This window comes from Streptosporangium heterodermiicola, from assembly GCF_051390675.1.
Classification (GTDB): Bacteria; Actinomycetota; Actinomycetes; order Streptosporangiales; family Streptosporangiaceae; genus Streptosporangium.
Genome location: NZ_JBPJSR010000028.1, coordinates 1 through 57,171 on the forward strand (window position 1 = coordinate 1; position 57,171 = coordinate 57,171).

44 protein-coding genes and 2 pseudogenes (1 of these 46 only partly in view) are annotated in these 57,171 nt (G+C 72.3%); 15 read left to right on the forward strand and 31 right to left on the reverse strand.

The window, feature by feature from the left end:
- From ACSC1Q_RS37575 to ACSC1Q_RS37605, 7 genes and pseudogenes are all read right to left on the reverse strand, one after another.
- Window positions 1-2,221: pseudogene (locus ACSC1Q_RS37575) on the reverse strand (hypothetical protein); the annotation flags it as partial.
- 635 nt (window positions 2,222-2,856) lie between these two features.
- Window positions 2,857-3,996: an alpha-amylase family protein gene (locus ACSC1Q_RS37580; protein ID WP_436763496.1), complete on the reverse strand. Its 1,140-nt coding sequence runs from the start codon at window positions 3,994-3,996 to the stop codon at window positions 2,857-2,859.
- Window positions 3,993-5,252, reverse strand: a complete 1,260-nt coding sequence (locus tag ACSC1Q_RS37585) for a glucarate dehydratase family protein (protein ID WP_436763497.1) — start codon at window positions 5,250-5,252, stop codon at window positions 3,993-3,995. The genes ACSC1Q_RS37580 and ACSC1Q_RS37585 overlap by 4 nt, the downstream gene beginning before the upstream one ends.
- A gap of 10 nt (window positions 5,253-5,262) precedes the next feature.
- Entirely contained in the window at window positions 5,263-6,159 is an 897-nt protein-coding gene (locus ACSC1Q_RS37590) for a 5-dehydro-4-deoxyglucarate dehydratase (RefSeq protein ID WP_436763498.1), read from the reverse strand.
- A gap of 5 nt (window positions 6,160-6,164) precedes the next feature.
- Window positions 6,165-7,025, reverse strand: coding sequence for a carbohydrate ABC transporter permease (locus ACSC1Q_RS37595; RefSeq protein WP_436763499.1), 861 nt, complete (start codon window positions 7,023-7,025; stop codon window positions 6,165-6,167).
- Window positions 7,025-7,954: a carbohydrate ABC transporter permease gene (locus ACSC1Q_RS37600; protein ID WP_436763500.1), complete on the reverse strand. Its 930-nt coding sequence runs from the start codon at window positions 7,952-7,954 to the stop codon at window positions 7,025-7,027. The genes ACSC1Q_RS37595 and ACSC1Q_RS37600 overlap by 1 nt, the downstream gene beginning before the upstream one ends.
- Window positions 7,954-9,252, reverse strand: a complete 1,299-nt coding sequence (locus ACSC1Q_RS37605) for an ABC transporter substrate-binding protein (RefSeq protein ID WP_436763501.1) — start codon at window positions 9,250-9,252, stop codon at window positions 7,954-7,956. Before ACSC1Q_RS37605 ends, ACSC1Q_RS37600 begins: the two co-directional genes overlap by 1 nt.
- A gap of 118 nt (window positions 9,253-9,370) precedes the next feature.
- On the opposite strand from ACSC1Q_RS37605, the gene ACSC1Q_RS37610 reads away from it, so the two are divergent.
- The 3 genes from ACSC1Q_RS37610 to ACSC1Q_RS37620 all read left to right on the forward strand — a co-directional run bounded on the left by ACSC1Q_RS37610 (window position 9,371) and on the right by ACSC1Q_RS37620 (window position 12,380).
- The gene (locus ACSC1Q_RS37610; protein ID WP_436763502.1) at window positions 9,371-10,147 is read left to right on the forward strand and encodes an IclR family transcriptional regulator; all 777 of its coding nucleotides are present in this window, start codon (window positions 9,371-9,373) and stop codon (window positions 10,145-10,147) included.
- Between the two features lies 1 nt (window position 10,148).
- Complete coding sequence (locus ACSC1Q_RS37615; RefSeq protein ID WP_436763503.1) at window positions 10,149-10,934, forward strand: NAD-dependent epimerase/dehydratase family protein; 786 nt, start codon at window positions 10,149-10,151, stop codon at window positions 10,932-10,934.
- A gap of 234 nt (window positions 10,935-11,168) precedes the next feature.
- Complete coding sequence (locus ACSC1Q_RS37620; RefSeq protein ID WP_436763504.1) at window positions 11,169-12,380, forward strand: ROK family transcriptional regulator; 1,212 nt, start codon at window positions 11,169-11,171, stop codon at window positions 12,378-12,380.
- Window positions 12,381-12,549: 169 nt separating this feature from the next.
- Here ACSC1Q_RS37620 and ACSC1Q_RS37625 read toward each other — a convergent pair whose 3' ends face one another.
- The 5 genes from ACSC1Q_RS37625 to ACSC1Q_RS37645 form a co-directional block, all read right to left on the reverse strand.
- Window positions 12,550-13,164, reverse strand: coding sequence for a nucleotidyltransferase domain-containing protein (locus ACSC1Q_RS37625; protein WP_436763505.1), 615 nt, complete (start codon window positions 13,162-13,164; stop codon window positions 12,550-12,552).
- A gap of 10 nt (window positions 13,165-13,174) precedes the next feature.
- Window positions 13,175-15,430, reverse strand: coding sequence for a S9 family peptidase (locus tag ACSC1Q_RS37630; RefSeq protein WP_436763506.1), 2,256 nt, complete (start codon window positions 15,428-15,430; stop codon window positions 13,175-13,177).
- Window positions 15,430-17,217, reverse strand: a complete 1,788-nt coding sequence (locus ACSC1Q_RS37635; RefSeq protein WP_436763507.1) for an N-acetylglutaminylglutamine amidotransferase — start codon at window positions 17,215-17,217, stop codon at window positions 15,430-15,432. Before ACSC1Q_RS37635 ends, ACSC1Q_RS37630 begins: the two co-directional genes overlap by 1 nt.
- A gap of 103 nt (window positions 17,218-17,320) precedes the next feature.
- Window positions 17,321-19,858, reverse strand: coding sequence for a glutamate--cysteine ligase (locus ACSC1Q_RS37640; RefSeq protein WP_436763508.1), 2,538 nt, complete (start codon window positions 19,856-19,858; stop codon window positions 17,321-17,323).
- 341 nt (window positions 19,859-20,199) lie between these two features.
- Window positions 20,200-20,769: a hypothetical protein gene (locus tag ACSC1Q_RS37645; RefSeq protein ID WP_436763509.1), complete on the reverse strand. Its 570-nt coding sequence runs from the start codon at window positions 20,767-20,769 to the stop codon at window positions 20,200-20,202.
- Between the two features lie 295 nt (window positions 20,770-21,064).
- Between ACSC1Q_RS37645 and ACSC1Q_RS37650 the strand changes: the two genes are divergently transcribed.
- Window positions 21,065-21,688 (forward strand): class I SAM-dependent methyltransferase, encoded by a 624-nt coding sequence (locus ACSC1Q_RS37650; protein ID WP_436763510.1) that lies wholly within the window; start codon window positions 21,065-21,067, stop codon window positions 21,686-21,688.
- Between the two features lie 230 nt (window positions 21,689-21,918).
- Here the strand turns inward: ACSC1Q_RS37650 and ACSC1Q_RS37655 are convergent, their stop codons facing one another.
- The 8 genes from ACSC1Q_RS37655 to ACSC1Q_RS37690 all read right to left on the reverse strand — a co-directional run bounded on the left by ACSC1Q_RS37655 (window position 21,919) and on the right by ACSC1Q_RS37690 (window position 30,031).
- Window positions 21,919-22,380 carry a cupin domain-containing protein gene (locus ACSC1Q_RS37655; RefSeq protein WP_386161549.1) on the reverse strand — a complete coding sequence of 154 codons (462 nt, stop codon included), beginning with the start codon at window positions 22,378-22,380 and terminating at the stop codon, window positions 21,919-21,921.
- A complete protein-coding gene (locus ACSC1Q_RS37660) occupies window positions 22,380-22,898 on the reverse strand; it encodes a flavin reductase family protein (protein ID WP_436763511.1) in 519 nt (172 codons plus the stop codon). The genes ACSC1Q_RS37655 and ACSC1Q_RS37660 overlap by 1 nt, the downstream gene beginning before the upstream one ends.
- Window positions 22,899-23,014: 116 nt before the next feature.
- On the reverse strand, window positions 23,015-24,106 hold the full coding sequence (locus tag ACSC1Q_RS37665) for an LLM class flavin-dependent oxidoreductase (protein ID WP_436763512.1): 1,092 nt from the start codon (window positions 24,104-24,106) through the stop codon (window positions 23,015-23,017).
- Window positions 24,107-24,117: 11 nt separating this feature from the next.
- Window positions 24,118-25,455, reverse strand: a complete 1,338-nt coding sequence (locus ACSC1Q_RS37670; protein ID WP_436763513.1) for an ABC transporter ATP-binding protein — start codon at window positions 25,453-25,455, stop codon at window positions 24,118-24,120.
- Window positions 25,452-26,468: an ABC transporter ATP-binding protein gene (locus tag ACSC1Q_RS37675; protein WP_436763514.1), complete on the reverse strand. Its 1,017-nt coding sequence runs from the start codon at window positions 26,466-26,468 to the stop codon at window positions 25,452-25,454. Before ACSC1Q_RS37675 ends, ACSC1Q_RS37670 begins: the two co-directional genes overlap by 4 nt.
- On the reverse strand, window positions 26,458-27,393 hold the full coding sequence (locus tag ACSC1Q_RS37680; RefSeq protein WP_436763515.1) for an ABC transporter permease: 936 nt from the start codon (window positions 27,391-27,393) through the stop codon (window positions 26,458-26,460). Before ACSC1Q_RS37680 ends, ACSC1Q_RS37675 begins: the two co-directional genes overlap by 11 nt.
- A complete protein-coding gene (locus tag ACSC1Q_RS37685) occupies window positions 27,390-28,313 on the reverse strand; it encodes an ABC transporter permease (protein ID WP_436763516.1) in 924 nt (307 codons plus the stop codon). The genes ACSC1Q_RS37680 and ACSC1Q_RS37685 overlap by 4 nt, the downstream gene beginning before the upstream one ends.
- Before the next feature lie 185 nt (window positions 28,314-28,498).
- Entirely contained in the window at window positions 28,499-30,031 is a 1,533-nt protein-coding gene (locus ACSC1Q_RS37690; protein WP_436763517.1) for an ABC transporter substrate-binding protein, read from the reverse strand.
- Window positions 30,032-30,164: 133 nt separating this feature from the next.
- Here ACSC1Q_RS37690 and ACSC1Q_RS37695 point away from each other — a divergent pair, with 133 nt between their 5' ends.
- The 3 genes from ACSC1Q_RS37695 to ACSC1Q_RS37705 all read left to right on the forward strand — a co-directional run bounded on the left by ACSC1Q_RS37695 (window position 30,165) and on the right by ACSC1Q_RS37705 (window position 33,292).
- Window positions 30,165-30,989, forward strand: a complete 825-nt coding sequence (locus ACSC1Q_RS37695; protein WP_436763518.1) for an IclR family transcriptional regulator — start codon at window positions 30,165-30,167, stop codon at window positions 30,987-30,989.
- 138 nt (window positions 30,990-31,127) lie between these two features.
- Entirely contained in the window at window positions 31,128-32,186 is a 1,059-nt protein-coding gene (locus tag ACSC1Q_RS37700; protein ID WP_436763519.1) for an LLM class flavin-dependent oxidoreductase, read from the forward strand.
- A 143-nt stretch (window positions 32,187-32,329) separates the two neighbouring features.
- Window positions 32,330-33,292 (forward strand): endonuclease/exonuclease/phosphatase family protein, encoded by a 963-nt coding sequence (locus ACSC1Q_RS37705; protein ID WP_436763520.1) that lies wholly within the window; start codon window positions 32,330-32,332, stop codon window positions 33,290-33,292.
- 70 nt (window positions 33,293-33,362) lie between these two features.
- On the opposite strand, the gene ACSC1Q_RS37710 is transcribed toward ACSC1Q_RS37705, so the two are convergent.
- Together ACSC1Q_RS37710 and ACSC1Q_RS37715 are read right to left on the reverse strand one after the other, a co-directional pair.
- The gene (locus ACSC1Q_RS37710) at window positions 33,363-34,646 is read right to left on the reverse strand and encodes an MFS transporter (protein ID WP_436763521.1); all 1,284 of its coding nucleotides are present in this window, start codon (window positions 34,644-34,646) and stop codon (window positions 33,363-33,365) included.
- A 171-nt stretch (window positions 34,647-34,817) separates the two neighbouring features.
- A complete protein-coding gene (locus tag ACSC1Q_RS37715; RefSeq protein ID WP_436763522.1) occupies window positions 34,818-35,696 on the reverse strand; it encodes a GntR family transcriptional regulator in 879 nt (292 codons plus the stop codon).
- 424 nt (window positions 35,697-36,120) lie between these two features.
- On the opposite strand from ACSC1Q_RS37715, the gene ACSC1Q_RS37720 reads away from it, so the two are divergent.
- The 4 genes from ACSC1Q_RS37720 (at window position 36,121) to ACSC1Q_RS37735 (ending at window position 41,880) form a co-directional block, all read left to right on the forward strand.
- A complete protein-coding gene (locus ACSC1Q_RS37720) occupies window positions 36,121-37,983 on the forward strand; it encodes an ABC transporter ATP-binding protein (protein WP_436763523.1) in 1,863 nt (620 codons plus the stop codon).
- Between the two features lie 2 nt (window positions 37,984-37,985).
- On the forward strand, window positions 37,986-39,875 hold the full coding sequence (locus ACSC1Q_RS37725; protein WP_436763524.1) for an ABC transporter ATP-binding protein: 1,890 nt from the start codon (window positions 37,986-37,988) through the stop codon (window positions 39,873-39,875).
- Between the two features lie 241 nt (window positions 39,876-40,116).
- Complete coding sequence (locus ACSC1Q_RS37730) at window positions 40,117-40,611, forward strand: DUF305 domain-containing protein (protein WP_436763525.1); 495 nt, start codon at window positions 40,117-40,119, stop codon at window positions 40,609-40,611.
- Between the two features lie 198 nt (window positions 40,612-40,809).
- Window positions 40,810-41,880 (forward strand): translation initiation factor eIF-2B alpha/beta/delta subunit family protein, encoded by a 1,071-nt coding sequence (locus ACSC1Q_RS37735; protein ID WP_436763526.1) that lies wholly within the window; start codon window positions 40,810-40,812, stop codon window positions 41,878-41,880.
- 385 nt (window positions 41,881-42,265) lie between these two features.
- Here ACSC1Q_RS37735 and ACSC1Q_RS37740 read toward each other — a convergent pair whose 3' ends face one another.
- From ACSC1Q_RS37740 to ACSC1Q_RS37770, 7 genes and pseudogenes are all read right to left on the reverse strand, one after another.
- The gene (locus ACSC1Q_RS37740) at window positions 42,266-42,976 is read right to left on the reverse strand and encodes a hypothetical protein (RefSeq protein WP_436763527.1); all 711 of its coding nucleotides are present in this window, start codon (window positions 42,974-42,976) and stop codon (window positions 42,266-42,268) included.
- Window positions 42,977-43,384: 408 nt separating this feature from the next.
- On the reverse strand, window positions 43,385-44,329 hold the full coding sequence (locus tag ACSC1Q_RS37745; protein WP_350976692.1) for a sulfite exporter TauE/SafE family protein: 945 nt from the start codon (window positions 44,327-44,329) through the stop codon (window positions 43,385-43,387).
- A gap of 127 nt (window positions 44,330-44,456) precedes the next feature.
- Window positions 44,457-44,885: an RrF2 family transcriptional regulator gene (locus tag ACSC1Q_RS37750; protein ID WP_350976690.1), complete on the reverse strand. Its 429-nt coding sequence runs from the start codon at window positions 44,883-44,885 to the stop codon at window positions 44,457-44,459.
- Window positions 44,886-45,022: 137 nt separating this feature from the next.
- Window positions 45,023-45,832, reverse strand: a pseudogene (locus ACSC1Q_RS37755) (HAD-IC family P-type ATPase); the annotation flags it as partial.
- A 746-nt stretch (window positions 45,833-46,578) separates the two neighbouring features.
- A complete protein-coding gene (locus ACSC1Q_RS37760; RefSeq protein WP_436763528.1) occupies window positions 46,579-47,418 on the reverse strand; it encodes an alpha/beta hydrolase in 840 nt (279 codons plus the stop codon).
- Window positions 47,419-47,554: 136 nt separating this feature from the next.
- A complete protein-coding gene (locus ACSC1Q_RS37765; RefSeq protein WP_436763529.1) occupies window positions 47,555-48,391 on the reverse strand; it encodes an aldo/keto reductase in 837 nt (278 codons plus the stop codon).
- Between the two features lie 49 nt (window positions 48,392-48,440).
- Window positions 48,441-49,676: an MFS transporter gene (locus tag ACSC1Q_RS37770; RefSeq protein WP_436763530.1), complete on the reverse strand. Its 1,236-nt coding sequence runs from the start codon at window positions 49,674-49,676 to the stop codon at window positions 48,441-48,443.
- A 94-nt stretch (window positions 49,677-49,770) separates the two neighbouring features.
- Here ACSC1Q_RS37770 and ACSC1Q_RS37775 point away from each other — a divergent pair, with 94 nt between their 5' ends.
- The 3 genes from ACSC1Q_RS37775 to ACSC1Q_RS37785 all read left to right on the forward strand — a co-directional run bounded on the left by ACSC1Q_RS37775 (window position 49,771) and on the right by ACSC1Q_RS37785 (window position 54,342).
- On the forward strand, window positions 49,771-50,331 hold the full coding sequence (locus ACSC1Q_RS37775) for a TetR/AcrR family transcriptional regulator (RefSeq protein ID WP_436763531.1): 561 nt from the start codon (window positions 49,771-49,773) through the stop codon (window positions 50,329-50,331).
- A gap of 465 nt (window positions 50,332-50,796) precedes the next feature.
- The gene (locus ACSC1Q_RS37780) at window positions 50,797-52,146 is read left to right on the forward strand and encodes a cation:proton antiporter (RefSeq protein ID WP_436763532.1); all 1,350 of its coding nucleotides are present in this window, start codon (window positions 50,797-50,799) and stop codon (window positions 52,144-52,146) included.
- A gap of 318 nt (window positions 52,147-52,464) precedes the next feature.
- Window positions 52,465-54,342 (forward strand): pentapeptide repeat-containing protein, encoded by a 1,878-nt coding sequence (locus tag ACSC1Q_RS37785; RefSeq protein WP_436763533.1) that lies wholly within the window; start codon window positions 52,465-52,467, stop codon window positions 54,340-54,342.
- 346 nt (window positions 54,343-54,688) lie between these two features.
- Here the strand turns inward: ACSC1Q_RS37785 and ACSC1Q_RS37790 are convergent, their stop codons facing one another.
- Window positions 54,689-55,453, reverse strand: coding sequence for an SDR family oxidoreductase (locus ACSC1Q_RS37790; protein ID WP_436763534.1), 765 nt, complete (start codon window positions 55,451-55,453; stop codon window positions 54,689-54,691).
- Between the two features lie 68 nt (window positions 55,454-55,521).
- Between ACSC1Q_RS37790 and ACSC1Q_RS37795 the strand changes: the two genes are divergently transcribed.
- Window positions 55,522-56,193 carry a TetR/AcrR family transcriptional regulator gene (locus tag ACSC1Q_RS37795; protein ID WP_436763535.1) on the forward strand — a complete coding sequence of 224 codons (672 nt, stop codon included), beginning with the start codon at window positions 55,522-55,524 and terminating at the stop codon, window positions 56,191-56,193.
- Between the two features lie 388 nt (window positions 56,194-56,581).
- Here ACSC1Q_RS37795 and ACSC1Q_RS37800 read toward each other — a convergent pair whose 3' ends face one another.
- Window positions 56,582-57,171: the 3' portion of an RNA polymerase sigma-70 factor gene (locus ACSC1Q_RS37800; protein WP_436763536.1), read on the reverse strand. Its footprint extends 334 nt past the window's final position; the window shows 590 of its 924 coding nt (coding positions 335-924); its start codon lies beyond the right edge, outside the window; it ends in the stop codon at window positions 56,582-56,584.

The window sequence follows — 57,171 nt, forward strand, 5'->3', positions numbered from 1 at the left end:
AGGTCGACGCCGTCAGGCCGGTGTCGGTGTGCGTGGTGCCGGTCACCGTCGCCACCAGGCTGCCACCCCGGTAGACCTCGTAACCGGTCACCCCGACGTTGTCGGTGGACGCGTTCCAGGCCAGCGACACGCTGCTCGACGTCGTACCCGTCGAACGCGGGCTACCGGGCACGCTGGGAGCGGTGGTGTCACCGGGGTCGCCCGGACCGCCACCCGATCTGAGGAAGAGCGAGCCCGAGGCGTCCGTCATCGTGGCGTTGACCCCGGAACCCGGAGAGGCGGTGTAGTTCACCGTCTCCCGGCTCGCCCAGTCGGGGATGGTGGCGCCGTTGACCGCGAGGTGCTGGAACTTCGACGGGTCCGAGGCGGAGCTGCCGAACTGGTAGATCCGCTGCCGGTCGGCGTAGTACGGCTGGTAGGCCCCGCCCTGCGTGGTCTGCTTGGTCAGGTCGTTGTTGTAGAAGACGTTCTGCGGGCCGCTCGACCCCGACCACTTGGCCGCCTTCGGGCCGGCCGCCCACCAGATCGGCCACCAGGAGGAGTCGTCCGGCGTGCCGCCACCCTCGTCGCCGCAGTTGGTACGGCAGTTCTTCGAGGCGTGCTGGAACGGCACGGCCACCCTGTTGTTCTCGAACAGGTTGCGCCGCTCCCAGCCGCCGTGGACGTTGAGGTCGGAGTCGAAGTCGTTGCCGACGACGACGTTGTTCGAGGCCGACCACTGGAACGTGAAGTGGCGCAGGTTCCGGCTGGTGTTGTAGGCGTACAGGGAGTCCCAGACGCGTGAGCCCCGGAAGTAGCCGTTGCCGCCCTTGCCCTTGTTCCACGAGCCGTCGAAGGACGACTCCTGGACCTGGATGTTCTTCGCGCTCTCGGTGACCACGGCGTGCGAGCCGGTCATCTCCGTGCCGACCCGGCGGATCCAGCTGTTGGCCGCCCACTTCAGCACGATGCCGTGCATGGCGTACTCGGGGGCCATGTTCCCGTAGTCGTGCACGGCGTCGGCCCGGTTCAGGTTGTAGGTGCCGCCGCCCAACTTGGGCATGTTGGTCATGTCCTGGGTGATGGTCAGGTCCTCGATCCCGACCCCCTGGACGACTTTGAGCGGGGTGACCCGGCTGGGGTAGACCGTCCCGTCGATGGCCGGGGAGCCGTCGGAGGTGGAGTTGAGGGGGAGGTCGTACTCCAGCGGTTTGTCGATGGTGACGTTCCCGGCGCCGGTGTCGACGGCGGTGATCTGGAAGATCTGCTGCCGCATGTGCAGGTTCGTGTACTGCGCGGTGTCGGTGACCGTCTGCCGCTGGTAGAACTTGACGCTGTTGGCGGCGCCCACCCACAGGTGGCCGCCGGCCTTGAACCGGCTCATGTCGGTGCCGGCGGCCAGCCTGATCACGTTGGTCCCGGCGGCCGAGGCCTCCCGCAGCGGGACACCGGTGGCCCAGTGCTGGTTGACGCTGCCCTCGAAGATGTCCTCGCGGTTGGCGGGCGCGGAGGCGTACTCGGCGGCGTACCTGCTCGCCACCTCCCGCGTCTGCACGCGGAGCAGGCCGCGGCCGGGCCAGGTCCAGCCGCCCTTGCCCGAGCCGTGCGTCGCGCCGTCCTCGTCCCAGTCGCTCCCGTCGGGGGTGAGCGTGTCGTAGCGGGTGCTGGCGTCCGGGCGGAAGGCGAGGATCGTCCTGCCCATGCCCGCGCCCTTCAGCACGAGGTAGTCGGCGTCCAGGCCGAGCTGCCGGGTGACGGTGATCCGGCCCTCGGGCAGGGTGATGGACGACAGCCGGGTGTAGCCCGCCACCGGGGTGCAGGCGGTCCGGATCCGGTCGATCGCGGCCTGGAGGCCGCCGGTGGCGTCGGAGCCGTCGGCCCGTACGCCGAACTGGGCGGCGAGTTCGGCCGAGGTGATGTGGCAGGCGGCGTCGGGACTGGCCTGGGCGGCCTCCGGCAGGGCCATGCCGCCGCGATAGCCCGCCTTGCTCCAGTCCGGCAGCCCCGCGACGGGCGCGCGGCGGTTGGCGCTGGTCAGGTCGGGAATCGCCGCGTTGACACTCGTCGCGGGGGCTGTCGTGGTCACGCCGCTCGCGGCGGTCGCGGCGGTCGCGGCCTGGGGGGCCATGCCGGCCATCGACGGTACGGCGATCGTGAGTACCGTCACGGCGGCCGCCACCAGCGAGCGGCGGCGCCTGGGACGATCTTGCGTGGGGGGTGAGGGGTGCACCTTACGTAACATCGGCACTCCTGGCGGAGGGGGGTGGGGGGTGCGGGCGAATGCCCCGTGAGGAGCGGGGGGCGTTCACCCGGGCAACTAATCGTTAGGAAGCTTTCCTAACTATGGCGGAGCGTAAATGGCCGCCCGCCGTTACACAAGAGGCAATCCTCCATTGGGGTCGTGGCCTGCGGAGCGTGTGCCGCCGGGCCGCCGGTGGGCCGCGGACGGGGGTCGGAAGACTTCCGGGCAGGCTCGCGCCGACAGGGCGCGCGACCGCTCCGAGCTGCGGCGATGGCCGTACGGCGGGCATGCGGAAAGGGTCGCTTGCGAGGGCGCGAGTCCGCCCCGGGGCGTGTCAGGGCGCGCGTCGCCCATGGGGGTGCCGGGTCCGCCCGGCGGGCGCGCCAGGGCACGACGTCGCCCGCGAAGGTGCCGGAGTCCGCACGAGTGTGGCAGGGGCGCGTCGCCCGCGGGGGGTGTCAGGTCCGGCCGGTGGCCGGGTCACCGGCGCCGGACGGCCGGACGGACCGTGTTCGGGTCGTCCGGCTACCGGCGCCTGTCATTCCGGTGTCACATGGCCGTCCTTTCCCGTACCGCCGTGACGTCGTCTCCGTCTCACCGGGTGTGACACGGTCCAGCTCCGGAGGCCGTGGAGGTCACGGCACGCCGGGTCTCGCGATATTCGGACACGCGTTGTGGCCCGCCCCGGGTCCGAGGGAACGCAGGGTGTCGGCGATCGTGGCCAGACGGGATCGGGAGGCCAGGCCCGCGTGGTAGACGTGGATCTCATCGGCCCCGGCCGAGCGGTAGGCGGCCAGGGCTTCCGGGGTCAGGGTGCCGGGTGGGAGGGCCAGGACGGACGCGCCGATACGGGTGCCGGGGGCCGCCAGGGCACGAAGCCCCCGGAGGCGGCCGACGCCTGAGGCGGGGTCGTCCCAGCAGTTGGCGACGAGGACGTCGGCGCTCGGGGCCGCGGAGACCTGGCTGAAGGCACCGGCGGCCCAGGGGTGGGGGCTGGCGTGCAGGGTGACCGGCAGGCCCGCGGTCTCCAGCCGCAGCGCGCTCCGCAGGTCCCGGCCGAGACCGGCGCGCAGCTCCCGGACGGCGGGGGCGAGATCGCCGAGGGCGGCCTCGACCGACGGGGTGGCCATGTCGACCCCGGCCCGGACCCGCTCGCGGGTTCCCGCCGGGTAGCGCCGGGCGCAGACCCCGCAGAAACACAGGGACAGGAGGTCGAGCTGGACCGGGGTCCAGTCGGCGCCGCCGGTCTTCTCGTGCGTGCCGGCGTGGCGGACGCCGAGCGGGCCGCACGCCTCAAGGACGAACCCGTCGGGGGCGCCGAGTTCGGCGATCTCCCGGACCAGGGTCCGGCAGTAGTCGACGACGTCGGGGTGGGACGGGCACAGGGCGTAGGGGTAGCGGTCGCCGAAGGCGTTCCGGACGGCCAGGGACGGGTGGGCGGTCCCGAGGTGGGAGTTGTGGGTGAGGATGGTCCAGGCGTGGACGGCGAGTCCCGCCGCGCGGAGCGCGTCCGCGGCCTGGACGAACGCGTCGGGGGCCGTCCAGGTGGGGGCGGCGGGGACGAGCCTGCCCCAGGAGCCCGTACGGACGGGGACGTAGAGGGCGGGCCCGGCCTCGACGAGCCGGTGGGCGGGGTGGAACGGGGTGGCCGCCCGCACCGAGTGGTACGAGGCGGCCAGCGCCACCGTGTCCGCGCCGAGCCGGGCGAGGCGTTCGGGGGCGGCGGGGTCCCCGACGACGTCCCAGGGGTAGGCGTAGATCACTTTCCCGGTCACCATCGGGGCCGTACCGGGGAGAAGTCCGGCTGGAACGTCCGCATGTAGGAGGTGTCGTCTCGTTCGGTGAGCCCGCAGGCGAGGTACTGCTCGTGCATCGCGCCCAGGGCGTCGCGGTCGAGTTCCACCCCCAGTCCCGGTCCGGCCGGCACGGGGACGGAGCCGTCGACGAACCGCAGCGCGCCCGGCCCGACGACGTCCTGCCCGGCCTGCCAGGGCGTGTGGGTGTCGCAGGCGTGGGCGAGGTTCGGCACGGCCGCGGCGAGATGGGTCATCGCGGCGAGGCTGATCCCGAGGTGGGAGTTGGAGTGCATGGACAGCTGCAGGCCGAAGGTGGCGCAGAGGCGGGCGAGCTGGGTGCTGCGGACCAGCCCGCCCCAGTAGTGGTGGTCGGACAGCAGCACGCCGACGGCCCCCTCCCGGACGGCGGCCGGCAGGTGCTCGAAGGTGACGACGCACATGTTCGTGGCCAGCGGCATCGGGACCCGCGCCGCCACCTCGGCCATCCCGGCGAGCCCGGGCGTCGGGTCCTCCAGGTAGTCGATCGTCCCGGCCAGTTTGCGGCCGACGTCGATCGAGGTGGGCACCGACCACGCCCCGTTCGGGTCGATCCTCAGCGCGGCGTCCGGGAACGCCTCCCTCAGCGCGAGGACCGCGTCGACCTCCACGTCGGGCGGGAAGACGCCGCCCTTGAGTTTGATCGACCGGAAGCCGTACTCCTCGACGAACCTCCGCGCCTGGGCGACCAGGCCGTCGGCGTCGAGCGCGGCCCCGAACTCGTCGCCGGGCTCGCCGGGGTGCGCGGCCCACTTGTAGAACAGGTAGGCGCTGTAGGGCACCCTGTCCCGGACGGGTCCGCCGAGCAGGTCGCAGACGGGACGGCCGAGGGCCTTGCCCCGGATGTCCAGGCAGGCGACCTCGAACGGGGAGAACACCCGGTCGAGGGTCTTCTCCCTGGTCGCGACCCCGGTCAGGCCGTGCTTGTCGGTCACGACGTCGCCGCCGACGACCTGGCCGACGGCCGCGTAGAGGGCGTGGTGGTGGTGGACGTCGATTCCGACGAGCCGCCGGGCGGCGGCCCGGACCTTCGTGAGGTGGGCGAGGTCGCCGTAGGTCTCGCCGAGCCCGCTGAGGCCGTCGCCGGTGCGCACCTCGACGATCGTGCGCAGCGCCCAGGGCTGGTGCACCCCCGCGGCGTTCAGCAGCGGCGGGTCCCGGAACGCGACGGGCGTGACGATGATTTCGCTGATCAGCATGGTCACGTGGTCACGCCCCCACGATGCGCAGGCCGGTGTGGATCAGTTCCCCGAGGAGGTCGACGTGCTCGGGTGCGGCGTCGACCAGTGGCGGCCTGACCGCTCCCGCGTCCAGGCCGCGCAGCCGTACCCCGGCCTTGACCAGCGAGACGGCGTAGCCCGGGACGAGGTCGCGCAGCTCGACGAGCGGCCCGTAGAACTCCCTGAGCAGGTCTGTGACGAGCGTGTCGTCGCGGGCGGTGAGGGCCTTGTGGAAGGCGAGCGCGATCTCGGGGGCGAAGCAGAACACGGCGCTGGAGTAGAGGTCGACACCGAGGCCGCGGTAGGACAGGACGGTCATCTCGGCCGTGGGCAGGCCGTTGAAGAAGGTGAAGCCGGGCCGGTCGACCGCCAGGATGATCCGCTGGAGCAGGTCGAGGTCGCCCAGGCCGTCCTTGAAACCGACCACGTTGGGGATGGTGGCGAGCTCGGCGACGGAGCCGGGGGTGAACCGGGCGCCGCCCCGCTGGTAGACGATGATCGGCAGGTCGGTGGAGGCCGCCACCTGCCGGACGTAGGCGACGAGCCCGGCCGGTGGCGCGCCGATCAGGTAGGGAGGCAGCAGCAGCAGCCCGTCGGCGCCCTGCGCGGTGGCCTGGGCGGCGAACTCGCGGGCCAGGGGCAGCGCGCCGCCGGTCCCGGTCACCACGGGTACCCGTCCGCCGGTCGCGTTCACGCTCTCCCGGACGATCCGGCCGTACTCGGCGGGGGCGAGGGCGTGGAACTCCCCGGTGCCGCACGCGGCGAACACCGCGCCGGCTCCCGCCGTGACCCCGTTCCCCACGTGTTCGGCCAGCACCGGGAGGTTCGGCTCGCCGCCGGGGCCGAACGGGGTGACGGGAAAGAAGAGGACACCATCGAGGTCCAAGGTTTTCAACCCTTCACGGCGCCGGCGACCAGTCCCGAGAGGAACGTGCGCTGGAACGCCAGATAGACGATCAAACTGGGCAACAGGGCGAGGAGGGCTCCGGCGAGCAGCGCGCCGGGCCCGACGAGCGGGTCGGAGCGCAGGGAGGCGAGCGCCACCGTCAGGGTGTAGTCGTCGGGGGTGCGGGCGACGATCAGGGGCAGGAGATACTGGTCCCAGATCATGTTGAAGCCGAAGATGACGATGACGCCGATGGCCGGTTTGCAGAGCGGCAGGATGATCTGCCCGAAGATCCGCAGCTCGCTCGCGCCGTCGCAGCGGGCCGCCTCCTCCAGCTGGCGGGGGATCTCCTTCATGAACTCGCTGAGCACGAAGATGGAGAAACCCCAGCCCCCCAGGGGGAGGACCACGCCGAGCACGGTGCCGCGCAGGTCGAGGCCCAGGCCGGGCAGGTCCCCGATGACCAGGGACAGCGGGATCGCGATGACCTCCTCGGGGAGCATCATGGTCGACAGGATCGCCAGCAGTACGAGCGCCTGCCCGCGGAACCTCTTGCGCGCCAGGGCGTAGGCGGCGAACACGCTGACGCTCACCTGCAGCAGCAGCGCGCCGCCCGCGATCACGACGGAGTTGAGGAAGTACCGCCACAGGCCCTGCCCGGCGGCGACCCGGAAGTTCTCCAGGGTCGGGTCGCGGGGGTAGAGGGACATCCTGCTGGGATCGGCGGCGCTGTCGAACGCGCCGGCGAACACCGAGACGAGCGGCCCGCAGAAGACGACGAGGACGATCACGTAGAGCAGGAGGCGCAGGCCCGTGGCGACGGGATGTCTCCTTCCCCAGCCCCAGCCGAGCGTGGTCTCGAACATCAGATCTCCTTTCGCCCGCGGTAGAGGGTGACGCAGACGGTCAGGGCGAGAATGCCGAGGAACAGCAGGACCGAGGCTGCCGAGGCGAACCCGATGTCGCCGGACTGGAAGCCGAGGGTGTAGATGCGGGTCATGACGACGTCGGTGGAGCCGGCGGGGCCGCCCGCGGTCAGCACGAACACCTCGGTGAAGATCCGCAGGCCCCGGATGCACGCGAGGGTGACGAGGATGGTGACGACCGGCCGCAGCGCGGGCAGGGTGACGAAGCGGACGCGCTGCCGCAGGCTCGCGCCGTCTAGGGCGGCCTGCTCGTAGAGTTGCCGGTCGATCCCGGCGAGACCCGCAAGGATGATCATCATGTCGTAGGGGGCGTGCTTCCAGATGCCGACGACGCTCACCCACCACAGCGCGGAGCCGGGGTCGTCCAGGAAGCCCTGCGGGGCGAGCCCGAACCAGCCGAGCACGCTGTTGAGCATGCCGTCCGGGGCGGGGAAGTAGAGCAGCCGCCAGACCTCGCCGACCACGGCGATCGCCGAGACGACGGGCAGGAACGCGGCCGAGCGGACGAACCACAGCGTGCGGGCCCTGCCCTCCAGCAGCAGGGCCAGGCAGAACCCGATGAGCATGGCGCCGCCCGTCTGCACCACGGCCAGATAGAGGGTGTGGCCGATCGCCGCGCGGAAGCTCTCGTCGGTGAAGACCTGGCGGTAGTTGTCCAGGCCGACCCACTCGTCGCCGAGGAAGGGCTGGACCTTGAAGAAGCTGAGCCAGACCCCCTTGGTCATCGGGATGTACTTGAAGTACAGGAAGAGGATCAGCGCGGGGGCCAGGAACAGCCAGGGCAGCAGCCGGGGGCCGGGCCCGCGGCGGCGCGGGGAGGCCCCCGTGCCCCGTGAGGCGGCACGGGGGCGGGACGTGGTCAGCGTCATCAGCCGGCCTTCTGCCTGGCCAGCTCTGTCTTGAACGAGCCCGCCAGCCTGGTGAGTTCGGCCTGGACGTCGGCGCCGCAGTTGGCGAAGATCGAGTTGAGGGTCTCCGCCGCCTGCTGGCGCAGCGGGGTCCAGTTCGGCACCTGCGGGAACAGCCGTCCGTTGTCCCGGTAGATCTCCTTGATCGTCTCCCAGCGCTCGTCCTTGCGCTCGGCGACGACGTCGACGGTCGTGTTGACCGGGAGGCGGACCACCGGGTTCGGCTGGTCGGTGTTCATGCCGATCCGCTGGCCCTCGGGGCTGATGAGGAACTCGGCGAGCCGCTTCTGCTGGGGCCCGAGCTTCGAGCCGGCCATGAGGTAGATGTTCTCGCCCTCGCCCAGCACGCCCTGCCCGGCGGGACCGGCCGGGGAGGCGATGACCTCGTACTTGTCCTTGCCGAGGCTCTTGTCGAAGCGGCCCATCATCCAGGGGCCGGTGAGGTAGACGCCGGCCTTGCCGGTCTCGAAGAAGGGGTGGGCGTCGTCGGTGATGAGGGTGAGGGCGCCGGGGACCACGACCTTGTCCTCGCAGAACAGGTCCTGCATCCACTTCACCGCCTCGACCGATTTGGGCTGGTCGATGGCGGGGGTGAACCTGCCGCCGGACTCGGTGAGGAAGTCGCCGCCGCCCTGCCACAGGTAGGAGGAGGCCCACCAGGCGGTGTAGCCGCGTTCGGTGGAGGCGGGGACGAGCATGCCGTAGGTGTCGTCCTTGCCGTTGCCGTCCGGGTCGTCGTTCTGGAACGCCTTGGCGAGGGCGTCGAGCTCGGCCCAGGTCCTGGGAACGTCCCTGCCGAGCTTCTCTCGCCAGTCCTTGCGGATGAACGTGGCCACGGCCTGGGTGGAGAACGGGACGCCGTAGTACTTGCCGTCCGCCGCCCTGGCCTGGTTCCAGGCCCGGTCCAGGGTGTCGCCGGCGCCCGCGATGCCGGCGCGGTCGACCGGGGTGATCAGGCCCTGGGACAGGCCGGTGCCGAGCAGGCTGACGTCGTTGATGACGACGTCGGGCAGGTCCCTGGCGGCGGCGGCCTCCTGGATCTTGTTCTCGAAGTTCTCGTAGATCGGGACGTAGGTGACCTTCACCCCGGTCTTGGCGGTGTAGGCCGCGATGACCTTCTTGTAGACCTCCGCGGAGGCCGGCGTGGATCTGGTCCACAGTTCCAGGCCGGCGACCTCGGACTTCGTCTCTGATCCGCACGCCGTGGTGGCGAACAGGAGCAGGGTGAGCCCGGCGATGACGCGTCGGGGGGCGGGCATCTACCACTCCATTCACATATGTAAACAATGGTCTAGGTTGTGAACAACGTGTCGCAACTGTAAAAATTGCTAACAAAGCTGTCAATAGACGTATGAGGCCGTAGGTGAGGGGTGTGGGTTGTCAACAGGTGAACAGCCGGCCGAGAGACTTCCCGTCAAATCAGCCGATCGGACGATCGGGGTGCTCGAAGCGCTGGCCCGTGCCGATCGGCCCGTCACGCTCACCGAGCTCCAACGGGATCTCAGCTATCCGAAGTCAAGCCTCTACATGCTGCTGCGGACCCTGATCGGCAGAGGCTGGGTCGAGACCGACCGGCACGGCATCACGTACTCCATCGGGGTACGGGCCCTGCTGGTCGGCACCTCCTACCTGGACCGCGATCCCGTCGTCCGGGCGGCGGCGGTGGTGCTCGAACAGGTCCGCGCCGAGATCAACGAGACCGTCCACCTGGCCCGCCTCGACGGGGCCGACGTGGTCTACCTCGCCAGCCGCGAATCCCTGCACCACCTGCGGTTCACCTCCCGCGTGGGCCGCCGGCAGCCCGCCTGGGCGACCGCGCTGGGCCGCGCGGTCCTGTCCATGCGCGACGACGGCGAGCGGCACATCCCCGACGTCCTCGCACCGCTGACCAAGCACACCGTGACCAGCCGCCCTGACCTGCTGCGGGAGCTGGAGGACGCCCGGCTGCGCGGCTACGCGGACGAGAAGGAGCAGAACACCCCCGGCCTGGGCTGCGTCGCGGTGCCGCTCCTCTACAGCTCGCCGGTGACCGACGCGATCAGCGCGTCCGTCCCGCTGGTGCGGCTCGACGAGACACATCACGCGCAGGTCGTGGCGGTGCTCAGCGAGGCGGCTCGCCGTATCGTCGAGCTCTTCCGGCAGGAGGCGCTCTGACGTGCGGATCCTCCTCACCGGCGCGGCCGGCGCGGTGGCGACCGCGCTCCGGCCACGGCTCGCCAGGCCCGGCCGGGTGCTGCGGCTCGCCGACGTCGTCCCGGTCGCGGACGGCCGGGCCGGCGAGGAGACGGTCCTCGCCGACCTGACCGACGAGAGCGCGATGGCGGAGGCGATGGACGGCGTCGACGCGGTCGTCCACCTGGGCGGGCTGAGCCGCGAGCATCCGTGGGCGGACATCCTGCGCGTCAACGTCCACGGCACGCAGGTGCTCCTGGACGCGGCCCGCCGGGCGGACGTCCGGCAGGTCGTGCTCGTCGGCAGCCACCACGCGGCCGGGTTCCATCCCCGCCCGGACGCCCCCGACGGCCTCTCCCCCAGGCCGGACACCTACTACGGCTTCAGCAAGGCCGCGATGGAGGCGCTCGGCCGTCTCTACCACGACCGGTTCGCGACGAACGTCGTGGCGATCCGGCTGGGCTCGTGCGCCGAACGGCCCCGCGACCTCCGGGCGCTGTCGACCTGGCTGTCGTACGACGACTGCGCCCGGCTCGTCGAGGCGTCCCTCACCGCCCGGGGCTTTCACCTCGTGTGGGGCGTTTCGGCGAACACCCGCCGCTGGTGGTCGCTCGACGCGGCCCGCGCCCTCGGCTACGTCCCGCAGGACGACGCCGAGTCGCACGCCCCGGAGCTGCTGGCCGAGTTCGGCGAGCCCGACCTCACCGACCCGGTCCAGAACCTGGTGGGGGGCGCGTTCTGCGAACGGGAACTCGGCGTCTTCTGGTGATACCCGCTTCTCCACGCTCCTCCACGGGAACGGCCGGGCGCGCGGCGACGGGTGGCGTCCGGCGGTACGGGAGAGCACACCGGCCGGGGCAACGAGGAAATACTCCCGCGGCCACCGGCCGCTGCTCTCCCGGTGTGACAGGATCTGTTCCAGTGCCGCCGGCCGGCGTGGCCGCCCGTCCCCGCCGTCGCGGCGCGCAACGATGGCAAGCCACGAGTCGTCAGGATCCCCACGATGCTGAAAGCCGGTCGGTCCCAGGAGGAGATCCGCCAGCACAACCTTGGCGCTCTGCTCCGGCACGTGCACCTGGGCGGCCCGCTGTCCCGTACGGAACTGGCCGACCGGATGGGCCTGAACCGCAGCACGATCATGGGGCTGACCGGGGAGCTCACCTCGGCGGGCCTGGTCCGCGAGGAACTCCCCAAGGACACCGGCAGGGCGGGCCGGCCGTCGCTGGTGGTCCGCCCGGAGGGCCGGGTCTACGCGCTGGCCTTCGACGTCCGGGTGGACCGGCTGGTCGCGGCCAGGGTCGGGCTGGGCGGAACGGTCCTGGACCGCAGGGAGGCGGTCCGGCCGCGCGCCGGGGCCGACCTCGCCGACGTGGTCGGCACCCTCGCCGGGTTCGCCCGCGAGATGTACCGCGCGGCCCCCTCGGACGCGGTGTGCGTCGGGGTCGGCGCGGCCTACTGCGGCATGATCAGGCCCGGTGACGGGATGGTGCGCTTCGGGCCGAACATGGGCTGGGTGGACCAGGCCTTCGGCACCGAGCTCGGCCACCGGCTGGGACTCGGGCTGCCGGTGGCGGTGGGCAACGAGGCCCACCTGGGCGCGCTGGCCGAGCACGAGCGCGGGGTGGGCGTCGGTTTCCAGAACCTGGTCTACCTGCACGGGGACGTCGGCGTGGGCGGCGGGATCATCGTCGGCGGCAAGCTGCTCGACGGCGACGGCGGGTACGGCTGCGAGCTCGGGCACATGATGGTGAACCCGTACAACGGGCGGCCCTGCGGGTGCGGCTCGCGCGGCTGCCTGGAGGCGGAGGTCGGCGAGCAGGCCCTGATCGACGCCGCCGGACGCTCCTCGGAGCTGTCAGGGCGCGAGGGCGCGAGGGCCGTGGTGGAGGCCGCCGGTCGCGGGGACGTCGCGGCCCAGGACGCGCTGCGCCGGATCGGCGACTGGCTCGGCATCGGGGTGGCGAACCTGATCAACCTCTTCAACCCCGGCCTGGTGATCTTCGGCGGGATGCTGCGCGGGGTCTACCGGGGCGCGGCGGCCCAGGTGCACAGCCGGGTCGAGGCCAATGTGCTGGTGATCTCCCGGGAGAGGGTACGGCTCCGCACCTCGGCGCTCGGTGACGACGTCACCCTGACCGGCGCGGCCGAGCTCGCCTTCTCCGAGGTACTGGCCAACCCCCTGGAGGCGCTCGCCCACGGCGCCACCCGGCCCTGAACCGAGAGGGCGCACCCCGCTCCTCGGCGACCGGTTTCCCCCAGGTCCACCCACGAGCGGGGCGCGACGGCAGGTGACTCCCTTCCTGGCCCGCCTTCCCAGCACGGCCGGGCAAGGGGCGGCCTGGCTGTCGCGCCCTTTCCGGCATCCCGCTCCACAGCGATCGTCTTCACCCCCGAGGGCGGAGACGATCGCGCCAGGGGTGGGTGCCGTGCTCGGTCGCCAGGGCCTCGTCCAGCCAGGCCCTCCGCGCCTCGTCCAGCCGGGGCAGGACCTCGGCGAGGTCACGCTCGTCCTTGGGGCGTCGTCCCTTGGCCTTGTACAGGAGCTGGATCTCCGGCGCGATACGCGAGAAGCCGTCCTCGGCGACCGTGAGCGACGCCAGCGGGCGGCGGATCCTCGGGTCTCGCCGGTAGACCCAGTCGTGCCCGTCGGCCTCGTCGAGCATCAGCTGGATCCGCCACGGCCCTTCCGGGTCCTCGCGGACCCAGATGTCGTGTACGCCGACGGGAAGGATCTCGTCCGGCGGCCATGGGCGCAGCGTGCCCGGCGGGTCGGCGGCCCAGCAGTCCCATCCCGCGAGCAGCCCGCGCGCCGTGGCCTGGTCACGGCGGAGCAGACCCACGTCGATGTCCGCGTGCTCGCGGTAGGCGTGGCCGACCTCCAGCTCGATCGCGTATCCCCCGCCGATCCACCAGGGTGTCCTCAGCCGTTGGAACAGCTCGACGACCTCGGCCAGTGAAGCCGGTTCCCACGGGCCCCACGGTGTTTCCGTACGTGGCATGTCGCCATTGTCACCGAGGCGGGCCGGACGGGCCGAGCGGGGAGGGACGGTCGGGGACCGCCAGGTGCCATCCGAGCCATTCGACGACGTTCTTGACGAAGGTCACCCGGTTGGCGATCTGCCGGATCTCGTGTCCCTCGTCCTCGAACAGCAGGAGCTCGCAGGGCACGTCGCGGGCCCGTGCCGCCTGGAGCGCCTGCTCGGCCTCGTACAGGGGGACGTTGGTGTCGCGGGCGCCGTGCACGATCAGCAGCGGGGCGGCCAGCCGGTCGAAGGAGTGCAGGGGCGACAGGGCCCGCAGCAGGTCGCGGTCGGCGACGGGGTGGCCGTACTCGCTGACGGCCGCCGCGGCGATCCACGGCTCGGTCCGCTCGTAGAAGGTCTCGAAGTCGGCCATGCCGCAGACGTCGACCCCGGCGCGGAAGAGGCGCGGGTGGGTGACGAGGGCGGCCAGCGTCAGGTAGCCGCCGTACGAGCGGCCCATGCACGCGATCCTGGCCGGGTCGGCGAGGCCCGCCCGCGCCAGTTCCAGGGCGCAGTCGGCGACGTCGTTGATCGCGTCGAAGCGGAGGGCGTGGTTGTCGGCGTTGCGGAAGGCCCGCCCGAACCCCGACGAGCCGCGGATGTTCGGGGCGAGCACCCCGATCCCGGCGGCGAGGAGGTTCTGGAACAGCGGGTTGAAGGTGGGCCTCTCCTGACTCTCGGGACCGCCGTGCAGGTAGACGACGAAGGGCGCCGGGCCCCGGGCGCCGGGGACCCGGTAGAGCCAGCCGGTCAGCTCCATGCCGTCGCCCGCCTGGAAGCGCACCAGCTCGGCTCCGGCCGCGCCGGGGATCCGCCCGGAGCCCGCGATCCGCCGGTAGCCGCCGGTCGCCAGGTCGCAGAGCAGCACGTGGGAGGGGTGGCCGGGCCCTTCGGCAGCCAGGACGGCCAGGCTGCCGTCCAGGGACACCCTGATCGAGGACACCACCTCGGCGGGCAGGGGCGGGAGCGGGCGCGTGTGGCCGGTGGCCGTCTCGATCACCTCCAGCTCCGACCGGCCGGAGTCGTTCCACACCAGGACGGCGAGACGTCCGTCGGCGCTCAGCGCGAACTGGTCCAGCTCGGCGTCGGGACGCGCGGCCAGCACGACGCCCGCCCCGTCCTCGCCCACCGCGACCAGCGCGGCCCGGTCGCGGCCGACGTCGGACAGCAGGTAGGCGGTCGTCCCGTCGGGAGAGAGGATCCCGTAGTCGGTGGTGCCGGTCAGCCCGGCCAGCAGCGGCCGCTCCCCGTGGCCCGGCAGGTCGCCCGCGGCCTCGTCGGGAAGGCTCGCGGGGAGGCCGGGCGGGACGTCGGAGAGATGGCCCGTGGGAAGGTCGAAACGGATCCCGGCGGGAGCGTCGGCGGGAAGCCCCGGCGGGACGTCGTGGGGATCGCCGGGAGGGAGATCGAGGCGGATCACGACGGGAAGGTCGGCGGGAAGCCCACCGGACTGGTCCGGGGGAAGATCTCCGGGATGGGAGAGGCCGGGGGCGAGGGCGCCGGTATGGGAAGGATCCGAGACGAACCCCCCGGGATGGGACGAGCCTGAGACGAGACCATCGGGATGGGACGAACCGGAGACAAGAGCACCGGGATCACCGGGCAGGACGGGAAGGTCGGCCACGTACATCCGGCGCACGCCGCGCGGGCCGCGGCGCAGCAGCATCCGCCGGTGGTCGCGGCTGACCGCCGCCGGGTGCAGGAGTGCCCCGCCCGCGATGACCTCCCGGTTTCCCGAGGCCGCGTCGATCAGCACCGCGTCCGTACGGCCCGACGAGGAGACCTCCGCGACGAGGAGGATCTCCCCCTGGCCGGTCCAGCGTACGAACGACGCCGACCCGCCCTCGGGGGCGGCCAGCGGGCGCAGGTCGCCGCCGTCGGGCCGCACCGTCCAGACCTGAGTGTGCTCACCGCCGCCCGGCACGACGAGGACGGCGAGCCGCCGGGCGTCGGGGGACCAGCTCACGTCGGCGACGGGCTCGGGGCCCGTGTCGACCGGCCAGGCCTCCGGCTCCCGAAGGTCCTCCTGAAGGTCCCCCTGGAGGTCCTCCGGGCTCTCTCCAGGGAGCCACGACTCCAGCTCCCCGCCGAGGGGCTGGATCCAGACGCGCGGCGAGCCGTCCCGGTCGCCGACGAAGGCGACGGCGCTCAGGTCGGGCGCCAGCGCGGGCGCCCGGCAGCTCCAGGCGGTCAGGCCCGTGCCCATCGAGGGGCGAGAACGGGCGCCAAGAATTTCGGTCATCAAACTCCTTGTGCCTGCAACCACAGCTCCAGGAGTCCGAGTTGCCACAACGCGTTGGCACCCAGGGTAGTGCGATGCTCGTCCGGTGCCGCGAGCAGCTTGTCGACGTACGGCTGGTCGAACAGGCCCCGTGACCTCGCGGCCCGCCCGGTGAGCGCGTCCCTGACGAGCTCCAGGAACGGGCCGTGGATGTGCTTGATCGCCGGGACCGGAAAGTATCCTTTGGGCCGGTCGACGACCTCGGCGGGCAGCAGCTTGCGGGCGGCGTCCTTCAGCACGCCCTTGCCGCCGGAGGCGAGCTTGAGCTCGGGCGGGCAGGCCGCCGCCAGCTCGACCAGCTCGTGGTCGAGGAACGGGGTCCTGGCCTCCAGCCCGAAGGCCATGGTCATGTTGTCCACGCGCTTGACCGGGTCGTCGACGAGCATGACGTTCGTGTCCAGGCGCAGCGCCGCGTCGAGCGCGGTGTCGGCGCCGGGCCGCGCGAGGTGGCGCCGGACGAAGTCGCCGCTGACGTCCTCCTCCAGCATGTACTCGGGAGACAGGATCGCGCCCAGCGTCCCGTGGGAGCGGTCGAAGAACCCCCTCTCGTACGCGGCGGCGGCGTCCTCGCGCGGCACACCGGCGAGCGGCGGGTACCAGCTGTAGCCGGCGAACACCTCGTCGGCGCCCTGGCCGGACTGGACGACCTTGACGCGTTTGGAGACCTCCTCCGACAGCAGGTGGAAGGCGACGCAGTCGTGGCTGACCATCGGCTCGCTCATGGCCCGCACCGCGTGCTCCAGGGCGGGCAGCAGGCGGGCGTCGTCGACGGGGATGCGCTGGTGGCCGGTGCCGAACTCCCTGGCGACCAGGTCGGAGTAGGCGAACTCGTCCCCCCGCTCCCCGCCCGCCGAGGAGAACCCGATGCTGAAGGTCGACAGGCCCGCCTGCCCCTCCTCGGCCAGCAGCGCGACGATCAGGCTGGAGTCCAGGCCCCCGGAGAGCAGCACGCCCACGGGCACGTCCGCGACCATGCGCCTGCGTACGGCCACCCGCAGCCGGTCGAGCACGGCCTCGCCCCACTCGTCCGCGGTCAGCCCGGCGTACTCGGGCAGGGCCGACCGGCTGTAGGGCGGCTCCCAGTAGAGGTGGTCGACGACGGTCCCGCCGGGCTCGACGGTGCGCACGGTGGCCGGGGGGAGCTTGCGCACCCCGGCGAGGATGGTGCGCTCGGCGGGCACCACCGAGTGGAAGGTCATGTAGTGGTGCAGGGCGACCCGGTCGATGCCGGTGTCCACCCCTCCCCCGGCGAGCAGCGCGGGCAGCGACGAGGCGAAGCGCAGCCGGTCGGCGTCCTGGGTGACGTAGAGGGGCTTGATCCCCAGCCGGTCGCGGCCGAGCGTGAGCCTGCCGGTGTCGCGCTCGGCGACCGCGAAGGCGAACATGCCCTTGAAGCGGTCGACGCAGCCGGTCCCCCAGTGGTGGAAGGACTTCACCAGCACCTCGGTGTCGGAGGTGGAGAAGAAGCGGTAGCCCAGGCCCTCCAGTTCCTCGCGCAGCTCGCGGTAGTTGTACAGGCACCCGTTGAAGACCCCCGTCAGGCCGAGGTCGCTGTCCACCATCGGCTGGGCGCCCCGGTCCGACAGGTCGATGATCCTCAGGCGCCGGTGGCCGAGGGCGACCGGCCCCAGCGACCACAGGCCCGCCCCGTCGGGCCCCCTGTCGTGCATCACGTCGCTCATCCGGGCCACGGCGGCGACGTCCGCCGGGCGGCCGTCGAACCGGAGCTCACCGCTCAGACCACACATCGAAACCCCCCGGTGACCGGCTCGGGCCGGAGCCCGGGAGCCGGATCACACATCTCGTGCCTCTCGCACTTCGAACTTCCCGGTGACCGGTCCACTCCCGGGCTCACCGCTCGGGCCGGGTGTCGGCGGACCTCCTCGGCAACCAGGTGTCCTTGGAACCGCCCCCCTGGGAAGAGTTGACGATCATGCTGCCGGCCGGGGCGACGCGGGTCAGCGCCGTCGGCGGCACCGTCGCCGTCTCGCCGAAGCAGACGAAGGCCCGCAGGTCGACCACGCGGGGGCTCAGCCGCTGCCCGTCGAAGGTCGGGTGCGTCGACAGCCGGATCGTCTCCTGGGCGACCCAGCCCTCGGGCGCGGCGAGGATCGTCTTCCTCACCTGTTCGAGCTCCTCGGCGGAGGCGTCGGGGCCGACGACCACGCCCTGCCCGCCGAACCCGTCCACCGGCTTGACGACCAGCTCGGCCAGCCGGTCGAGCACCTGCTCGCGGTCTCCGGCGTCCCGGCACAGGTAGGTGGTGACGTTGTCGATGAGGGGCCGCTCGCCCAGGTAGTACTCGATGAGGCGCGGCACGTACCGGTACAGGCACTTGTCGTCGGCGACGCCGTTGCCCGGCGCGTTGGCCAGGACGAGCGCGGAACGCTCGACGGCGTCCATGATCTCCAGCCCGAGGTGGCCGTCGAGCAGCTCGCTCTCGTCGATCCTGCGGTAGAGCACCTCGATCCTGCGCCCGTCGATCTCCAGGTGGCCGTTCTTGAAGGACAGGTCCGCCGGTACGGCCAGGACCACCCCCAGCTCCTCGGCGAGCATCTTGTGCTCGTAGTAGGCGGAGTCCTGGGGGCCCGAGGAGACCACGGCGACGGCCGACAGGTCGCCGGAACCCGCCGCGAGCAGTGCCTCCCGCAGCACCAGCAGGCCCTCCTTCGGGTCGGCGACCCCGTCGCCGGGGACGAGTTCCGGCATCAGCTCGGTGATCAGCTGCCTGTTGGTCACCGCGTACCCGAGGCCCGAGGGCACCCGCAGGTTGTCCTCCAGCACCGCCCAGCGGCCGACGTTGTCGCGGACCAGGTCCAGCCCGGCCACGGCGCAGCGCACGGTGCCCAGCGGCACCCGGCGGCCGGGCCTGCGGTAGCCGGGGGACTCGTCGACCACCCACGCCGGGATCGTGCCGTCCCTGATGATCTCGCGCCCGTCGTAGACGTCGTGCAGGAACGCCTCCAGCGCGCGCACCCGCTGCGGCAGGGCCCGCTGGATCCCGGCCCACTCGCCGGCCTGGACCAGCCGGGGGACCAGGTCGAACGGGTAGATCCGGCTCTCGTCGCCGCCCTCCACCTGGAAGGTCATGCCGTTGCGGCGCTGGTAGGCGTCGCGCTTCTCCTCGCGGTCGCGCAGCCCTTCGACGCCCAGGCGGTCGAGGGCCCGCAGCACCGGCTGGTAGGACTCGCGCACCGTGCCCTCGATGATCGCCTCGTCGCCGGGGGCCTCGTAGCCGTCGAGGAGGCTGGTGTGCATCCTCGGCATCGGGCCGCCGAACGCGGTCTCCCACTCCTCGGACCGCGTCTCGGCGATGACGAGGTCGACCACGTCGGACAGCCGGCCGCTGCGGGCGTACGCCTCGCGCTGGCGGGCCGAGGAGCTTCCCCTCGCCAGCGACTCCCTGGTCAGGGACGTGACGAGCTCCCAGTCGCCGCACTGCTCCAGCTGCGGGCGCAGGCCGTTCACCATCCGCCGGATCACCTCGGCGGCCGGTGCCGGGGTGCCGTCGACCGGGTCGACGAGGTCGCCCTCCAGCCCGGAGCGCGACGCCCGCCACGACGCGGCGCGGACCATCTCCAGCCGGACCGTGCGCTCGGGGCCGTTCTGCGCGGCCTCCAGCTCCCTGGCCACCAGCGCCCTGAACAGGCCGGCGATCAGCACGATGTCGCCCACGCGGGGGCAGGCGTCGCAGACCCGCAGCTCGATGGTGGGCAGGTGCGCGGAGGGCCGGATGTCGAAGTAGATCATGCCGGGGTCGGTGATCACCCCGGAGGCGACGAGGTCCCGCACCACCCGGTCGTACTCGGCGGCCGACTCGAACCTGGGCACCGGACCGGCGGTGGGCCAGCGCTGCCACAGCAGCGGCCGGTAGCTGGCGTACCCGGTGTCGGATCCCAGCCAGTACGGCGAGCTGGCGCTCAGCGCGAGCAGCGGGGGGATCCAGGGCGCCAGGCGGTGGGCGACGGCCACCGCCAGGTCGCGGTCCTCGACGTCGGCGTGGAACTGCGTCCCGCAGATCAGCTGCTCGCGGGTGAGCAGCTGGTAGTCGGCGAGCATCTGCTCGTAGCGGGGATCCGGGGAGATCTTCAACGCCTCCAGATCCACCAGCGGCACGCTGCCCGCCGCCACGATGCCCAGGCCGAGGCCGTCCGCCGCCTGGATCACCGTGCGGCGCAGCGCGGTCAGGTCGTGCCCGAGGTCCTCCAGGTGCATGAAGGGCCTGCTGTTGGCCTCGACCACCGAACGCTGCAACTCGTGGGTGAAGCGCTCCGCCGGCAACTGCTCCAGCAGGACACCGGCCCGTGGGACGAGGTGCCGGGTGTCGACATCGACGACGTGGAACTCCTCTTCGACACCGACCGCGATCGGCCCCGCCAGACCCGCCATTTCATCACTCCTGAAGTACGCCGGTTCATGGGGTTTTTTATTCTTTGCCCGAAAAAAGGAGTTCCGCACTTCACGGGGCACTTTGGGGGAAAGTGAAGCCGTGCGGTCGCTCCCTGCGGACGGACGCCACCGGACGCCACCGGACGCCGCTGGGTGCTGACGGCCGCTGACCAACGCTGACGAACGCTGCCGGACAGACCCGCTTCCCTTCCGGCGCGCGGACTCACCTTTTTCGGCCAGGAGATCTCACGCGGGTTTCGAACAGGACGTCGACGACCGTCGGCGAGCGGGACGGGCGCCCTCCGTCATGCCCGGCTCAGGCCCGGCTCGGGGACCGGAACCTACTCGGGCGGCTCCCCCGCCGGGGACTCGTCACGCCCTGACCGCCCGGCCCCCGGCCTCTCCTGGGCCAGGGAGTCCTCGGGCAACTCGGGCGACTCAGGCGACTCAGGCGACTCGGACGGGCTGGATGCCCCGGGGAGCGGCCCGGCCTCGTCCGGCCGCGACTCGATCATGCGCGGCGGCCGGGGCGCGTCGTCCGGTGGCGGCCCGAACGTGTCGGGGAACGCGTGGATCCCGAGCGTCTCCGGACGATCACCCGACGGATCGGGCGGATCGAGGAGCTGCCGCACGGGCGGGCTGTCCAGGAACGTGGAGACCGCGTCGACCACCCCCTCCCCCAGGGGACGGAACGCGTCGACCACGGCCTGGGCGGGCGGGCCGAGACGGGTGCCGACCTCCTGGAGGAAATCCTCCAGCACCTGCGGCAGCGGCGGCACCGGCAGGCCGAACTGGGGCTTCGGCCGCTCCTTCTCCGGTGGTGTCCAGCGCATCGAGTCGTCGCTCATGGCGAGCCACTCGTCGACGGCGCCGTCGATGGAGTCGAGCACGTGATCGGAATCGTCTGGCATGGCGGCTCCCCTCATGACCGGGATCCGATAAGACGACGGTACCTCGCCCACCCGCTCCCGGGCAGGGGCGGGTGGGAACCGTCACCGTGGTGTCGTTCCCCGACAACCGGACCGGCGGCCGTACAGTGGCCGTACGGCGGCGATACGGCAGCGGTACGGCGGCCGAACGGCGACGGGGCCCGATCATCAAAGCCCGTTAAACTGGCATAACCCCCTTAACAGGGGGAATAAGCTGTCGATGCTCTCTCAAACTCGTCCTGCCGGTAGTGACACGCTCACATTCCTCGGCGCGATCATGCGTAACCCCCACCAACTGGGGGCGATCGCTCCCAGCTCGAAGGCCGTCGCCCGCCTGGTGGCCTCGATCGTCCCCACGACCCCCGGAGCCGTGGTCGTCGAACTCGGCGCCGGCGGCGGAGTGATCAGCGACGCGATCCGCGACCGGATGCCCCCGGGCGGACGGCAGCTCGCGGTGGAGGTCAACGAGGGCATGGTGGACCACCTGCGGCGCAGCAGGCCATGGCTGGAGGTGATCCCCGGCGACGCGGGCGACCTCGGCAAGCTGCTGCGGGAGGCCGGGCTGTCCCACGCGGACGCGATCGTCTCCTCCCTTCCCTGGACCCTGTTCGAGGACGCCCAGCAGAAGCGCGTCCTGGAGGAGATCGCGTCATCGCTCGCCCCGGGCGGCGCCTTCAGCACCATCACGACGCTGACCGTGATGCCGTTCCGGCGCTTCCGGCACTTCCGCGGTCTCATGAACGCCACGTTCGACACCGTCGACACCCTGGGCCCGATCTGGCGCAACGTACCGCCCGCCCTGGTGTACGCCGGAGTCGTGGCGAGCGACCGTCTGGCCGGGGACACGGCAGGCGGCTGGGTGGCCGACGGGCGACCGGCCGGGGAGCCCGGCGGCGAGTGAACGGCTGAACGGACCGCCGGGGAACGACCCGGCGGCCGGACGAGCGAAGAGCGAAGCCGGGGGTGATCGGCCGGGGTTCCCCTCGGCGAAGCAGACCGGCCGGAATCCTCCTCGGCGGAGCAGACCGGCCGGGATTTCCCTCGGCGAAGCAGACCAGCCGAAGGTTTCCCTCGGCGGAGCAGGCGGGCCGAGGGCGGGTGCGGACCTCGCGGTGGCGGCGAGGTCCGCCGTCATCGTGAGGTCAGGACCGGCCCCGTCCACGTGAGGTCGTCCAGATTGACCACGATGGCGTCCTGGGTGCTGCGGGCGATGACCACGATCGCCTCCAGCTCGGGGTCGGGGTTCTCCTCCCGGTGCGGGACGAAGGGCGGCACGAAGATGTAGTCGCCCGGTTCGGTGTCGATGCGCACCTCGACGGGCTCCTCCCCCTCGATGTCGGCGAAGACGAACGAGGGGTTGCCGCTGACGACGTAGATGGCGGTCTCGGACTCGCCGTGGTGGTGGTTCGCCGAGACGGTGGCGGGCGCCACGTGGGTCTGGCCCATCCACAGGCGGCTGGAGCCGACGGTGGCGCCGCTGATGGCCGCGCGGCGGCGCATGCCGCCGGTCTGGGCGGTCTCGGAGGTGAGGCCGCCGGGCGCGATGTGGTGCAGGCGGCGGTGGAACGGGTCCTCGGGAAGGACGATCGGCATCAGTCGCTCCTGGTTCGGTCGGAAGGGTGCGGCGCGAGCGCGCCGAAACTCCCATCGTGGTACAGCAGCGGGGGGTGGGCGGGATCGGTGTGCCCCTCCACGACCCGGCCCACGACCAGCCGGTGGTCTCCCGCGATGAACCGCTCCTGGGTACGGCAGAGCAGCCACGCGGCCGTCCCGTACAGCAACGGCTCCCCTCCGGGGAGAGGTTCCCAGCGGTCCCGGTCGGCGAACCTGTCGGCGCCCTTCGTGGCGAACAGCTCCGCCACGTCCCGCTGGTCCCCGGCGAGGATGTGGACGACGAACCCGTCCGCGTCGCGGATCGCGGGCCAGCTCGACGAGCCGACCGAGATGCCGAACGACAGCAGCGGCGGGTCGAGCGACATCGAGGTCAGCGAGGTCGCGGTGAAACCGGCGGGGCCGGGGGCGGTGACGACGGCGACCCCGGCGGCGTGTCTGCGGAAGGCGGACAGGAAGACGTCGCGCGGCTGCCCGCCGCCGACCGCCTCGGCGCTCATCGTGGTACCTCCCGTACCGTGTCCCGGATGATCGGTTCGCCGGGAGTGCCCTGCCCTGCCCGGCCGGACGCGCCCGGGCTGCTCGGGGCCCGGCCCCTTGGCCGCGCGGGTCGCGCTCACGCGCCCACGCCCGCGGGTTCGCGCCGCTCGGCCCCCTGCCGGAGCAGCGGGACCAGCCCGTCACCCCACCGCACGACGTCGTCCACCGGGTCGAAGCCGCGGATGAGGAAGGTCGTGACGCCGAGGTCGTGATACTTCAGCAGCGCCTCGGCGACCTGCTCCGGGGTGCCGACCACGGCCGTGGAGTTGCCGCCGGGACCGATCAGGTTGGTCACGCCGTACCAGAGCCGCTCGTCGTGCACCTCCCGCTCGGCGCCCTGCTCCTGGAGCCTGGCGGCCCCGACGGAGGTGGACTCGCTCTTCCCCGCGCTCCAGCGCAGCCCGCCGCCGGAGGTCCGCGCGGCGGTCGCCGCCCTGATCCGCTCGGCCTCCTCCCAGGCCTCGGCCTCGGTGGCGGCGACGATCGGCCGGGTGGACAGGCTGAAGGTGATCTCGCGGCCGTGCCTGGCGGCCTCCTCCCTGACGCGCCGGATCCGCTCGGCGGTCTCGGCCAGCGGCTCGCCCCACAGCATGTAGACGTCGGCGTGCTCGGCCCCGGTCTGGACGGCCGCCGGGGACGCCCCGCCGAAGTAGAGCGGGATGTCGGCCCTGACCGAGCTGTAGGCGCCCTCGAACCGGTAGAACTCGCCCTCGTGGTCGAACGGCTCGGCCGAGGTGAGCGTACGGCGCAGCACGGACATGAACTCACCGGTACGCCGGTAGCGGGCGCCGTGGTCGAGGAAGTCGCCGTCGCGGCGCTGGTCGGCCTCGTCGCCGCCGGTGATGTGGTGGATGGCGACCCGGCCTCCCCCGGTGAGCTGGTCGAGGGTGGCGAGCTTCCTGGCCACCACCGTCGGGGCGACGAAGCCGGGCCGGTGCGCGATCAGCACGCGCAGCCGCTCGGTGGAGTGCAGCACCGACGCGGCGACGGCGAACCCGTCCGGCGAGGAGGACCCGTAGCCGATCAGCACCCGGTCGAACCCGGCGTCCTCGTGAGCGCGGGCGAACCCGGCCAGGTAGGGGACGTCGATGGGCGGGCCGTCGACGAAGGACCCGTGGGTCTCCGAGAAGTCCTTCGTGCCGACCATGCCGAGAATCTCGATGGACATGCGTGCGCTCCTTAACGGGCGGAGAAACGGGGAACGGAACCGGCGACGGACTCGGGAGCGGGCCCGGCGGCGAGGTCCGGAACGGAGCCGGGGACTGAATCGGGAACAGATCCGGGAACGGACTCGGGAACGGGGTCGAGGACGGAACAGGCGACGAACCCGGGATCGGAACCAGGGTCGGGGCCGGGGATGGGGATGGGACCGGCGACGGAGCCGGAGCCAAGAACGGGAACCGGGACGCGCGGGGGCGCGGCGGCCCGCTCGGGCCAGGTGCCCGTGTGGTGGCAGGCGACCGCGCGCCCGTCCCGGACGACCGGCTCGGGGACGACCGAGCAGGCCTCGGTGACGAACGGGCAGCGGTGGGCGAAGACGCAGCCACCGGTCAAGCGAGTGGTGTCGGTGCCGGTCGGTGCCGCTCTCAGCCGCTCCAGGGAATGGCGGGCGCTACCGGCGACGCGCGGGGCCGAGGCGACGAGCAGCGCGGTGTAGGGGTGGCGGGGGTCGTCGAAGACCTCGCCGATCGGTCCCTCCTCGACGATCCGGCCCCGGTAGAGGACCGCGACCCGGTCGGCGACGCCCGCCAGGGAGCTGAGGTCGTGGGAGATGACGACGACACCGGCGCCGAGCCGCCCGCGCAGGTCGTCCAGGAGGCGCAGGATGTGGTTGCGGTTGGAGGCGTCCAGCGCGCTGACCGGCTCGTCGCAGATCAGCAGCGACGGCTCCGACACGATCGCGCGGGCGATCGAGACGCGCTGCCGCTGGCCGCCGGAGATCTGGCCGGGCGTCCTGGCCGCGAGGGCGGGGTCGAGGCCGACGAGCTCCAGCGCCGCCCGCACCCTGGCCGCGCGCTCGGCCGGGGGCACGCGCCGTACGGCCAGGCCCTCGCCGACGACGGTTCCCACGCTGTGGTCGGGGTCGAGTGAGCGGAGCGGGTCCTGGAAGACGAGCCGCACCTTCCCGGTACGGCGGTGCGCCCGCAACGCCCTCCCTCTCAGCGAGGAGATCTCGACGCCCTCCACCTCGACGGAACCCGAGTCGGGGCGGACCAGACCGACGACGGTCCTGGCCAGCGTCGTCTTGCCTGAGCCGGTCTCCCCCACGATCCCGACGATCTCCCCGGCCCGGACGGTGAGGTCGACGTCACTGAGGATCCGTACGGCGGGCCTGCCGAGCGACACGTTCACCCCCCGCACCGCCAGCAGCGGTGCGCCCACCACCGGACCGGTCACGAGGGCGCTCACGGGACCGGCCACGCCAACGGGACCGGTCGCGGAGACACTCACGGAACCGGCCGCCGAACCGGCCACGCTCACAGGACCGGCCGCGGAACCGGTCGCGGAGCCGGTCACAGGTCCACCTCCCGTGCTCCGGCGCCGACGGTCACCACGTCGCGACCGGCCGCCTCCGGGCGCAGGCAGCGGACCTCGCGCCCGCCGGGGTGGGCCGTGAGGGGAACGGGAGCCGCCGAGCAGGCCTCCTCGGCGAAGGCGCAGCGGGCGGCGAAACGGCAGCCCGGCAGGGAGGCGCCTACGGGTGGCGGCTGGCCCGGGATGACCTCCAGGGTCCGCCTGCCCCAGTCGCCGACCGAGGCGACCCGCAGCAGGGCCTCCGTGTAGGGGTGCCCCGGCCGGGCCAGGACCTCCCGGGCCGGCCCCGACTCGACGATCTCGCCGCCGTAGAAGACGACGATCCGGTCGCAGAGCGCCGCGATGACCGCCAGGTCGTGGGAGACGCACACGATCGACAGGCCGCGTTCGGCGCGCAACCGGGCGAGGAGTTCGAGCACCTCCGCCTGGACGGTCACGTCGAGCGCGGTGGTGGCCTCGTCGGCGATCAGCAGCTCGGGATCACAGGAGACGGCGATGGCGATCAGGACCCGCTGGAGCATGCCGCCGGACAGCTCGTGCGGATACTGGCCGTGGACACGGGCCGGGTCGCGCAGGCCCATCGCGTCCAGCAGTTCGACGGCGCGCTCGCGGGCCGGGCGCCGTCGCAGGCCGAGCTTCACCCGCAGCACCTCGGCGAGCTGGTCGCCGACCGGCAGGGACGGGTTCAGGTAGGAGGCCGGGTCCTGGAAGACCGCGCCGATCCTGCTCCCGCGGATCCCGAGCCACTCCCTCCGGCTCGCTCCCGTGAGGTCGTGGCCGCCGAACTCGATCTCGCCCGAGCTCACCGAGCAGCCGGGGGCCAGGGCGCCGAGGACCGCGCGGCAGGTGAGGGTCTTGCCGCTGCCCGACTCTCCGACCAGGCCGACGGCCTCGCCGGGGGCGACCTCGAAGGAGACGCCGCGCACGGCCTCGGCCCTGCCCCCCGAGACGGTCACGCGCAGGTCGCGCACGCTCAACAGCGCTTCAGCGGGCATGGAGCTCCTCGCTCTCGTCGATGCGGAGGCTTCCGGTGTGGGAACCCCCGGCACGGGAACTCCCGGCGCTCTCAGTGCTCCCGGTGCTCCCGGTGTGGGAGTCCTCCGTGTGGAGGCCGGTCGTGTCGCGTACGGCGTCGGCGAGGGCGTTGAGCGCGCCGACGGTCAGCATGATCACGAGGGCGGGCGCGAGCGGGGCCAGGGGGCGCTGGTGGAGGTAGCCCAGGTCGCTGGCGAGCATCCCGCCCCAGGTCGGGGCGGGGGGTTCGACCCCGATGCCGAGGAAGGCGAGGGAGGAGACGACCAGCAGCGCCGCCGCGGACGCCCCGGCCGCGGTCACCGCGACCGTCGGCAGCACCTTGCCCGCGATGTGGGTGCGCAGGACGCGGGAGCGGGACGCGCCGAGCAGTTCGGCCGCCTCGACGTACTGGGCCCGGGTGAAACCCAGTGCCGCCGTGCGGGTGACCCGGTAGAACACCGGCGCGAGCAGCAGCCCGATGGCGGCCATCGCCTGGTGCAGGCCGTTGCCGAGGATCCCGGCGACGGCGATGGCGAAGATGACGAACGGCAGCGTGAGCAGCGCGTCCACCAGCCGCATCGTCGTCCACTCGAAGACCTTGCCGAAGAACACCGAGGCCAGGCCGGGGATCGCGCCCAGGACGAGCCCGACGGCGACCGCCTCCGCCGCCCCGGCGACCGACAGCCCGGTCCCGGCGAGCAACCGGCTGAGCACGTCGCGGCCGAGGTAGTCGGTGCCGAGGAGGTGGTCTCCCGACGGCCCCAGCAGGCGCGACCCGGGGTTCTGCGCGATCGGGTCGTACGGGGCGAGCGGCCCGCCGAACACGGCGACGAGGAGCACGAGGGTGAGGACCGCCACGGACAGCTTGACGGAGGGCAGCCGCCACGCTCTGCGGAAGGCGCTCATCGCGCACCCCGCAGCCTGGCGACGGCCGTGTTGACGGTGACGTTGGAGACGAGCACCAGCGCGATGGTGGCCAGCAGCGCGCCCTGGATCACCGGGACGTCGTGCTTGAGCGCCGCCTCACCGGTGAGCTGACCGAGGCCCGGCAGGGCGAACACCGCCTCGGTGACCACCGCGCCGCCGATCAGGCGGGGGATGTGCATCCCGAGCACGGTGAGCGCCGGGCCCGCGGCGTTGCGCAGCGCGTGCCCGAACAGCACCCGCCCGGCCGGGAGCCCGCGGACCACCGCGCCGGTCACGTAGTTCTCCCGCAGCGCGGCCACCAGGCCGGTGCGGAGCTGCCTGGCGAGGTCGGCGGCGGCGTCGAGGCTGAGCGCGACCGCCGGGAGGGTGATCAGCCGCAGCCACTGGACGGGATCCTCGGAGAACGGCACGTACCCGCCGGAGGGGAACACCGGGACGATCACGGCGAAGACCACGATCAGCCCGATGCCGACGACGAACGCGGGCAGGGTGGAGGCGACCGCGCAGACGGCGGTCACGATCCGGTCGAACCCGCCGCCGTTGCTCACCGCAGCCCCGATGCCCGCCGCGCCCCCGGCGAGGACCGCGATGATCACGGCCAGGCCGGTGATCGACAGGTCGACGGGGAGGCGCTGCGCGATGCTCTCGGCGACCGGGATCTGGGTGAACCAGGATCGTCCCAGGTCCCCGGTGAGGGCGTCGCCCAGCCAGGTGACGTACTGCTCAAGGAAGGGGCGGTCGAGCCCGAACTCGTGGCTCATCCTGGCGATGTCCGCGGGGGTCGCGGTCTCTCCCAGTACGGCCGCCGCCGGGTTGGCGTCGCCGAGCGCGCCCAGCCCGTAGGTGATGAAGGTGGAGGCGAGCACCACGACCACCAGGGCGGCCGATCCGCGCGCCACCGCGCGCCACCGAGCCTCCCCCGCCGCCCGGCGTGCCCGGGAGGAGCCCGCCGGGCTCACCGGGCCCGCCGTCACGACGGACCGGCGAGCCTTCCCGTCCTTCCCGGCGGTCCCGGCTGTCCCGGCTTCCCGGGCGTCCTCCCCGGCTCCCCGCGCGGTCGCGGGGGCGCGTGATCCCAGCGCGGTCACGGGTTCGCCACCCGTACCCCGTCGAAGCGCTGCACCGCGAGGTTGACGGGAAGGTCGGAGACCTTGGGGCTGCGGGCGAAGATGCGCGGCGTGGTGTACAGCCAGACGTTGGGCAGCTCTTTGACCCCGATGGCGACCGCGTCCTGGACGGCCCTGGCGTAGCCGGGGTCGTCCGGCGGCGTGGTGCGGATCTTGTCGAACTGCTCAAGCAGCGCCTTGGGAGTGTTGCGGCCCGGGTTCATCAGGCCCTCGGGCCCGTAGACGACGCCGAGCGCCTGCAGCGGCGACTCGCGGCCGACGAACCCGTCGGGGGCGAGGGCCACGTTGTGCTGGACGTAGACGAGCTGGGTGTGCTGCGCCGGGGCGATGAGCTTGATGGTGGTCCTGATCCCGGCGGCCTTGAGCTGCTCCTGGACCTGCTCGGGCAGGCCCTCGGGGGTGGAGGTGGTCAGCGGGACGTCGACGCCGTCGGGGAACCCGGCCTCCGCGAGCAGCTTCCTGGCCCTGGCTGGGTCGTACGGGTAGAGGTTCTCCAGCTCGGGGTTGTGGCCGAGGTGGCCCCTGGGGAACGGCTGCGTGTTGACCTCGCCGACGCCGAAGCCGGAGGTCTCCAGCAGCGCCTTGCGGTCGACCGCGTACTTCAGCGCCTCGGTGACCTTGGGGTTGTCGAACGGCGCGATCCTGTTGTTGACGTCCAGGACCAGGACGGTCAGCGACGGCATGAGGTCGACCTTCAGCCCGGCCGCCTTGGCCGCGTCGATCTGGGCGGCGGGCAGCGTCGCGACGTCGAACTGGCCTGACTGGAGCCCGGCGACGACGGTGGCGGGCTCGGAGACGGTCTTCAGCTCGAACTTGGCCAGGTGGATGTTCGCGACGTCGTAGTAGGACGGGTTGCGGTCCAGGTTGGCGTGCGAGCCGGGGACGAGCTGCGTGAGGGTGAAGGGCCCGGCTCCCGCCGGTTTGGCGCCGACCGACTTGGCGTCCGCCTCGAAGACCCGGGGGTTGACGATCATCCCGGTCTTCCCCGCGAGCAGGTTGGGGATCTGGTGGTCGGGCCGGTCGAGCAGGATCCTGAACTCGGTGGGCGAGACGACCTCGACGTCCTCCACCCCGCGCAGCTGGGAGGCGATCAGCGAGTCCTTCTGGTCCCGGCCGCGCAGGAGGCTCCTGCGCACGGCCTCGGCGTCGAGCGGGGAGCCGTCGGAGAAGGTCAGCCCCGCTCTGAGGGTGAAGGTGACGTTCCTGCCCCCGTCGGCGTACTTCCAGGCGGTGGCCAGGCCGGGGACGGCGTCGCCCTTGCCGTCCAGGCGGGTGACGGCACTGTAGACGAGGGACAGGGCGTTGACGTCGTTACCGGCGCTGGAGGTGACTGGATCCCACGTTGTGGGAAGGGTCCAGCCCCACTTGAGGGTGCCCCCCTCGGCGCCTGAGCCGGTGGTGGCCGACTGGGTGCCGCCGCCACAGGCGGTCAACGCGAGAACGACCGAGATGAGCAGGGCCAGTGGTCGCAGAAGCCGACGGACAGGCATGACGGGGGTCCTCTCAGGCAGACGAGCCAGATCCCACATGGCAAGATCTTCATTCCACATAGTAGTAATACCCCAAAAACCCGTCAAGAGTGTAGGAAATAGGTTTTCGCCCTAAGCTGGGATGGTGGACCTGATGAAGCCGAAGCTCGAAGACCCCACCCGCAGGGGCACCCAGGCGATCGAACGCGCCATCGCGGTGCTGCGCGCGTTCGAGCGGTCGGTGACCCTCTCCCCCACCGAGGTGGCGCAGCGGCTCCACCTGTCGGTCAGCACCGCGCACCGCATCGTCCGCGCCCTGCACACGGCGGGCATGCTCGGCCAGGATCCGGTGACCGAGCGCTACCACCTCGGGATCACCACCGCCACCCTGGGCCGCCTGGCACTGGAACGCCTCGGCGCGACCACGATGCTTCCCGAGCTGGAGGCCCTGCGCGACCTGACCGGCGAGGCCGTCAACCTGGGTGTCCGCATCGGCGACGAGGTGGCCGTGCTGCTCCAGGTCCCCTCAAGACAGCCGCTCCGCTACGAGCAGGAGCCCGGCCAGCGCAACCCGATCCACGTGTGCGCGATGGGCAAGGCGCTCCTCGCCTTCGGGGACCCGCGGGTGGTCATGGAGGAGCCCTTCGCCCGCTACACCGACACCACGATCACCACCCGCGCCGGGCTGGAGGCCGAGCTCGACCGCATCCGCGCCCGGGGTACGGCCATCAACTTCGAGGAGCGCGTCCCCGGGGTCCGGGCCGTGGCCGTCCCGGTCCACGACGGCCACGGCAACGTGCTGGCCGCGCTGGCCATCCAGGGCCCCGCCGTACGGCTGGGCGACGACCGGCTCCCCGAGCTGACCGCACGGCTCGTCGCCACCGCCCAACGGCTCAGCTCCGGCCACGACCTCCACCCCGCCCCACCCGTGCACGCGTCACCCACACACGCCTCGCACGCCTCGGCGAGCGGCTCCTGATCCGCCTCCCCTCGCTTTCCGGCGTCCACCGGTCATGTCCATCCGCTCCGCCACCCGTAGCTCCGACGCGGGTCGCCGGCACCGTCCCGCGAGGTGGCCGGCAGAAATAAACCCCCGCCCGGCCTGGTTGCCGCCTGCATGGCTGATGACGACATCCGCGGGACGGTCCGCGGCTCCTCCGAGGTACCCCTGTCGATCCTCGAACTGGCGACCGTCGGTTCGGGAGTGACGCCCACCGAGACCCTGAGGGCGAGCACCGAGCTGGCCAGGCGTGCGGAGGAGTGGGGCTACCACCGGATCTGGGTGGCCGAGCACCACGGCATGCCGGGGGTGGCGAGTTCCTCGCCCGCCGTGCTGATCGCCCATCTGGCCGCCGCGACCAGGAGCATCCGGCTGGGGTCCGGCGGCGTCATGCTGCCCAACCACGCCCCGCTGGTCGTCGCCGAGCAGTTCGGCACCCTGCACGCGCTGCACCCGGGCCGGATCGACCTCGGGCTCGGCCGGGCCCCCGGCACCGACCCCGCCACGGCGAGGGCCCTGCGCGGGCGGCACGGCCTGGACGCCGACGACTTCCCCGAGCAGCTGGCCGAGCTGACGGCCTTCCTCGACGGCGCGTTCCCGCAGGGCCATCCGCTGGAGCGGGTCGTCGCGGTGCCCCGCTCGCCCGGGTCGGGCCGCCCGCCGATCTGGCTGCTCGGTTCCAGCGGCTTCAGCGCCCAGCTCGCCGGGATGCTCGGCCTGCCGTTCGCGTTCGCGCACCACTTCAGCGGTGACAACACCATCCCGGCCCTGGAGCTGTACCGGTCGTCCTTCGAGCCCTCCGCCGTCCTCGACCGGCCGTACGCGATGATCGGCGTCTCCGCGATCGCCGCCGAGACGCCCGGGCAGGCGCTGCGCCTGGCCCGCTCCGGCGGGCTGTCCATGCTGCGGCTGCGGCGCGGGGCCCCGCAGCCGATCCCCACGCCCGAGGAGGCCGAGAGCTACCCCTACAGCCCGATGGAGCGGGACTTCCTCGACGACCACCTGTCCAGGGTGGTGCTGGGGGACGCCGCCGGGGTGCGGCAGGGGCTGGAGGACCTCCGCAAGCGCACCGAGGCCGACGAGCTGATGATCACCACGATGGTGCACAGCCCGGCCGACCGGGCCCGTTCCTTCGAGCTCATCGCCCAGGCGTACGACCTCGTCGGCGGCTCCTGACCCGGGCACCCGCCACCGCTGCCATCCCGTCACTCGCCCAGGCAGTATTCGGTGAGGGCGCTGGGCCGGATATCGCGTGACCGCGCCGGTAAAGACCTAGATCTCCACCGAATCTGCACAGAAGACCGTTACGCTCCGGGTGCATGATCAGATCGAGATGGGTGGGCCTGCTGGTCTGGCTGCCGGTGCTGCCGTTCGCGGCCTGGGCGGTGCTCAGGGCCGGCGGATGGACCCCGGTCTGGCAGTGGGTCGCCCTGGTGGCGTTCACGCCGTACGTGGCGGTGGCCTCGGTGATCCCGCTGCTCCTGGCCCTGGGGCTGCGCCGCTGGGTGGCCGCGGCCCTCGCCCTGGTCACGAGCGCGGCGCTGGCGACGGCCGTACTCCCCCGGCACTTCGGCGACGGCCACCAGCCCGCCGCCGACGGGGGGCGGCTGCGGGTGCTCGCCGCGAACCTCGCCGTCGGCGCGGGTGACACCGACGTCCTGATGAGGCTCGTACGCTCCCTCGACCCGGACGTGCTGGCCCTCCAGGAGGTCACCCCGGCCGCGCGCGACCGCCTGGAGGCGGCCGGGTTGCGCGAGCGCATGCCCCACGTCGTGGACCGCGCGGTCGACGGGGTGTGGGGCTCGGGCGTCTACTCCAAGCACCCCGTCACCGAGAGGCCGCTGATCGCGCTGGGCAGGTTCCGGCAGGCGCGAGGGGTGGTCAAGCACCCGAGCGGCCACGAGATCGAGGTCGTCTCGGTCCACCCCTGCGCGCCCCGGTACGGCGAGAAGATCCCGTGCTGGGACGAGGGGCTGCGGGCGCTGCCCAGGGCGGGCGGGCAGCTGCGGGTGCTCGCCGGTGACTTCAACGCCACCCTCGACCACCGGCTGGTACGCGACCTGCTCGACAGCGGCTACCGCGACGCGGCCGACGTCACCGGGAACGGCCTGACGCCCACCTGGCCGCAGCAGGGCTGGGAACCCGTCCCCGGGGTGACGATCGACCACGTGCTCGCCGACTCGCGCATGGCGGTCAGGAGCTTCGGCGTCCACCGCCTCCCGCACACCGACCACCGCCCGGTCTTCGCCGAGCTGGGCCTGCCCCGCCTCACCAAGCGCTGACCCCGGCCCGGGGCCGGGCCGGCGAGCCCCCGAGCCCGCACACCGGCCCGGCCCCCTCTCACGGTTCGTCTCACGGGCCGCCGATCGGGGCCCGCGCGGTCGCGGACCTTCGCGAGCGGGACCCGCCGAGGAACAGGAGAAGGGCGAGGAGGGCGTACGGCACCGCGGCGGCGGTGAAGATCTCGGCATGGCCGGTCAGCGCCGAGGCCGCGGCGTAGCCGCCGTAGACGAGGACGGCGCCCAGCTCGGTGCCCAGCCCGGCCAGCGAGGTCACGGTGGCGCGGGCCGGGCCCGTGATGCTCTCCTGCAACCGCACGTCGGCCAGCACGCTCGCCATCTGGAAGACGCAGAAGGCCACCGCGATGGCGACGAACCCCGCCGCGACCCCGCTGAACGCGCCCGCGCCGAGTGCCAGCGCCCCGAACGCGAGGAGCGCGGCGAACTCCCGGTCCGTGAAGCTCCGCCCGGCCGCCGCGAGCACGCCACCGGCCGCGATCCCCACCGAGACCAGGACCACCAGGAGCGGCACGACGTGCGTGGCGACGCCGGTGCCGATCGCGAGCAGCGGGGTGTACTCCTCCAGCGAGCCCCACAGGGCCGTCACCGCCGGCACCAGCAGCAGCGCCCGGCGCGTCGGCCGGTCGGCGCGCGCCGCCCGCAGCCCCTCGCGCAGGATCGCGGCATAACCGCCCGCGGGCGCCTCCTCGTCGTCCGTACCCTCGACGGATCCCCCCTCGCTTCCCTGTACGGCTTCCTGTCCCGCGCGTGCGCTGTGTTCGGGGAAGGCCAGCGCGGCCACCGAGGCGAGCACGCACGCCAGGACGCTGCCGGCGGCGACCAGCGGGTAGCCGCCCATGGCGAACACCGGGGTGGCCACCGCCATGGACACCACGACGGCGCCCGTGCCGACCGCGCGGGCGCGGCCCATGATCGCGGCGTAGCGGCCGGCCGCGCCCAGGCGGTCGAGTTCGGTGTAGACCAGCGCCTCCAGCGCGCCCGACTGCAGCGCTCCGGAGGCGCCCCACAGGACGAAGCCCGCGGCGAACACCCAGTAGGAGGGGGCCGCGACCCACAGGCCGAAGCCGACGGCGGCCAGCAGCGGGGCCAGGGCGAGCAGCGCGCGCCGCGAGACGGCGTCGGCCCACACCCCCGACGGGACCTCCAGCGCGACGGAGGTGACCGACCAGATCGCCAGGAGCGAGGAGATCTCGGCGGTCGACAGACCTGTGTCGACGAACAGCAATGCGTAGAACGGGTAGAGCAGGACGAACTCATCAAGAAGGGTGTAGGCGTAGAGCGTCGCGGCCAGGCGCTTCGCACGCCCTCCGGGCGCGCGGTGAAAGGAAGTGGTCATGGGGTCCTTCTCGCGGGGACTGTGCGGACTCGGGATGCTCGGCATCTCCGGAGGTCCACGGCAGCTCGCGCCGGACCGACCGTTCGTTGAGGATCAATGTCGCCAGGTCATGGGGCAGACCCTACAGCCGCCCCGCCCACCACGGCCTCCCCTTTTTCCATCCGGGGCCGGTCAGAACTCGTCGTGCCCGGAGACCTGGCCGATCGGGAAGATGTGCCTGTTCGCGGCGCAGATGGTCTCCAGGACGTGGACGGGCACGTCCTCGTCGGAGTAGCCGGCGCGCAGGACCTGGACGACCCACTCCCCCGGTTCGAGCTCCAGGGTCTCGTACTCGAAGGATGTCGGCGGGCGGGCCGTCAGGTTCTCCTCGGCGTGGCCGAAGGTGTGGCCGAGGGCGACGAGTGCCGACTGGAGTGACGGCTTGACGAACCCGGGCTCGGCGAGGCGGGTGCCCGCGAACAGGTCCGCCCGGAAGTAGCTGGTGGCGATGCGCACCGGGACCCCGTCGGCCGTCATCATCTTCCGGCGGGCGATCACCTCGGCGCCGGGTTCGACGCGCAGGCAGGCGGCCACGTGATCACCGGCCGGTTCCGGGCCCACGTAGAGCATTCTGCGGTCCGGCGTGACGCCCTGCCTCTCCGCCTCGGCGAGGAACAGGGACGCGGAGGCCCGCACGGCGGGATCGGTCGGCAGCGTCCGCCGTACCAGGACCCTGGGCGCGCGGGCCGAGGACCCCCCGGGACCATGGAGCGCGGCCTCTCCGGCAGCGCGGAGCACGGGATCCTCGAAGGCGCGTGCCGGGGACTCCTCGGGAACGCGTGCCGAGGGGCCCTTTCTCGTCTGGGAGATACGGCCGGGGGACACGCCCAGGCGCGCCCCCACGTCCTCCAGGCTCATCCCGGAGTCACGGGCCTCGGCGATCGCCTGGCGACGCATCTTCGCCGCCTCCGCGACGAGGCCCTGCTCCTCGGTGATGAGACGGCTCAGCGCTCGTGCGCGCTCGATGGGGTCGCTCAGCTCGGAAACATCGCGCAACGTCTCCAGATCCATCGGGGTCCGCCTCCTCGCGCTCGACACCACCGGGGATTTTAGTCCCCCTATTTCGGCGCCGGGACAGCGCCCGTACCGGCGGGCCGGAAGAGAGGACCCGAAGGCCGCCCGGCGACGGCCACCGGGCCGTCGCACGTGCCCGTCCGAAACGCGGGCCGTTGACCCCGGGAGAGAACGCCCGGTCAACGGGCACCCTGGCCTGCCGGTTACAACATGGGGACCGTCAAATCAGTTGCCGACGCCACGCCCCGGTGCGGAAACTGAATGGTCACCCGTGTCACGCGGGTGGCGGTGATCCGACGGGGCGGCCACCGGGAGCGGTGGCACGGGAGAGACCGGTTACGAGGGGACGGCGTTCCGGCCTGCCATGCCCCGGACCGGCTCTCACCCCGTCAGAACACCGTGAGGAGCGTGCCGCCTGCCGATGCCCCCTGACACCGGAGCCACCACAGCCAGCAAGGAAAACAAGGACGACAACACAGACGACAACCCGAACACCCCCGCCACCGACCCGGAGTCCCCGGCCCCGCGCCCCCTCCCCTCGCGCCGCGCCAGGGCGGGCTCCCTGTGGCGGTTGAGGTCCTACCTCCGCCCGTACGTCGGCCGCCTGGTCGCCATCTGGGTGCTCTCCTTCGCCGCGGTCGCGATTGGCATCGCCATCCCGCTGATCGGCAGGGAGATCATCGACGGCCCCGTCGCCCGGGGCGACACCGGGGCCGTGCCTCCCCTCGCGCTGCTCGCCCTGGGGCTGGGCGTGGCCGAGGCGCTGCTCGTCTTCCTGCGGCGGTGGCTGCTGGCCGTCGCCGTCCTGGGCCTGGAGACCCGCATCCGCGACGACCTCTACGGCCACCTGCAGCGGCTGCCGATGGGGTTCCACGCCTCCTGGCAGTCGGGCCAGCTGCTGTCCCGGGCGACGACCGACCTGTCGACGATCCGGCGCTTCCTCGGCTTCGGCCTGCTCTTCCTCGTCCTGACCACCGTCCAGATCGCGGCGGTGACCGGGCTGCTGCTCCACATGTACTGGCCGCTCGGGCTGCTGGTCGTCGCCTCGGCGGTGCCGATCACGGTCACCACCCTGCGCTTCGAGCGCACGTACATCACCATCTCCCGCCGGGTCCAGGACGAGCAGGGCGACCTCGCCACGGTCGTCGAGGAGTCGGCGGCCGGCATCCGTACGATCAAGGCGTTCGGCCGGGGCCGGTACGTCTCCGGGATCTTCGAGGAAGGGGCGCTGAAGGTCTACCGGACCTCGATGGAGAAGGTCGGCCTGTCGGCCAGGTTCTTCACCTTCCTCGAAGTGATCCCGAACATCACCCTCGCGCTCGTGCTGCTGCTCGGCGCCCTGGCGGTCGGCTCCGGCACGCTGACGCTGGGCACGCTGGTGGCCTTCGCCACCCTGATGCTGCAGCTGGTCTGGCCCGTCTCCGCGCTCGGCTTCATCCTGACGATGGGCCAGGAGGCGATGACCGCGGCGGACCGGGTGATGGAGGTGCTCGACACCAAGCCGGACATCGTCGGGGGCACCGGCGCGATCGAGCGGCCCCGGGGGCACCTGCGCTTCGAGGGGGCGTGCTTCACCTTCCCCGGCGCCGGCGAGCCGGTGCTCCGCGACGTCTGGCTGGAGGTGCGGCCGGGAGAGACGGTGGCGGTCGTGGGCGCGACGGGTTCCGGCAAGACCACGCTGACCTCCCTGGTGCCCCGGCTGTACGACGTCGGCGCCGGCCGGGTCACGATCGACGGGGTTGACGTCCGCGACCTGCCGCTGCCCGAGCTGCGCTCGATGGTCGCCACGGCCTTCGAGGAGCCGACGCTGTTCTCGATGAGCGTCAGGGAGAACCTCACGCTGGGGCGGCACGACGCGAGCGAGGAGGAGATCGAGGAGGCGCTGCGGATCGCCCAGGCCGGGTTCGTCCACACGCTGCCGTGGGGGCTGGAGACCAGGATCGGCGAGCAGGGCATGTCCCTGTCCGGCGGCCAGCGCCAGCGGCTCGCGCTGGCCCGCGCGGTTCTCAGCCGTCCCAGGATCCTCGTGCTGGACGACACGCTGTCGGCCCTGGACGTCGAGACCGAGGCCCTGGTGGAGGAGGCGCTGCGGCACGTGCTGCGCGAGGCCACCGGGATCGTCGTCGCCCACCGGGCCTCCACCGTGCTCCTCGCCGACAGGGTGGCCCTGCTGCTGGACGGCACGATCGCGCACGTCGGCGGGCACCACGAGCTCATGGCGAGCGTGCCCGAGTACCGTGCGCTGCTGTCGGCCGACCCGGACGTCGAGGAGGCACGGCTGTGAGCGTGACCGAACCTTCCACCCAGCCTCCCGGACCCCCCGCCGAGGAGACCTCGAACGGGTCCCTGGAGTGGCGGGGGGTCGCGGCGGAGAACCAGGACGAGCTGTCGGCGCGGGTGTCGTTCCTGCTGCGCGACAGGTCCAGGCGGCTGCTCGGCGACCTGCTGCGCCCGTACCGCGGGGAGATCTTCCTGCTCGTCGCGATCATCGTGACCTGCAACGTCGCCTCGCTCGCCATCCCGTACCTGGTCAAGGTGGGCATCGACGCGGGCATCCCGCCGATGGTGGCGGGGGCGGGGCCGAGGACGCTGCTCACGGTCGTCGCGGCGATCCTGGCGGCGGCGGCCGTCCAGCTGGTGACCCGGCGGATCTTCCTCAGGATGGCCGGGCGCATCGGCCAGAGCATCCTGCTGGAGCTGCGGCGGCGGGTGTTCGCCCACTTCCAGAGGCTGTCGCTGTCGTTCCACGAGGACTACACCTCGGGCCGGGTCGTCTCCCGGCTCACCTCCGACATCGACGCCATCTCCGAGATGCTGCAGTCGGGGTTCGACGACCTCGTCACCGCCGTGCTGACGCTGGTCGGCACGGCGGTCCTGCTGCTCGTCCTGGACGTCCACCTCGGCGTGGTCGCGCTGCTGCCGCTGCCGGTGCTGATGCTGTTCACCGGCTGGTTCCGGCGGCAGTCGAGCATCGTCTACCGCAGGACCCGGGAGACCGTGGCCCTGGTGATCGTGCACTTCGTGGAGTCGATGGCCGGCATGCGCGCGGTCCAGGCGTTCCGCAGGGAACCTCGTAACCAGGAGATCTTCGCCCAGCTGAACGCCGACTACCGCGACGCCAACCAGCGGAGCATGCACCTGATCGCGATCTTCTCTCCGGGGGTCAAGCTGATCGGGAACGTGACGGTCGCGGCCGTCCTGCTCTACGGGGGCACGCTGGCGATCCAGGGCGAGGTCACGGTGGGCGTGCTGGCCGCCTTCCTGCTCTACCTGCGCCAGTTCTACGAGCCGATGCAGGAGATCTCGCAGTTCTACAACACGTTCCAGTCCGCCGGGGCGGCGCTGGAGAAGCTCTCCGGCGTGCTGCAGGAACGTCCCGTGGTGGCCGAGTCCGGCGACCCGGTGACGCTGGAGCGGCCACGCGGGCGGATCGAGTTCCAGGACGTGGAGTTCTCCTACCTGGACGGCACCCCCGTGCTGCCCCGGCTGGACCTGACGGTCCCCGCCGGGCAGACCGTGGCGCTGGTCGGCACCACCGGGGCGGGCAAGACCACGCTGGCGAAGCTGGTCTCCAGGTTCTACGACCCGGTGGCGGGCCGGGTGCTGCTGGACGGGGTCGACCTGCGCGACCTCGGCGAGGAGTCGCGGCACGCCGCGGTGGTCCTGGTCACCCAGGAGAACTTCCTGTTCAGCGGGTCCGTGGCGGACAACATCAGATTCGGCCGGCCGGGCGCGAGCATGGCCGACGTGGTGGCGGCGGCCCGCTCGATCGGCGCCGACGCGTTCGTCTCCGCGCTTCCCGAGGGGTACGACACCCAGGTCGGCAAGCACGGCGGCCGGCTGTCGGCCGGGCAGCGGCAGCTGGTGGCGTTCGCCAGGGCGTTCCTGGCCGACCCGGCGGTGCTGATCCTCGACGAGGCGACGTCCAGCCTGGACGTCTCCAGCGAGCGGCTGGTGCAGCGGGCGATGCGGACGGTCCTGGCGGACCGGACGGCCCTCATCATCGCGCACCGCCTGTCGACCGTCGAGATCGCCGACCGGGTGCTGGTGATGGACGGCGGCAGGATCATGGAGGACGGCCCGCCCGGCGAGCTCGCCGGGCGGGCGGGCCGCTACGCCGACCTGCACCGCGCCTGGCTCGACAGCATCTCCGACCACCGCGACGTCCCCGGCTGACCCACCCGGCGGCCGGACCCGGAGTTCGGTGTCCGAAATCTCGGGCACCGAATTCCGGCTGACCCTGAACCCCCGCGACAAGGTCCGCGTATCTCAGGACGGAACGGCACGAATGATCCTTCCCACCCGCAGGAAAGGGGCAGTGATCTCGATGAGCACCCGGCGGTCGCGCAAAAGACGGTCTCTGACCGCCGCCTTGCTGGTCTCCGCCATGATGGTCGCCGGGTGCTCGTCAGCGGCCGTGACGACCGTGGCCCCCGTCCAGGCGGTTGGGCTGGCCGGTGATCGGGCGGACGCGGACGTCCGCTTCTCCCAGGAGATGATCCCGCACCATCGCCAGACGATCCAGCTCGCCGACCTGGTGGACGGCCGGAGCCAGGACCCGTACGTGCGCGACCTGGCCGCGAAGATCAAGGATGAGGAGTCCCACGACATCGACCTGATGTCCGGCTGGCTGCAGTCGTGGGATGTCGAGGTACCGGCGGAGAACGACCGGGCCGTGCACGACATGCCGGGCATGCTGTCCGCCACCCAGATCTCCTCCCTGGAGAGACGCTCGGGCGCCGCCTTCGACAAGCTGTGGCTGAGCGTGCTGGGCAAGCACCTCAACAGCGGTGTCCAGATGGCCCAGGTCGTGATCGCGCTGGGCAGGCACAGGCCCACCACCCAGCTGGCGGAGAAGATGGTCACCGCGCAGCGCGCCCAGATCACCGAGATCGGCGAGAAGCTCGCCTGAGCCGTCACACCTGTCGTACCTCAGGGTGGCGGGCCGTCCAGGAGCGGCCCGCCACCCTGAGGTACGAGACCCTCCAAAAGGGGCATAAGCGCGAGGCATCGCCGGGTCGCGGTGCCGGCGGCGACGCCGGACGGCACCCGGTGCGACCGGCAGGCGGCGGCAGGCCGGCCGATCCCCCGCTCCCCCGCTGGAGGTCTCATGAGCACGACCGGCAGGCGCCCCGTCCTCGCGGACTCCGTCCGGATCACCGAGGACGCCGTGGAGATCCTCGACCGCCGCGTCTATCCCTTCGAGCACCGCTGGGTGCGCTGTGTCACCAGCGAGGACGTGGCCGTGGCCATCGAGCGGATGGTGACCCAGAGCACGGGCCCCTCGTTCGCGGCGACCGCCGGGATGACGCTGGCCGCCCGTGAGGCGCGGGGCGAGCCGCCGGGCCTCGCGGCGGCGCGGCTGCGCGGGGCGGGCGACCGGCTGATCGCGACCCGGCCCACGAACAACCACATCCGCGACGCCGTGGAGGCCGTCCTGGCCGCCACGGTGGACGGGCCGCTGCCCGAGGCGCACGGGGACGAGCTGGTGGAGGCCGTGACCCGGGCGGCGGCCGGGCACGACGCGGCCTACCTGGCGAGCAGCGCGGCCATGGGCAGGCACGCGGCGGCGCTGCTCGACGACGGCGCCCGCGTCCTCACCCACTGCTGGGCGGACGCCTACCTGATCGCGACCGTCGAGGCCGCGCAGGAGGCGGGCAAGCGGCTGGAGTTCGTCTGCACCGAGACCCGGCCCTACCTGCAGGGAGCGCGGCTCACCGCGCCGACGCTGGTGGAGATGGGCTACCGGCCCACCCTGATCACCGACGGGATGGTCGCCTCGGTGCTGTCCGACGGGCTCGCCGACGTGGCGCTGACCGCCGCGGACCGGGTGACGATGGACGGGCACGTGGTGAACAAGGTCGGCACGCTCGGGGTGGCGCTCGCCGCCCGCGCCTTCGACGTCCCGTACTACGTGATAATCCCCGCGCCCGATCCGCGCGCGCCGGGCATCGACGACGTCGTCATCGAGCGGCGGGACGGCGACGAGGTCCTGCACGTGCTGGGGACGCGCACCGCGGGCGAGGGCGTGACCGGCCACTACCCCGCCTTCGACGCCACCCCGCCGCACCTGGTGACGAGGATCGTGACCGAGCGCGGCGCCTACCCCGCCGAGCGCGTGTCGGAGCACTTCGCGCCCGCGGAGGGCTCCGGCCCGCCGAACGGCGCCGCCCGCACGTGACGGGCGATGTCGCTCACGCACGCGAACGGCATCACCCGCCTTTGACGGACGCCGCCGCTCACGTCTGACGGACGCCGCCCGGCTTTGACGGGCGATGCCGCTCACACCTGACGGGCGGCACCGCCCGCACGTGACGGACGGCGCCGTTCGCGCCTGACGGGTGGTGCCGCCCGTTTCTACCTGGGCTCCACCTCGGCCCTACCTCAGTCCGAAGGCGCGGACGATCGTCTGCTCGACGGCGTTGCCCCTCTCGTCCTCGGCTCCGGCCCGCAGGCTGACGTACCGGGCGCGGGCCGGGGCGTCCAGCCTGGCCCTCCACCCGTCGCCGGCGCGGGTCAGGCGCTCGGTGCGCCAGGTGGCGCCGTCGTCGTAGGAGACCTGGAGCTCACCCGAGCGGATGGCCGGCCTCGGCCCTCCCGGCAGGTGCGAGGGGAGATGCGAGGGGAGAAGGGTGAGGGCGGCCGAGCGGGAGGCCCTGCCGTCCGCGCCGGTGTCCGCGTCGTGGTCGAGCCGCACCAGCGGCAGCGTGACCGGCCCGGCCGCCGGTGAGCGAGGACCAGAAGCTCGCGGCCCTGTCGCGGTCCTCGGTGACGGCCGCGCCCTTGATGCTGCTGAGGGTACGGACCCTCGTGGCGCCCTCGGGCAGCGACGTGGCGGCGCGGGCGGCCGAGTTGTCCGCGTAGGTGACGATCAGCGGGAGGTGGCCGACGTGGGCGTCGTCGTAGTCGTCGGCCGGCAGGCGGGTGACGTTGAACAGCCGCCTGTCGAGCAGCCCGGCGGAGACGTAGGGCATCGCGCTGTCGGGGTGGACGTAGGTGTCGGTGCCCACGGTGGTGACGTGGGCGCCGACGGGTTCGCCGCCGGGGCCCCGCACCACCGTGGTGCCGGTCCCGGTACCGCCGGAGCGGACCGTGACCTTGTCACCGGTGATCAGGGTGATGGCGCGGGTGACCGCCGTCGTGCCGTGGGCGGGTGTTCCCGCGGCGGGGACGGGGTCGAGCCGGATGGTGTCGAGCCTGGTGGTGGCGTACGTCGGCGGGGTCACCGCGAGTACCGCCAGGGCGACGGCGAGCGGCCGCGATCCGCCGTAGGGCATGAATGCCAGGTGGGTTCCTTGACTCGAACGGTTCGGGGGACGCGGCAGCGGTTTTGTCCTCTGAAAATGAGAAAAACGGACGACCGTATCTACCAAAGGACAATGCGGTGATCCCTGACCGCGTCAACAGAAGTTGCGTTACGCGTTCGAGTCGCAAGTTCGCTTTTTAGGACGAGCGCCACAAAAAGCCGACATATCTCTATAAAGTAGTTAATCGACTACAGATAGCCCCATGACGCCGGGACGCCGCCCACCGACGGAGGGTGTCGCCCGCGAGAACGGCGCGCGACACCCGCGGGACGGGTCCCGCGCCCCGCGAACCCCGCCACACAGCACGAAGGCCCCTCCCGCCTGAGCGGGAGGGGCCTTCGTGCGATGCGGCGAGCCGGAGGGCGCGCCGGGGTTCGGCTAGCTGGCGGTGCCGGCGGTCTCCTGCTCCGCCGCGCGGCGCCTCTCCTCCTCCTCGATCGCCTCGACCGTCTCGTTGTCGCGGTCACGGCGGTACTCGCGGACCGAGTAGGCGATGGCGGCGGCCCAGATGACGGCGATGGTGATGTAGGCGATGGTCTGGACGCCGCTGGAGGCGTCGATCCAGTCGCTGCGCAGCAGGGTCCGGACGTTGGTCAGGATGATGACACCGCCGACCGCGGAGCCCAGGATGCGCGGCGGGATGTGCCGGACCAGCCAGGCGGCGATGGGAGCCGCGATGACGCCGCCGATCAGCAGCACGGCGACCCAGGAGAAGTTGATGTTCTCGGAGCCGATGCCGAAGAAGAAGCCGATGCTGGCGGCGATGGCGACCAGGAACTCGCTGGCGTCGATGGAACCGATCACCTTGCGCGGCGCCAGGCGCCCGCTGGCCAGGATCGCCGGGGTGCCGACCGGGCCCCAGCCGCCGCCGCCGGTGGCGTCGACGAAGCCGGCGACCACGCCGAGGGGCGCGAGGAAGCGCTTGCGCAGCGGCTTGCCCAGGTTGCCGCGCGGGAGGCCGAAGGCCGTGAAGCGGATCAGGACGTAGAGCCCCAGCACGAGCAGGATGATCGACATGACCGGTGCCGCGACCTCGGTGGAGAGGCCGGACAGGAAAGTGGCTCCCGCGAACGCGCCGACGGCGCCGGGGATACCGATCTTGGCGACGACCTTCCAGTCGATGTTGTTGAAGCGCCAGTGGGATATGCCCGAGGCGAGGGTCGTGCCGATCTCGGCGAGGTGGACGGTGGCCGAGGCTGCGGCGGGGTTGGTGCCGATGGCCAGGAGCAGCGTCGTCGAGGTGACACCGTAGGCCATGCCGAGGCTGCCGTCGACGAGCTGTGCCGCGAAGCCGACCAGGCCTAAGAGGATGAGCGCACGCACAACGCCCCCCTTCCTGTTTTTCCTACTCTGTTGATAGGAATTATCGTGATTGAATGCCAACGCGGCGTCAAGTCACGTTTCGAGCAAGGTGTCTCAAGGTATGGGAATCTTCATCCCACCCACCGTTTCAGGCCCTGCGCCGCCTGCCGGCCTCGGCCACCGGCGACAGGAGCGCGGCCAGGCTGACGGTGTCGACGATGGCGGTTATCGAGGTCTCGATGTTCAGCCACACGGTACGCAGCCGCACCGCCTCCCCGAAGTAGGCCACGTCGCCGGTCGGCAGTCCCCGTACCGAGGTCAGCTCGCCGGCGACGGCGCGCAGGACGTCGCCGACCGAGATGTCGACGGGCGGCCGGGTGAGCGTGAAACCGCCCTCGTGGCCCCGCTGGGCGAAGACGAGGTCGGCACGGCGCAGGTCGGTCAGGATGCCGCGCAGGAAACTCGCCGGGATCTCCTGCGCCTGGGCCATCGTCTCCGACTTGACCGGGGCGGGATCGCTCAGCGCGATGACCAGCATCGCCCTTATGGCGTAGTCGCTCCGGGCCGTGATGTGCATCCGAAAGTCCCCCCGACGGTGCGCCTCTGCCGCTGGCCGATGGCCTCATGTGGGCCGATCCCGCTTAAATCTACTATCTCTATAGGTTAACTGTGAATTATTCTCGTGGTCAGGTGTGCCCGCGAGAGCGCCGGGCGTCAGAGGCTCTCGCCCTGAGGGTGGAGGCGGCGCAGCGGCTGGGCGTTGAGGGCGACGACGATGGTGGAGGCCGACATCAGCAGGGCGCCGACGGCGGGGCTGACCGCGACGCCCGCCCAGGCCAGGACCCCGGCCGCGAGCGGAAGCGTGACCAGGTTGTACCCGGCGGCCCAGGACAGGTTCTGGATCATCTTGCGGCAGGAGGCCCGTGACAGCCGGATGACGGCGACGACGGCACGCGGGTCCGAGGGTGCCAGGACGACACCGGCGGACTCGATGGCGACGTCGGTGCCCGCCCCGATGGCGATGCCGACGTCGGCGCGGGCCAGGGCGGGGGCGTCGTTGACACCGTCGCCGACCATCGCCACCGTGAGGCCGCGCTCCTGGAGTCCGGCGACGGTCCGGTCCTTGTCACCGGGCAGCACCTCGGCGAACACCTCGTCGATGCCGAGCTCGGCCGCGACGGTGTCGGCCACGGGCCTGGCGTCCCCGGTGACCATGACGATCGTCGCGCCCCCCTCGGCACGAAGCCCCTCGACGGCGGCGCGGGCCTCGGGGCGGATCTCGTCCCGCATCGCGAAGGCGGCGACGGCAGGTGGCGGTTCGCGGGTGAGTTCCATCAGGTGCAGCACGGCCGCGCCGCTCCCGGCCCACCCCTCCGTCGCCTCGCGGAGAGGTACGGGGACGTCCGCGCCGAGCTCGCGGAGCAGCGCGGGACCGCCGGCCGCGTACGGCACGCCGTCCACGACGGCCCGCACGCCGCGTCCGGCCAGGGACTCGAAGTCCACGGCCGGGGCGCGTCGTCCTCGCCGAGGCGTTCGGCCTGGTCGGGCGGGAGCGAGGCCAGCGCGGACAGGGCGCCCCTGGCCTGGCCGATGGCCCTGGTCTCCTGCCAGTGCCCCAGCAGCATGACGGTGACCAGGGTGGCCAGCTCCCACCAGAAGTCCAGGTCGAACCAGCCGAAGGTGGTCGCCATCGAGGCCGCGCAGGCCACGACGATGGCCATGGAGATGAGCAGCATCATGCCCGGCGCCCTGGCCCGGATCTCACCGATCGCGCCGGTCAGGAACGGCCCGCCGCCGTAGAGGAACGCGGCCGTGCCGAGCACCGGCCCGGCCGCCCACAGGCCGGGCAGGTCGACGGTGTGGCCGAACCACCCCTGCACCTTCGGGCTCGTGACCACGAGGGGGACCGACAGGGCCAGGCTGACCCAGAACCGGCGGCGGAAGACCTCCGGGTCGTGCCCCTCGCGTCCCTCGTGCCCGCCGTGTTCGCGGGGGGCACGGGCGGATCCCGGTGACGTGGGAGGGTGGCCGTGCCGTTGCCCGTCGGCATTCACGATGCCGCCTCCTCGGCCCGCTTCACGGTTCCGTACCCTACCCCCGCACGGTGTCGTCTCCCCGGCCCGCGTGTCGCCTCCCGCGCCGCGTGTCGCGTGTCGTGCGGCCCCGCCACGAAGGGCCGTCGATCACGGGAGCGCCGGACGGACGAGGGCCGGGCGTGTCCCGTCTCCCCGCTCGCGTATGTGCTCCCGCCTGCTACGGAGGGCCGTCGATCACAGGAAGCGCCGGACGAAGGTCAGGGCCGTGTCGGCGACCTCGCGCCAGCCACCGTCGATGGTGAGGGAGTGCCCTCGGCCGGGGATCTCGACGATCTCGGTGACCGCCGTCTCGTTGCGCCTCTGCTTCTTGTAGGAGGCGTTGGCGATCGCCCAGGGGACGGTGTTGTCCTTCTCCCCGGAAATGATCAGCAGCGGGCCGCGCTCGGGACTCCTGCTGTTGACCTTGGTCTCGCTCCAGGGGTTGAAGTTCGCGGTGGCGGCCTGGAAGAGCGGGGCACCGGGGGCCGCGACGGAGAAGGTCTCGTACAGTTCCTTGGCCTCCTCCTCGGTGACGGCGTTGGCGAAGGCGTAGCGGAACTGCTCGTAGGTGAGCGGGACGGCGCGGTGGATGTTGGCCGGGTTGCCCAGCACGGGCGCGGAGGCGCGCAGGGAGGAGACGGGCAGCGGCAGCACGCCGCGGAAGGGGGCGGGGTCGATCGCGACGGAGGCGCCCGACAGGCCCCGGCCCGCCAGGATCTGGGTGAGCAGGCCGCCGAAGGAATGCCCGACGACGGCGGGCCTGCGCTCCAGCCCGCCGATCAGCTCGGCCAGGTGGTCGGCGATCTGGCCCACGGTCTTGTGGGCGAAGACCTCGGGATGGGCCTTGGCCTCGGCCACGGTGTCGGGGTCGTCCGGCCAGCCGAGCGTCACCGGCGCGTAGCCCGCCTCGGCGAAGACGGCGGCCCACCGGTCCCAGCTGCTGGGCAGCAGCCACAACCCGTGGACGAAGACGACCGGGGTCCGGCCGGAGGAGTTGGCCTGCTCGATCTGCTGGACGTCATGTGATACGGACATGCGTGGGGCTCCTTCTGTGATGGTCGCGCGGCACGTCGGCCTCGGCGGTGACGACGAGTCGTGACGACGGGTGCGGGGAGGGCGGGCCGGTGGGCCGCTCACAGGAGGCCGTCGAGGCCGGAGCGGTCCGCCGGGGTCAGTGGCCGGTGGAGTCGGAGTCGGTCGCGGCGGCCTCGCCCCGGTCGAGGGCGGACAGCTCCGAGACCTCCTCGGGAGTGAGGGCGAAGTCGAAGATCTCGGCGTTGGACCTCATCCGCCCGGGGCTGGACGACTTCGGCACGGTGATCAGGCCGAGCTCGATGTGCCAGCGCAGCACGATCTGGGCGGGGGTCCTGCCGTGCCGCTCGGCGGCGGCCGTGACGACCGGCTGTTCCAGCAGGTCGCCGCCCTGCCCGAGGGGCCCCCAGGACTGGGTGGCGATCCCGTGGGCGGTGCCGTAGGCGCGGGGCTCGTCACGGGTGAAGAACGGGTTGAGCTGGATCTGGTTCACGTCGGGCACCACGCCGGTCTCGGCCAGGAGCCGGTCGATGTGGGCCGGCTTGAAGTTCGACACGCCGATCGCCCGCACGCGGCCGTCCTCCAGCAGCTTGACCATGCCCTTCCACGCCTCGACGTAGCGGTCCTTGCGCGGCAGCGGCCAGTGGATCAGGTAGAGGTCGGCGTAGTCGAGTCCGAGCCGGTCCAGGCTGGCCTGGTACGCCTCCTGCGCGGCGTCGTACCCGTGCCACTCGCCGTTCAGCTTGGTGGTGACGAACAGCTCCTCCCTCGGCACGCCGCTCGCCCGCAACCCGCGCCCCACCCCGGTCTCGTTCCGGTACGCGTAGGCGGTGTCCACCAGCCGGTAGCCCAGCTCGACGGCCTCGGCGACCGCGACCTCCGCCTCCTCGTCCGACATGGGCCAGGTGCCCAGGCCGACCTGCGGGATGTCCGCGCCGTTTACTAGCTTCAAGGTGGGAATGTCCAGAACAGTCATGACCGACAGCCTTCCACGCCGGGTTGGCCAGGCCACCGCCGGGGAGCGGTCACGCCGTGGGCGCCACCTCGGCGGCACGCTCACGGACGAGGTACGTCCCGGCCAGGGCGACCAGGGCCAGGAGGACGAGGACGGTCCCGTAGTACGTGGTGAGCTCTGCGAGAGGCAGTTGGCCCGCGACGATCCCGGCGGCGGTGGCGGGGATGCTCATCGCGACGTAGCTGACGATGTAGAAGGCGGCCATCAGCCCGGCCCGCTCGTGCGGGGCGGCGGCCGGCAGCAGGGTGCGCGCGGCGCCCTGGAATCCCGCGCCGAAGCCCAGCCCGGCGACGACCGTACCGGCGAAGAACAGCGCTCCCGAGCCCGCGTTGACACCGAGCAGGGTCACGATCACCCCGAGGGCCAGGAGCACCGAGGCCACCCGCATCGCGCGCGGGGCGGGGAACGACCGCAGGGCGAGGATCGCGACGGTGCCGCTGATGGTCAGCGCGAAGACCAGCAGCCCGCCCACCACGATCGACCCCGAGCCGGTGACCTCGCGGGCCAGGGACGGCCCCAGGGACAGGTAGAACCCGCCGAGCGCCCACCCGGCCACGGTGATCGGGGTGACCAGCAGCAGGACCCGGCGGGCCCCGGCGGGCACGCTGACGTGCGGGCGCAGCGAGGCCAGCGCGCCCGCCCTGCGGCTGACGGACTCGGGCAGCAGGAGGATCGCGACGCCCTGCAGCACGAACGCGACGATCAGGACGACGAACACCGTCCGCGTCGGCGCGGGCAGGTACTGCACGAGCAGGCTCGATCCCAGGCTGCCCGCCGCCAGGCCCAGGGCGGGCGTCGCGCTGTTGATCAGCGGGCCGCGCGTCCGGTCGGCGTCCAGCAGGCCCGCTCCCAGCGCCCCGGTCGCGGCCCCGGTGGCGAAGCCCTGCACGACGCGCGCGACCACCAGGGCGGGCACCCCGTCGGCGAAGGCGAAGATCACCATCGCGACCGTCTCCAGCGCCACCGCCCCGAGGATCACCGGACGGCGCCCGATGTGGTCCGACAGGGAGCCCACGGTGAGCAGGGCCACCAGCAGGCTCACGGCGTAGACGGCGTAGACGGCGGTCAGGACGCTGGAGGAGAAGCCCCAATGGCCCTGGTACACGGCGTACAGCGGGGTGGGCGCGCTGGCCGCGGCCATGAAGGTGGTCAGGGTCGTCGCCAGGAGCACCACGGCCGCGCCGGCCCCCAGGCGGGTCCGGTGGGCGGGCGACGTCGAGGTCACGGAGGACGTCACAGAGGACATGGAGGGACTCCAGAAGCTTTAAAGCAAAAGATTTGCGTTAGCAACGTACACACCTCGGACCACTGAAGCAAATATTTTGCGTTAAGCTCGGCCCATGGGTACGAAGCAGGCGGTACGCACCGGGGGACGGAGCGCGCGGGTGCAGCAGGCCGTCCACGAGGCGGTACGGGCCCTCCTGGCCGAGCGCGACCGCGCCGACCTGACCGTGCCGCTCGTCGCCGCCCGCGCGGGCGTGACCCCCTCGACCGTCTACCGCAGGTGGGGTGACCTGCAGGAACTTCTGGCCGACGTCGCCCTTGAGCACATGCGGCCCGACGGCCCCCCGGCCGACCTCGGCAGCCTGCGCGACGACCTCGCGGCGTGGGCCGAGGAGTGGCTGGAGGAGACGTCCTCCCCCACCGGCCGCGCGTTCATCCGCGACGTGGTCGCCGGCGACGACGGCGGCAGGAGCACCGGGCAGTGCTGCGCGTACACCAGCGGCCGCATCCAGGCCGTCCTCACCCGCTCCGCCGGACGCGGCGAGGACGTGCCCACGCTGGACGCGGTGCTGGACCACGTGCTCGCGCCGATGACGTACCGGGTCCTCTTCATGAGCGACTCCCTCGCACCCGGATACGGCCGCGCCCTGGTCGACGCCCTGCTGGACGCCCGTTAGCGGCTGAGCAGGGGGGGCCGGGCTCGTTCGCGGTGCCGCGACGTTCACGCGGGAGGCGAAGCGTCCCCTCCTCCATGCGGGGCCTCCTCCATGCGGTGCAAGAGGCCCCCGAGCGGTGGGACAAGAGGCGGACCCTCCCGCGTGCGGGAACAAGAAGCGGACCCCGCGTGGCGGGCCGAGAAGGGGACCCTCTCGCGTGGCGGGATAAGTGGCGGGATGGGAGATGTCAATTCGCCACCGTGGTGATTCCGCGTCGCCCAACCCTCTCACCTCGGCGGATTCCCGCGCGTGAAACACGGTTGTCCGTGTGATGTCTCCCACAAAACAAGTGGCCCTCGTGTCAACGCACATTTGGGGTAACTCTTCAAGGATTGATTGCCGATCTTCGTTTTGTCAGGCTCTGCGTCGTACCGTCCTGACTGGGGAGACAGGGTGGTGCCTTGTGAGAGACCGGAGGGGTCTGTCGTGCATGTCTCGCTCGCGGCGCCGGTGGCGCCGATCGCCGCGCACCAACTACTGATCTTCTTGCTCCAGGTGGGGCTGCTCCTGCTGCTCGCCCTCGTCTTCGGCCGCCTGGCCAGGCGGCTCGGCATGCCCGCCGTCGTCGGCGAGCTCTTCGTCGGCGTGCTCCTGGGCCCGTCGTTCCTCGCGCACGTCGCGCCGGGCCTGTCCACCTGGCTGTTCCCGCAGGACAGCGCCCAGTTCCACCTGCTCGACGCGGTCGGGCAGATCGGCGTGCTGCTGCTCGTCGGCATCACCGGGATCCACATGGACATGGGGCTGATCCGGCGCAGGGGCGCCACGGCCGCCGGTGTCAGCGCCGGCGGGCTGCTGGTGCCGCTCGCGTTCGGCGTCGGCGCCGGTTTCCTGCTCCCGGCCACCCTCGTTCCCGCCGGAACGGAGACGCTGGTCTTCGCGCTCTTCCTCGGCGTCGCGATGTGCGTCAGCGCCATCCCGGTCATCGCCAAGACCCTCATGGACATGGGGCTGCTCCACCGCAACGTCGGGCAGCTCACGCTGGCCGCGGGCATGATCGACGACGCGTTCGGCTGGTTCATGCTGTCGATCGTGTCGGCCATGGCCACCACCGGCCTGCGTGCCGGGAACGTGCTGGTCTCGTTCGCCTGCCTGATGGCGGTCGTGGTCTTCGCGCTCACCGTGGGCCGCCCGCTGGTGCGGCACGCGTTCCGGCTCACCTCCCGGAACGAGGAGGACCCCGGCCCGCCCGTCGCGACCGCGGCCGTGCTGCTCGTACTCGCCGCCGCCGCCACGCACGCGATGGGGCTGGAGGCCGTCTTCGGCGCCTTCGTGTGCGGCATCCTGATCGGCTCCGCGGGGGGCATCGACCCGGCGCGGCTCGCCCCGCTGCGCACGGTGGTGCTCTCCGGCTTCGCGCCGATCTTCTTCGCCACCGCCGGTCTGCGCATGGACCTGACGTCACTGGCCGACCCCATGGTCCTGCTCGCCGGGCTCGCCATCCTGGCCGTGGCCATCATCGGCAAGTTCGTCGGAGCGTACGCGGGAGCGCGCGCCAGCAAGCTCAACAAGTGGGAGGCCCTCGCCCTGGGCGCGGGGCTCAACGCGCGGGGCGTGATCGAGGTGGTCGTGGCCATGGTGGGCCTGCGGCTGGGCATCCTCAGCGTCGAGGTCTACACGATCATCGTGCTGGTGGCGATCGTGACCTCGCTCATGGCTCCGCCGATCCTGCGCTGGTCCATGGCCAGGGTGGAGCAGACCGCGGAGGAGGAGCTGCGCGGGAACGAGCAGCTCGCCTGGGCGAAGCAGTCCCGGACGAACGACTCGGAACCGCTGTAGCGGCGCCCCGGTGCCGCCGTACCGCGATTCACGGTACGGCGAATCGCGGTACCGCGAATCGCACGGAGGGATGCGCGGAAGGCGGTTCACGGTACGGCGGGAGAGAAGGCGCGGCGGGACAGAAGGCAGGGCGGAAGGCGGTTCGCAAGCGGGCCGCAACCGGGCCCTCCTATAAAGGGGCGCGTTCCCGTATGGTCCATCGGGCGGGCCCCTCCCCTCGGGGTGTCACCCGCACCGGCCTGTCCACGAACTCCCGCCCGGCACCGCTCTCCCCCGTCGGCCGGATCCGCGCGCCTCGGGGGAGACGGTGAGAGAGACATGTCCAGCCTTACCCGCCTGCTCGCCGGGGCCGTGATCCTGCCGGCCGCCCTGCTACCGGCCCCCGCGGCGTCTGCCCACACCGTCCAGGACACCCGAACCGTCCAGGACACCCGGACCGTCCAGGACACCCGGAGCACGCGGGACAACCGGGCAGCCGTCCAGGACAGCCGGGCAGCGCGGGACAGCCGGGCGGCGGAAGGCGCCAAGGCCGGGTGCAGGCCCGGCAGCGGTCCCAAGCTGGCCGGCAGGGACCTCACCCGGGTCACGCTGCCCGCCGACCTGTCCTGCGCCGACCTGCGAAGGGCCAAGCTGGACGGCGTGCTCGTACGCAGCCTCCTCACCGGGGCCGACCTGCGGGGCGCCTCACTCAAGGGCACCCGCCTCGGGAACGCCGAGATGGCCGGGGCCAGGCTGCGCGGTGCCGACCTGAGCGAGGCGGAGCTGTACTACGCGAACCTGCGCGGTGCCGACCTGCGCGACGCGACCATGGACGACTCGATCCCCTACAACGCGCACTTCGAGGGGGCCGACCTGAGCGGGGCCACGATGGTGCGCGCCAAGACGTACTCGGCCCAGTTCGACGACGCGAAGCTGGTCGGCGTCGACCTGACCGACGCCGAGGCCTACGGCACGGACATGCGCCGGGCCGACCTCACCGGCCTCAAGGCGTCCAAGGCGCGCATGTACAACTCCACGATGATCAAGACTGTGTTCCGGGACGCCGACCTGCGGGGCGCGCAGCTGCGCGGGTCGGTGCTGGACGGCGCGACCTTCCGGGGCGCCGACCTCGGCGGGGCCGAGCTGGGCGACGTCACGGGCGCGCGGCTCGCGGGCAGCAAGGGCGTGCCCAGGGACCTGCCTGCCGCCGACCCGGCGTGCGAGCCGGGCAGCGGGCAGAAGTACGCGGGCTGGGACCTGACCTCGGTCGCCGAGTTCCCCCGCGACCTGAGCTGCGCCGACCTGACCGGCGCCAAGCTGGACGGGGTCAATCTGGGCCTCGTCAAGCTCGACCGGGCGATCCTGCGTGACGTCTCGGCCGTCGGGGCCACGATCCGCTACCTCAAGGGCGCCGACCTGCGCGGCGCGCGCCTCGACCGCGCCAAGCTCGGCAGCGTCGAGCTGATGGGGGCCGACCTGACGGGGGCGCGCCTGGCGAGGGCACAACTCGGCAGCGCCAAGCTGGCCGGGGCGAACCTGTCGAAGGCGGACCTGTCGGGGGCGGAGTTCGGCAGCGCCGACCTGACGGAGGCGAAGCTGGGCGGTGCCGACCTGCGCGACGCGGAGTTCGGCAGCGCCAGGGCCGACCTGGCCGACTTCACCGGCGCCAGGATGGAGCGGGCCGACCTGAGCAGCGGCAAGTTCCAGGGAGCGGTCTTCCGCGGGGCGACGCTGACCGACGCCGACCTGAGTTTCGCCGAGTTGCGGGGCGCCACCTTCGTGGACGCCGAGGTCACCGGCATGGAGACCGACTTCGCCAAGGACGCCGACCTGTCGGGGTCGTCCAGCCGGCCGGCGATCGGCTGGGTGATCTTCTTCTCGCTGGCGGGCCTGGTCGCGCTCTGGGTACTGGTCACGGTGGTCGTGCGCGGGCGGCGGCGCGGGAAGGCCGCCAAGCTGGAGGCGGCCGGGCGGACGGCCCGCCTGGAGAAGCTCAGGCGGGCGCAGGAGGAGAACGTGACGCGGCTGGGCGAGGAGATCGACCGCCTCGCCGACGAGGAGGGCGCCGGGGGCGACGTCAACTGGCACCGGGCCCTGGACGCCTATGACGCGGCCAAGAAGGCGCTGGCCGACGCCCGCGACATCGACGACGTCAAGGCCGTCGACATCATCGTGGCGCGGGGGCGCGAGGCCCTGAGGGGACGCAGAACGAGGTAGGAACCCGCGCCCCGGCGCCCGGGGTCGTGAAGGACCGGAAGGTCGGTCGTGAAGGACCGGCGGGCCGAAGGACACCGGGATGACCGGCGCCCCGGACGCGACACGAGGAACGCGACGCCGTGAAGCAGACGGTCGGCGACCCGGATACGACCGGGAGCGACACGAGGAGCACGACACCGTGGAGCAGACGACCGGCGACCGCGCGACCGTGAGTTCTCGCCGGCGATCGGCGATCGGTCGCGCGGTCCGATCAGGCACGGTCTGCTCAAGCGCGGCCTGATCAGGCGCGCGGTCCGATCAAGCACGTGATCCGATCAGACGCGGCCTGATCGGACGCGCGGTCCGGTCAGGCGCGCGGTCCGAGGAACAGGCCGCCACTCGCGTCGATGACCTGGCCGGTTATCCAGCGCGCGGCGTCGGAGGCGAGGAACGCGACCACGTCGGCGATGTCGCCGGGCCCGCCCAGGCGATCGAGCGCCGTCGTTCCGGCGATGAGTTCGGCCAGGCCCGGTGCCTCGAAGGCCGATCCGTTGGTCGCCGTCCGGGTGGCGCCGGGAGCGACCGCGTTCACCGTGATTCCTCGCACTCCGAGCTCGTTGGCCAAGGTCATGCTCATCGTCTCGACCGCGCCCTTCGTCATGGCGAAGGACGTCTGGGCGGGGTTGGCCATCCGGGTCGCCACGGATGAGATCGTGACAATGCGGCCACCGTCGCGGAACAGCGGCAACGCTCGCTGGATGATGAAGTACGGCGCCCGCACGTTCACCGCGAAGAGGTGGTCGAACTCCGTGCGCGTCGTGACCCCGAGCGGGCCGGCGGGCGCGGCCGCCGCGTTGTTGACGAGGATGTCGAGTGGCCGCCCGGCCAGGCCGGCCTCGACTCCCGCGAAGAGGGTCTCGACATCGTCGTCCACGCCCAGCTCCGCCCCGACGGCGAGCGCGGACCCACCGGCACGCGCGATCTCGTCGACCGTCGCCGTCGCGCCGTCCTCGTCCGTGCCGAAATGCACGATGACCATCGCCCCCTTCGCCGCCAGCCTGGCCGCGATCGCCTGCCCGATGCCCCGTGACGCTCCGGTCACAAGAGCCGTCCTGCCGGTCAGATCACTCATGCCGATCACCTCATTTCGCGAGTCACTACCAACTTGGTAGTGACTACCAATCCGGTAGGGTCTATCACATGTCCGACCAGCACTCAACACTGCGAGCGCAACGGAGAGCCGAGACGCGGCGCGTGATCCAGGCCCACGCGGTAAGGCTGTTCACCGAGCGCGGCTACGACGCCACGACCGTGACCGACGTCGCCGAAGCCGCGGGCGTGTCGCCCATGACCGTGTACCGGCACTTCCCCACGAAGGAAGACCTCGTGCTCGTCGACCAGCACGGCCGGCTCGTCGCCGAGCGGATCGTCGCGTCGTCCGCCGCGCGGCCCCTGGTCCGCCGCATCGGCGGCGCGCTCGTCGACGCGGCCACGGCGTTGACCGGTCGCGGCCCCGGGGACGACCCGACGGCGAGCGAGAGGTTCCTGCTCGCCCGCCTCCGGCTCATGATCTCGACACCTGCCCTGCGCGCCAGGCACCTGGACAACCAGTACGCCCTCCAGCAGGCGATCGTCGACGCCCTCGGGGACGATGCCACCGATCCCGACACGGCGTTCCACGTCCAGGTGGCGGCCAGTGCCTGCCTCGCCGCCATGCACACGGCGTTGGTGCGCTGGGCCGAGGACGACGGACGGACCCGGTTGCCCGACCTGATCGCGAAGGCGCTCACCGCCGCCTTCGGCGACGACACCGCCGAAGGCGGCGGCGAAACCGACACCCCGGAACCCACCGGGCGCACGGAACCCGGATGACGATTTCCCGTCCCGGCCCGGAACCCATGCGGCGAAGGGCAGGCCACGGAACTCGTACGGCGACGGTGGCGGGCGGGTCCCGGAACTCGTACGGCGATGGCGAAGGGCAGGTCACGGAAGGGCGGGCAGGCGGTGGCCGCCTCGCCGGGCACCGGCGCGCTCGGCGTGTCGCAGGCCGCCCAGATGGCCTCCGCTCTCGCGACCCGGCCGTGAAGTGCGGGCCTCTCGCGGCCCGGCCGTGGAGTATGGGCCTCTCGCGACCCGGCCGTGAAGTGCGGGCGTCCCCCGGCCGCCCTCCTCGCCGCGTCCCTCGGGATGGCGAGGTGCTCCCGCCACCGAAGATGCCGAGCCGCTCACGGGGGGTCGGAGACGCGGTCGGCCGTCGCGGTCACTCCGCGGGGCGGCGTGCCCGTCTCACCTCGCGGTCGATCGCCCAGGCGTCCGCCACCGGGCCCAGGTGCCCGAGCTTGTCAGGGTTGATCACCAGGCGGAGCGCCTGGATCCGCCCGTCGCTTATGTCGAGCGCCAGGGTGTGGAGCACCCTGCCGTCCCGGTCGCGGAAGATCGCGCCCGGCTCGCCGTTGACCTCGTGCGGCTCGAACGTCACGTCGGCCCGTGCCATCCGGGGGAAGACGGAGGCGGCCAGCCGGGCCACGTTCTCGGCGCCGACGATGGCCCTGGCCAGCTGCGGGGCCTTGCCGCCGCCGTCGCCGACCATCGACACGTCGGCGGCGAGCAGTTCCCGCAGGCCGGCGACGTCGCCTTCGCGGAGGGCGTCGAAGAAGCGCGACGCCAGCTCCTCCCGCTCCCCGCGGTCCGCCTCGAAGCGGGGGCGGCCCGCGGCCATGTGGCGCCGCGCCCGCACCGCCAGCTGGCGGCACGCCGCCTCCGAGCGCCCCACCGCCGACGCGACCTCGGGAAAGCCGAAGTCGAACACCTCCCGCAGCACGAAGACCACCCGCTCCAGCGGGCTGAGCC

What these genes read in the sequence shown, in the direction of transcription:
- ACSC1Q_RS37640 (WP_436763508.1), bottom strand. Translation starts at nt 19,858, where the DNA reads ATGGCGGGTCTGGCGGGGCCGATCGCGGTCGGTGTCGAAGAGGAGTTC.
- ACSC1Q_RS37750 (WP_350976690.1), bottom strand. Translation starts at nt 44,885, where the DNA reads ATGCACATCACGGCCCGGAGCGACTACGCCATAAGGGCGATGCTGGTC.
- ACSC1Q_RS37690 (WP_436763517.1), bottom strand. Translation starts at nt 30,031, where the DNA reads ATGCCTGTCCGTCGGCTTCTGCGACCACTGGCCCTGCTCATCTCGGTC.
- ACSC1Q_RS37645 (WP_436763509.1), bottom strand. Translation starts at nt 20,769, where the DNA reads ATGCCAGACGATTCCGATCACGTGCTCGACTCCATCGACGGCGCCGTC.
- ACSC1Q_RS37700 (WP_436763519.1), top strand. Translation starts at nt 31,128, where the DNA reads ATGGCTGATGACGACATCCGCGGGACGGTCCGCGGCTCCTCCGAGGTA.
- ACSC1Q_RS37675 (WP_436763514.1), bottom strand. Translation starts at nt 26,468, where the DNA reads ATGCCCGCTGAAGCGCTGTTGAGCGTGCGCGACCTGCGCGTGACCGTC.
- ACSC1Q_RS37790 (WP_436763534.1), bottom strand. Translation starts at nt 55,453, where the DNA reads ATGAGTGATCTGACCGGCAGGACGGCTCTTGTGACCGGAGCGTCACGG.
- ACSC1Q_RS37650 (WP_436763510.1), top strand. Translation starts at nt 21,065, where the DNA reads ATGCGTAACCCCCACCAACTGGGGGCGATCGCTCCCAGCTCGAAGGCC.
- ACSC1Q_RS37720 (WP_436763523.1), top strand. Translation starts at nt 36,121, where the DNA reads ATGCCCCCTGACACCGGAGCCACCACAGCCAGCAAGGAAAACAAGGAC.
- ACSC1Q_RS37605 (WP_436763501.1), bottom strand. Translation starts at nt 9,252, where the DNA reads ATGCCCGCCCCCCGACGCGTCATCGCCGGGCTCACCCTGCTCCTGTTC.
- ACSC1Q_RS37630 (WP_436763506.1), bottom strand. Translation starts at nt 15,430, where the DNA reads ATGACCGAAATTCTTGGCGCCCGTTCTCGCCCCTCGATGGGCACGGGC.
- ACSC1Q_RS37710 (WP_436763521.1), bottom strand. Translation starts at nt 34,646, where the DNA reads ATGACCACTTCCTTTCACCGCGCGCCCGGAGGGCGTGCGAAGCGCCTG.
- ACSC1Q_RS37740 (WP_436763527.1), bottom strand. Translation starts at nt 42,976, where the DNA reads ATGCCCTACGGCGGATCGCGGCCGCTCGCCGTCGCCCTGGCGGTACTC.
- ACSC1Q_RS37600 (WP_436763500.1), bottom strand. Translation starts at nt 7,954, where the DNA reads ATGACGCTGACCACGTCCCGCCCCCGTGCCGCCTCACGGGGCACGGGG.
- ACSC1Q_RS37635 (WP_436763507.1), bottom strand. Translation starts at nt 17,217, where the DNA reads ATGTGTGGTCTGAGCGGTGAGCTCCGGTTCGACGGCCGCCCGGCGGAC.
- ACSC1Q_RS37620 (WP_436763504.1), top strand. Translation starts at nt 11,169, where the DNA reads ATGCTGAAAGCCGGTCGGTCCCAGGAGGAGATCCGCCAGCACAACCTT.
- ACSC1Q_RS37785 (WP_436763533.1), top strand. Translation starts at nt 52,465, where the DNA reads ATGTCCAGCCTTACCCGCCTGCTCGCCGGGGCCGTGATCCTGCCGGCC.
- ACSC1Q_RS37625 (WP_436763505.1), bottom strand. Translation starts at nt 13,164, where the DNA reads ATGCCACGTACGGAAACACCGTGGGGCCCGTGGGAACCGGCTTCACTG.
- ACSC1Q_RS37795 (WP_436763535.1), top strand. Translation starts at nt 55,522, where the DNA reads ATGTCCGACCAGCACTCAACACTGCGAGCGCAACGGAGAGCCGAGACG.
- ACSC1Q_RS37660 (WP_436763511.1), bottom strand. Translation starts at nt 22,898, where the DNA reads ATGAGCGCCGAGGCGGTCGGCGGCGGGCAGCCGCGCGACGTCTTCCTG.
- ACSC1Q_RS37715 (WP_436763522.1), bottom strand. Translation starts at nt 35,696, where the DNA reads ATGGATCTGGAGACGTTGCGCGATGTTTCCGAGCTGAGCGACCCCATC.
- ACSC1Q_RS37585 (WP_436763497.1), bottom strand. Translation starts at nt 5,252, where the DNA reads ATGCTGATCAGCGAAATCATCGTCACGCCCGTCGCGTTCCGGGACCCG.
- ACSC1Q_RS37735 (WP_436763526.1), top strand. Translation starts at nt 40,810, where the DNA reads ATGAGCACGACCGGCAGGCGCCCCGTCCTCGCGGACTCCGTCCGGATC.
- ACSC1Q_RS37665 (WP_436763512.1), bottom strand. Translation starts at nt 24,106, where the DNA reads ATGTCCATCGAGATTCTCGGCATGGTCGGCACGAAGGACTTCTCGGAG.
- ACSC1Q_RS37655 (WP_386161549.1), bottom strand. Translation starts at nt 22,380, where the DNA reads ATGCCGATCGTCCTTCCCGAGGACCCGTTCCACCGCCGCCTGCACCAC.
- ACSC1Q_RS37695 (WP_436763518.1), top strand. Translation starts at nt 30,165, where the DNA reads ATGAAGCCGAAGCTCGAAGACCCCACCCGCAGGGGCACCCAGGCGATC.
- ACSC1Q_RS37760 (WP_436763528.1), bottom strand. Translation starts at nt 47,418, where the DNA reads ATGTCCGTATCACATGACGTCCAGCAGATCGAGCAGGCCAACTCCTCC.
- ACSC1Q_RS37775 (WP_436763531.1), top strand. Translation starts at nt 49,771, where the DNA reads ATGGGTACGAAGCAGGCGGTACGCACCGGGGGACGGAGCGCGCGGGTG.
- ACSC1Q_RS37770 (WP_436763530.1), bottom strand. Translation starts at nt 49,676, where the DNA reads ATGTCCTCTGTGACGTCCTCCGTGACCTCGACGTCGCCCGCCCACCGG.
- ACSC1Q_RS37595 (WP_436763499.1), bottom strand. Translation starts at nt 7,025, where the DNA reads ATGTTCGAGACCACGCTCGGCTGGGGCTGGGGAAGGAGACATCCCGTC.
- ACSC1Q_RS37765 (WP_436763529.1), bottom strand. Translation starts at nt 48,391, where the DNA reads ATGACTGTTCTGGACATTCCCACCTTGAAGCTAGTAAACGGCGCGGAC.
- ACSC1Q_RS37705 (WP_436763520.1), top strand. Translation starts at nt 32,330, where the DNA reads ATGATCAGATCGAGATGGGTGGGCCTGCTGGTCTGGCTGCCGGTGCTG.
- ACSC1Q_RS37680 (WP_436763515.1), bottom strand. Translation starts at nt 27,393, where the DNA reads ATGAGCGCCTTCCGCAGAGCGTGGCGGCTGCCCTCCGTCAAGCTGTCC.